The organism is Streptomyces marokkonensis (genome assembly GCF_008312835.1).
GTDB classification, from domain to species: domain Bacteria; phylum Actinomycetota; class Actinomycetes; order Streptomycetales; family Streptomycetaceae; genus Streptomyces; species Streptomyces marokkonensis_A.
This window is the reverse complement of sequence record NZ_VSKS01000013.1, coordinates 1-57,671: the sequence shown is the minus strand read 5'-3', so window position 1 is coordinate 57,671 and position 57,671 is coordinate 1. Positions and strand designations below refer to the sequence as shown.

The window sequence follows — 57,671 nt, the reverse complement described above, 5'->3', positions numbered from 1 at the left end:
TCGGCGATCCACAGGATGCCCCGCTCGTGCAGCACCTCGCGGAAGGCCGCGTACAGTCCGTCGGGCGGCGAGGTGAAGCCGCCGACGCCCTGGATGGGTTCGGCGATCAGCGCGGCGGGCGGGCGGGTGTGGCCGAGGAGGTCCTTGAGGTCGTCGACGCAGGCGGCGACGAAGTCGTAGTCGTCGAGGTCGGCGAAGGGTCCCCGGGTGCGCACGCCGCCGTGCACGTACAGCGTCTGGAGCGGGGACAGGGAGGTCGGGGACCAGCCGCGGTTGCCGGTGATGCCGACCGAGCTGAAGGAGCGGCCGTGGTAGCTGTTGCGCATCGCCAGGACCGTGTTGCTGCGCCGGTAGGTGGTGGCGAGCAGCAGGGCGGTGTCGTTGGCCTCGGTGCCCGAGGTGGTGAAGAAGACCCGGGCGTCCGGGATGCCGCTCAACTTGGCGATGCGTTCGGCGAGTTCCACCATCTGCCGGTTGAGGTAGAGGGTGGAGGAGTGGACGATCCGCCCGGCCTGCTCGCTCACCGCCTTGGTGATCTCGGGCAGGGCGTGGGCGGTCATGGTGGTGAGGATGCCGCCGAAGAAGTCGAGGTAGCGGTTGCCCTCGGAGTCCCAGACGTGGCGTCCCTCGCCGTGGGTGATCTCGATGGGCTCCTCGTAGTAGAGGGCGAGCCAGTCGGGGAGCACGGAGCGGTGGCGGCCCAGCAGGTCGTCGGTCACGGGCGCACCAGCCCCTCGTAGGCGTCGGGGCGGCGGTCGCGGTAGAAGGCCCACTGCTGCCGCACCTCTTCGATGAGGCCGAAGTCCAGGTCGCGGACCACGAGTTCCTCCTTGCTGTCGCTGGCGACGTCGCCGACGAACTGACCGCGCGGGTCGACGAAGTACGAGGTTCCGTAGAAGTCGTTGTCCCCGTACTCCTCCACGCCCACGCGGTTGATCGCGGCGACGAAGTACTCGTTGGCGACGGCCGCGGCCGGCTGCTCCAGCCGCCACAGGTGGGACGACAGGCCCCGGTGCGTGGCGGACGGGTTGTAGACCAGCTCGGCGCCGTTGAGGCCGAGTTGCCGCCAGCCCTCGGGGAAGTGGCGGTCGTAGCAGATGTAGACGCCGACCTTGCCGACGGCGGTGTCGAAGACGGGCCAGCCGAGGTTGCCGGGCCGGAAGTAGAACTTCTCCCAGAAACCCTTCACCTGCGGGATGTGGTGCTTGCGGTACTTGCCGAGGACGGTGCCGTCTGCGTCGATCACGGCGGCGGTGTTGTAGTAGTGGCCCGACTGCTCGATCTCGAAGACCGGCACGACGACCACCATGCCGGTCTCGCGGGCCAGGGCCCGCATCCGGCGGGTGGTCGGGCCGTCGGGGACGGGTTCGGCCCAGCGGTAGTGCTCGGGGTCCTGGACCTGGCAGAAGTACGGAGCGTTGAACACCTCCTGGAACCCGATGACCTTCGCGCCCCGCCGGGCCGCCTCGCGGGCGTGCTCCTCGTGTTTCGCCAGCATGGACTCGGTGTCGCCGGTCCAGGTCGCCTGGACCAGAGCGGCACGTACGACGTGGGTCATGAGCTGCTCCTTCGACGCGGCGTCAGCGCCTCTACGCCCGTAGAAACGGTCGTAGAGGGACGAACGTAAGCCTCTCGGACGGCCTTGCCAAGACCATCGTCGTCGAGACCGGGGAGTCGATCGTGTTTGACACCCCTGTGGGCGAGTCGGCCCGGTCGCCGGTCAGGCGGCGAATCCCGCGACGCGGAGGGCGTGCAGCAGATCCCAGTGCCGCTCGTCGGACACGCCCCGGGCGGCGGTGAGGAGCAGCGGGACGAGACGGTGCGGGTCCGGTGCGGCCGCGCGGGCGGCGTCCTCGGGGGTGCGCATCCGGACGCAGGCGTCGAGCAGGGCCCGCGCCTCCTGGTGCCGCGTCCCGGAGGTCAGGGTGAGCACCGCCCGCCCGATCTCCTCGGCGGGCCGTACGACGCCCTGCCGCAGGATCTGCTCACCGTCCTGCGCGCGGCCCGCCACGGTGAGCGCGCCGGCGGCGGCGACCAGCCGGTCGGCGGGCAGCGAGGCGGCGGCCTCCCACAGCAGGGTCGCCCAGTCGGCACCGAGCCCGGCCCGCTGCATCTCGTCGGCGAGCAGCGGGAACCGGTCGGCGGGCGAGTGCGCGGTCTCGGTCAGCAACGCGTGGGCCTCCCCGCCGCGCGCCTCGCGCCGCAGCCGCGCGAGTGCCGCGACGACCCGGCCGACCTCCTGCCGGTCCGCCGCGCCGACGGGCCGCCCGGGCCGGGGCACCGGCTCCTCCTCCGCCTCGGCGCCCCCGGCGAACCGCGCGCCGCGCGAGGCGGAGGCGGCCACCGGAAGGCCGGGCACGGCGGCGGGCGGTACGACGACGGGCCCGCCCCCCTCGTCGTCCGCGGCGCCGGCGAACCGGGCCCCGCCCCGTCGGCGCTTGCGCCGACCGGGGGCGGCCCGCCCGGCCCCCGTGTTCCGCACGGCATCCCCCTGCGGCCCGGGACCACCGCCCCCGTCCCACGGATCACGGCCGTCTCCCGGCCCCCGCACCCGGGCGGGATCCTCCTGCGGCCCGCCGCCCGACCCGGCCACGCGACCGCGACCACCGCCCCCGTCCCACGGATCACGGCCGTCTCCCGGCCCCCGCACCCGGGCGGGATCCTCCTGCGGCCCGCCGCCCGACCCGGCCACGCGACCGCGACCACCGCCCCCGTCCCACGGATCACGGCCGTCTCCGGGGCCACGCACCCGAGCGGCAGAGCCGTCGTCGTCCGGATCGGGCACCCCGGCACCGAACCGGTCACCGTCGGGGCCGGCTTCCGCTACGGAAGCACTCTCCCGCCGACCGCCACGCGCGCCGGTGGCAGCCCCGGGGCCGGGCACCCCGGCGGCGAACGCACCGCCCCCGGGGCCGGCCTCCGGAGCGGGCGGGCCGCCGTGGCCGCCCCGCGCCGTCCACCGTTCCCGCCCCGGCTCGCGGGCGCGGCGGTCCAGGGCTCGCAGGCGCGCGTCGATCTCCGCGCACCGGGCGGCGGCGCGCGCGTGGTCGTCGTGGGCCCAGGCGAGGTCGTCGCGGAGGGTGTCCGCCTCCTCGGGGGTGGTGGCGGAGGCGAGGCGGCGGGTCAGTTCCGCCCGTCGCTCGGCGGCGTACCTCCGCTCGCGCAGCAGGACGTCGAGCCGGTCGCCCAGCGCGTCCCGGGCGCCGGGCCGGGCGTCGTACGCGGTCAGGGCGGCCGCGTGCAGGGAGCGGGCCCCGGGAGTCTCGGCCCCGGCGGCACCGGGGCCGTAGGCGGTGGCGAGGTCCTGGAGGAGGGACTCCACCACGTCCCAGGGCGGCGGCTCACGTCCTTCGACGCACGCCCGCATGCCGTCGGGGTCCCGCTGCCAGAACACCAGGCACCAGCCGCCGTACCGGTCCAGGCGCGCCAGCAGACCCCGCAGGTAGTCCGTGAACTCCCTTACCGCGTTCGGGAGTTGCTCCGCCGCCATAGTCAACTCCCGCCAGATCCGGAGTACTCAGCTCCGTAGGTAACACCCGTCGTGTTACAGCGGCGCTACGGAGAGTTTTCCGGCGGGCTGCGGGCCCCGCGCCGGGGATCCGGGCGGCCGGGCTCAGGCGGCGACGGACCCGCTCGGCGCGCAGCGGTCCGCCAACGCGTCCATCGACAGGCCGAGCACGCCGGCCAGCGCGGCCACGGTGAAGAAGGCCGGGGTCGGGGCCCGCCCGGTCTCGATCTTCCGGAGGGTCTCCGCGGAGATCCCGGCCCGTGCCGCGACCTCCGCCATGCTGCGGTCGCCGCGCGTCTCGCGCAGCAGCCGGCCGAGCCGCTCGCCGCGTTCGCGTTCTTCCGGGGTCAAGGGGGTGCGCACCATGCACCCATTCTAATACCGGTATAGTAATTGGCATGGTGGAGCTGAAGACCGACGCATCGATCGATGCCATGTACGAGGCCGGGCAGGTCGTCGCGAGCGCGCTGACGGCCGTGCGGAAGGCCGCCGACGTGGGCGTTTCCCTGCTGGAGCTGGACGAGGTGGCGCGGGACGTGCTGCGCGCGGCGGGCGCGACCTCACCCTTCCTGGGCTACCGGCCGTCCTTCGCGTCGACCCCGTTCCCCGCGGTGATCTGCGCGTCCGTGAACGACGCGATCGTGCACGGCATCCCGGACGGCTACCGGCTGCGCGACGGGGACCTGGTCTCCATCGACTGTGGTGCCCAACTGGACGGCTGGGCTGGGGACTCGGCGATCAGTTTCACCGTGGGCACCCCGCGTCCGGCCGACGTCACGCTGATCGGGACCGCCGAGCGGGCGCTCGCCTCGGCCGTCGAGGCGGCCGTCGTCGGCAACCGCGTCGGTGACATCGCCCACGCGATCGGCACGGTGTGCCGCGGCGCGGGGTACGGGATCATGGAGGACTTCGGCGGCCACGGCATCGGCCGCCGCATGCACGAGGACCCGGGGGTGCCGAACGAGGGCAGGCCGGGGAGGGGCATGCCCCTGCGGCACGGCATGTGCCTCGCGATCGAGCCCATGCTGATCGCCGGCGGCACGGACACGTACCACGTCGCCCCGGACGGCTGGACCCTCCGCACGAACGACGGCACCCGCGCGGCGCACGTGGAGCACACGGTGGCCATCACCGAGAACGGGCCGCGGATCCTGACGGCCCGCGGAACCGCCTGACGAGGGGACACCGCCACCGACGGAAAACGGAGGCGGTGTTGTGCGGTGGAGGTCCGCGAACGCCCCCCGGCGCCTCCCTCCGCTCCCGCGGGGGAACCCGTGCGCCGGGCGGGTGATCTCCCCCCGGAAGACGAGATGGGAACGTTTCTCCGGACAGACGTCCGACTGTCCCGCCCACGGCGTGCCACACCGGACCGACCGGGACCGGGCCGGCCGGCAAACGGAATCGCCAGGCATTTGCACATAGTCCTACTTCTTCATATCTCCTTGCCCTGCTCGACGGTTCTCCCGCTAGCTGGGTGCCGCACCGCTCCTCGCCCTGGGCTCCCGATGAGCCACGGGCACGTCGACGAGGGGAGCGGGCCAAGCCATCAGCACGCGAGGAGAGTCATGAAGAAGGCATACGAAGCACCGACCCTCGTCCGTCTCGGGACCTTCCGCAAGGAGACCGGGCTCCTGGGCAAGCACGGCAACGACCGGCTGATCCTGAGCAAGAACTGACGGACGACGGGACCGACCCGACGCATGACGCCACTGCACGCGAGTGCGGGGACGGGCCCCGGCGAGGCGCACTTCGCGGTCTTCACCGACCGCGAGGATGCGGCCGCCGTGGCCCGCTCCTTCGCCCGGTCCGGGAGCCGGACCGTGAATCATCCCTCGGGCCGGCCCTGGCTGGTCGGCCACTGGCGCGACGACGAGGCCGTCACCGTGCACACCGGTGACGCCGCCCTGGCGGTCATCGGCTGCTGCCCCGTGACGGCGGACGAACTGCGGCCCCGCGTGGCCCGGTTGCGCGACCTCGCCGAGGTCGACGCGCTCGCCCGGTCCCTCCCGGGCAGCTTCCACCTGGTGGCCGCGCTCGACGGGAGGATCCGAGTCCAGGGCACGGCATCCGGCCTCCGCCTGGTCTTCCACACGGAGATCGGCGGCACACGGGTCGTCGCCACCCGGGCCGACGCGCTCGCCGACGCCCTCGGCCTCGACCCCGATCCCGTGGAACTGGCCGTCCGGCTGCTGTGGCCCGCCCCGTATCCGCTGTACGAGACGTCCCTGTGGCCCGCCGTGACCGCCGTGGCCCCGCAGGACGCGGTGGTCGTCGCGGCGGACGGGCGCGGCGCCCGGCACACCCGCTGGTGGACGCCGCCCGAACCGGTCGTACCGCTGGCGGAGGCGGCCGGCCCGGTCCGCGCGGCGCTCGAGGAAGCCGTCGGTGCGCGGACCCGGCAGGGCGGCGTGGTCAGCTGCGACCTGTCCGGCGGGCTGGACTCCACCTCCGTCTGCTTCCTCGCCGACCGTTCCCCCGCGCGCGTGGTGGCCGGCACCTGGCCCGGACGCGACCCGGCGGACACCGACCTGTACTGGGCCGAGCAGGCGGCCCGGTACCTCCCGGACGTCGAGCACGTGGTCTGGGACGCCGACGCCTCGCCGCTGGTCTACGACGACCTGCTCGGCATCGACGACGTACTGGACGAACCCACCATCGGCGTGATGGACCGCTCCCGGACCCTGCACCACCTGCCGGGGCTGGCCGCGCGCGGCAGCCGGGTGCACCTGACCGGCATCGGCGGCGACCACGTGGCCTGGTGCTCCGAGGCCTACTACCACCGGCTGCTGCGCACCCGCCCCCTGCACGCGGTGCGGCAGCTGCGCGGATTCCGGGCCTTGTGGCAGTGGCCGCTGGGCGGCACGGTCCGCGCCCTGGCCGACACCCGGCCGTACGGGAAGTGGCTCGCCGGGACCGCCGGCCGGCTGCGCGCACCTGCCGCGTCGTCCTCCGTCGGCACGGGACTCGGCTGGGGCATGGCCCCCCGCCTGCTCGACTGGGTGACCGCGGACGCCGGGCGGATGGTGCGCCGGGCGCTGCTCGACGCCGCCGCCACGGCGGCTCCGCTGCACCCCGACCGGGGCATGCACGCGGACCTGGAGCAGATCCGCTCCACCACACGGGTCATCAGGCAGTGGGACCACATGGCGGCCCGCACCGGCCTGCCGATGGCCTCCCCCTTCCTCGACGACCGGGTCATCGAGGCGTGCCTCGCCGTGCGTCCGGCCGAACGCGTCACGCCTTTCCGGTACAAACCGGTGCTGACCGCCGCGATGAGCGGGATGGTTCCCGAGCCGTGCCTGCGCCGGACCACCAAGGCCACGGCCTCCATGGACGCCTCCAACGGACTGCGCGAGAACCGCGCCGAGCTGCTGGCGCTGTGGGAGGACTCCAGGCTGGAGCGGCTCGGTCTGGTGGACGGGGCCGAGCTGCGCCGTCTCGCCCGGCGGCCGGCCTCCCCCGGGCTGTCCGACGCCGTGCTCTACTCGACGATCGCCGCCGAGGTGTGGCTGCGCGGGCGCGCCCGCAGCCGCTCCGGCTCCCGTACCCGTATCCCTTAGCCCCGCGCGTGCCGCGGGGATCTCCGCCCCGCGGCGCAGAAAGGCGATGCCATGCCCCTGCGTTTCGACGCACACGTCTCCACGGCCGAGACCGACTACGGCACCGTGCTCCTGGACGAACGGGCCGGAACCTACTGGGAGTTGAATCCCACCGCCACGACGGTGGTGCGGGCGCTGCTGGACGGCGGCGAGGTCGCCGACGCGGTCGCCGCCCTGGTCGGCGAGTTCGACATCGAGCCGGCGCAGGCCCTGCGGGACGTCGAGGCGCTCGTCGGTGACCTGCGCGCGGCGGGGCTGGCCTCATGACGACGCCCAGCGCGCTGGAACGCCCGACCGGTGTGCCGCTCGGACGGCGGCTGGCCGCCCGGCTGGTCCTGGCGCCCGCCGCGGCACTCGCCCTGCTGCCGCCGCGCCGCATCCGCGCCGTGCTGCGCGTGCTGCGGCGCGGCGCGGCGCCCGCCACCGCCGTCCAGGCGCAGGCCGCGCGCGACGCCCTGTGCGCCGTCAGCCTCCGCTGCACCGGGCCGAAGGGGTGTCTGCCGCGTTCCCTGGGCGCCGCGCTGCTGTGCCGGCTGGGCGGGACGTGGCCGACGTGGTGCGCCGGGGTCCGTGTCGTGCCGCCGTTCACCGCCCACGCCTGGATCGAGGCCGAGGGCCACCCGGTCGGCGAGGGCGTGCCGGACGGTTACTTCGCCCGGCTGGTCTCCGTGGAACCGCCCTCCCGCCCACCGGCCCGATGACCACCCGCCCCACCCCCGGCAATCCGCACCCGCCGTGCCCGGCACCCGACGCCCCGTCGCCAGGCGCTGCGGCGGCCGGTGATCCGGACCGGGGCGTGGGGCAGTCGGCCGGGGGTACCGGCACCCCGGCGCCCTCGGACGAGGACCGGTCCACCCGCGCCGCGATCCGTACGCTCTGCCGCCTCACCGCAGGGCACCGGCGGGCCATCGCTCTGGCCGTGCTGCTGACCCTCGCGGGCTCCGCCCTCGGGCTGGCCCAGCCGCTCGTCGCCCGGCAGGCCGTGGACGCGAGCGGCCGCGGGCAGGTCGTCTGGCCGCTGCTGGGGCTGCTCGGCGCGCTGTTCCTCGCCGAGGCCGTGACCGGATCGGTGGGCCGGTTCCTCCTCGAGCGCACCGGCGAGGGCGTCGTACGGCAGCTCCGGCTCGGCCTGGTCGACCGGCTGCTCCGGCTGGAGATGCGCGAGTACGACCGCCACCGCGGCGGCGACCTCGTCTCGCGCGTCACCGCCGACACGACGCTGCTGCGCGAGGTCGTCTCCCAGGCCCTGGCCGATCTGGTCACCGGGAGCATCGTCGCGGCCGGGGCGCTCGTCCTGATGGCGTGGCTCGACCCGCTGCTGCTGCTCCTCGTCGTCCTGACCGTGGCCGTCGCGGCCGGTGTCGTCACCTCGTTGCTCAAGGCGATCCGGCGCGCCTCGGAGCGCATGCAGCACGCGGTCGGTGCCATCGCCGCCGATCTGGAACGGGCGCTGGGCGCCCTGCCCATGGTCCGGGTGCACCGCGCCGAAGCACGGGAGTCGGCCCGCGTGGGGACCCGGGTCGCGGAGGCGCACGACGCGGGCGTGCGCACCGCGAAGCTCGCCTCCGTGATGAGTCCCGCCGTCGAACTCGCCGTGCAGGGCTCCTTCCTCCTGGTCCTCGTCGTCGGCGGCCTGCGCGTGGGCGGGCGCTCGGGGTCCCTGGGCGACCTCGTCGCCTTCCTGCTGTACGCCTCGTACCTCGTCCTGCCGCTGTCCTCCCTGTTCCAGGCGGTGGGCCAGATCCAGCGCGGCATGGGCGCCCACCGCCGGGTCGAGCAGGCGATGCGCCTGCCCGTCGAGCGCACCGGGCCGGTGTCCGCACCGGCCCACCTCACCGTCCGGCCCCGCCCCGCCCCACCGGACGACCGCGAGCGGCCCACGCTCGCCCTGGACGACGTCCACTTCGGCTACGCACCGTACCGGCCCGTGCTGCGCGGCGTGTCCTTCGCCGTCCCCGCGCGATGCCAGGTCGCCCTGGTGGGCCCCTCCGGCGCCGGGAAGAGCACGGTGTTCGCACTGGTGGCGGGCTTCTACGAGCCGGACGCGGGCACCGTGCTCTTCGGCGGCCGGCCGGCCGCCGAACTGGGCCGCGACGCGTGCCGGCGCCGCCTCGCCGTCGTGGACCAGAACACCCACGTCGTGCACGGCACCCTGCGGGAGAACATCGCCTACGCGGTGCCCGGCGCCCCGGAGACGGAGCTCAGGCGCGTGGTGGAACTGGCCCGGCTCGAAGAGGTCGTCGACCGGCTGCCCGGCGGCCTGGACGCCGTCGTCGGCGAGCGCGGGAGCACCCTCTCCGGCGGCGAACGCCAACGCGTGGCACTGGCCCGCGCCCTGCTCGCCCGTCCCTCGCTGCTGCTGCTCGACGAGCCCACCTCTCACCTGGACGCGATCAACGAAGCGGCGCTGACCACGGTGATGCGGGAGGTGGCCCGGGAGTGCGCCCTGCTGGTCGTCGCCCACCGCCTGTCCACCGTGCGGCACGCCGACCGGATCGTCGTCCTGGACCGGGGCCGCACCGTCGGCCAGGGGCGGCACGAGGAGCTGCTGGCCACGCATCCCCTCTACCGGGAGCTGGCCGCGGGCCAGATGCTGCGGCCGGGCGGACACCCGTCCGCGGGCCGCGCCCCGTCGCCCTCCTGACGTGCCCGTGCATACGGATCGTGTCATCGTGGGCATGAGCGAGCCCCGGCCGGGCCACCCGGCCCCGGCACGTCGACCCAGCGAAGGAACGGATGACGATGACGAGTGGTTTCGTCGGCCCGGAGGGTGACCCGTTCGCAGAATTCCTCGCCCGCTTCTTCGGCGGAGCGCGCCCCCGCCAGATCGACATCGGCAGGCTCCTCAGCCAGCCCGCCCGGGAACTGGTGCGCGGCGCCGCCCAGTACGCCGCCGAGCACGGCAGCCGTGACCTGGACACCCAGCACCTGTTGCGCGCCGCCCTCTCCGCCGAGCCGACCCGGAGCCTGCTCAGCCGGGCGGGCGCGGATCCCGACTCGCTGGCGTCCCAGATCGACGACCGGTCGGGTCCGGTCCAGCACAGCCCCGGCGACGCCCCGCCGCCGACCTCGCTGTCCCTGACCCCCGCCGTCAAGCGCGCCCTGCTGGACGCCCACGAGATGGCCCGGGCGAGCGGCGCCGGCTACATCGGCCCCGAGCACGTACTCAGCGCCCTCGCCGCCAACCCCGACTCGGCCGCGGGGCACATCCTGGGCGCGGCCCGGTTCGCCGCCTCCGGTCCGCCGGAGGCACCGGAGGCCACGCAGTCCCGCGCCGAACGCCCCCGCACCTCGACGGGCACCCCGACGCTGGACAAGTACGGCCGTGACCTCACCGAGCTGGCCCGCGAGGGCCGCATCGACCCGGTGATCGGGCGGGACCAGGAGATCGAGCAGACCGTCGAGGTGCTCTCCCGTCGCGGCAAGAACAACCCGGTGCTGATCGGTGACGCGGGTGTCGGCAAGACCGCCGTCGTGGAGGGGCTGGCGCAGCGGATCGCCGAGGGGGACGTGCCCGACATACTCCTCGGACGGCGCGTGGTCGCCCTGGACCTGACGGGGGTCGTCGCCGGAACCCGCTACCGGGGCGACTTCGAGGAGCGGATGAACAACATCGTCGAGGAGATCCGCTCCCACTCCGACCAGCTGATCATCTTCATCGACGAACTGCACACCGTCGTCGGCGCCGGGGGCGGCGGCGAGGGCGGTTCGATGGACGCGGGCAACATCCTCAAGCCGGCCCTCGCCCGCGGCGAGCTGCACATCGTCGGGGCGACCACCCTGGAGGAGTTCCGCCGGATCGAGAAGGACGCCGCGCTGGCCCGCCGCTTCCAGCCGATCATGGTCCCGGAGCCGACCCCCGCGGACGCCGTCGAGATCCTGCGCGGCCTGCGCGACCGCTACGAGGCCCACCACCAGGTCCGCTACACCGACGAGGCGCTGGTGGCGGCCGTGGAGCTGTCCGACCGCTATCTGAGCGACCGCCGGCTGCCGGACAAGGCCATCGACCTCATCGACCAGGCCGGCGCGCGGGTGCGGCTGCGGGCCCGGACCAAGGGCACGGACGTACGGGCGCTGGAGCGCGAGGTCGAACAGCTGACCTGCGACAAGGACCAGGCGGTCGCGGACGAGCAGTACGAGCAGGCCACCCAGCTGCGCGACCGCATCGTGGAGCTGAAGCAGCGGATCACGGAGACCGGCGGCGACGGCGAGGTCGACGAGGGCCAGAGCCTGTGGGTGGACTCCGAGGCGATCGCCGAGGTGGTGGCCCGGCAGACAGGCATCCCGGTCAGCCGGCTCACCGAGGAGGAGAAGGACCGGCTGCTCGGGCTGGAGCGGCATCTGCACCAGCGGGTCGTCGGCCAGGAGGAGGCGGTGCGCGTCGTCTCGGACGCCGTGCTGCGCTCCCGCGCGGGGCTCGCCAGTCCCCACCGGCCGATCGGCAGCTTCCTGTTCCTCGGACCGACGGGCGTCGGCAAGACGGAGCTGGCACGGGCTCTCGCCGAGGCGCTGTTCGGCAGCGAGGACCGGATGGTGCGCCTCGACATGAGCGAGTACCAGGAGCGGCACACGGTCAGCCGGCTGGTGGGCGCCCCGCCCGGCTACGTGGGGCACGAGGAGGCCGGGCAGCTGACCGAGGTGGTGCGGCGGCACCCCTACTCGCTGCTTCTGCTGGACGAGGTGGAGAAGGCCCATCCGGACGTCTTCAACATCCTGCTCCAGGTCCTGGACGACGGCCGGCTGACCGACTCGCAGGGCCGGACGGTGGACTTCACGAACACCGTGATCGTCATGACCAGCAATCTCGGTTCCGAGGCGATCACCCGGCGCGGCGCGACCCTGGGTTTCGCGACGGGCGGCGCGGAGGCGGACGAGGAGGCGCGGCGCGAGCAGATCCTGCGGCCGCTGCGGGAGCACTTCCGGCCCGAGTTCCTCAACCGGATCGACGAGGTCGTGGTGTTCCGCCAGCTGACCGCCGACGAACTGCGGCAGATCACCGACCTGCTGCTGGAGAGCACCCGGCGCGGTCTCAAGGGCCGGGGCATCGCGGTCGACTTCACCGACGCGGCCGTGGACTGGCTCGCCGAGCGCGGCTACCAGCCCGAGTACGGCGCCCGGCCGCTGCGCCGCACCATCCAGCGGGAGGTCGACAACCAGCTCTCCCGGCTGTTGCTGGACGGCCGCGTCCAGGAGGGCGGCCGGGTGACGGTGGACAGCCAGGACGGGCGTCTGACGTTCCGTACGCAGGAGACGCCGGCGCCCGAGCTGTGAGCCCGGGGCGCCCCGGTCGGGGGCGCCCCGCACGTGATCAGCGTGCCGGACGGACCACCATCGCCGATCCGCCGCCCCGGCGGACCTTCTCGGCCGCCGCGAGCCACCTGCCGCCCGGCAGCCGCTGGACGGCCGTGGCCGCGCCGATCTCCGGGTTCTCGCGGAACGAGTGCCCGATGGCCTGCAGGCTCTGCCGCAGTTCACTGTCGTACAGGCCGGGTTCGAGGTCCGTCTGCGCCGTGTTGCGCTGGCTGGCGCGGGGCGCCGCGATCGCGTCGACGAGGGGCAGTCCGCGGTCGAGGAAGCCGGTGAGGGTCTGGAGGACGGTGGTGATGATGGTCGAGCCGCCGGGCGAGCCGAGCGCCACCACCGGCCGGTCGTACCGGTCGAGGACGATCGTCGGTGACATCGACGATCGGGGCCGCTTGCCCGGACCGGGCAGGTTCGGGTCGTGCACGGCCGGGTTCGCCGGGGCGAAGGAGAAGTCCGTCAGCTCGTTGTTGAGCAGGAACCCGCGCCCGGGCACGGTGATGCCGCTGCCGCCGGTCTGCTCGATGGTGAGGGTGTAGGCGACGACGTTGCCCCACCGGTCGGCGGTGGTGAGGTGCGTGGTGCTGTCGCCCTCGTACGTCGTCGGGGCGGCCGCGCCGCCCGTGGCGCAGGGCCGCGGGTCGCGGGGGTCGCCGGGGGCGAGGGGGCTGGGGAGGACGGCGTCGTCCTTGATGAGGCACGCGCGCGAGTCGGCGAACCGCTGGGAGAGCAGTTCCTTCGTCGGTACGTCCTCGAAGGCGGGGTCGCCGACCCAGCGCCCCCGGTCGGCGAACGCGATGCGGCTCGCCTCGATGAAGCGGTGCAGGTACCGGACGTCGCTCGCCTCGGAGAGGTCGGTGCGCTCCAGGATGTTGAGGGCCTCGCCGACCGTGGTGCCGCCGGAGGAGGAGGGCGCCATGGAGTAGACGTCCAGGCCGCGGTACGAGGTCCTCGTGGGCGCCTGGGACTTGGCGCGGTACGTGGCGAGGTCACGGGCGGACAGCTCGCCGGGGCGGGCGTTCCAGCCGGAATCCGGGTCGACGGGCGGTTTGTTGACCGTGGTGACGACGTCCCGGCCGATGTCGCCCCGGTACAGGGCGTCGACGCCCTCGCGGCGCAGCTCCCGGTAGGTGCGCGCCAGATCGGGGTTCTTGAAGGTGGAGCCCACGACCGGGAGTTCGCCGCCCGGGAGGAACAGCTCGGCCGTGTCGGGGAAGTGGCGGAAGCGGGTCTCGTTGGCGGCGGTCTGCGCGCGGAAGGTGTCGTCGACGGTGAAGCCGTCGCGCGCGAGGCGTTCGGCGGGCTTGAGGACCGTGCCCAGGCCGCGCTCGCCCCACTTGTCGAGCGCCCGCTGCCAGGTGGCGGGCGTGCCGGGGGTGCCGACCGCGAGGCCGCTGCTGACGGCTTCGGCGAACGGGATCGGCTCGCCGTTCTCCAGGAACAGTCCGGAGCCGGCGGTCAGCGGGGCGGTCTCGCGGCCGTCGAGGGTGTGCACGGTGCGGGACCCGGCGTCGTAGTAGACGAAGTAGCCGCCTCCGCCGATACCGGCCGAGTAGGGCTCGGTGACGCCGAGGGCGGCGGCCGTGGCGACGGCCGCGTCGACGGCGTTGCCGCCCTTCCTCAGGATCTCGATCCCGGCGGCGGAGGCGTCGGCGTCGACGCTGGAGACCGCGCCACCGTGTCCGACGGCCACCGGGACCTTGGGGATGTGGGGGGCGGGCCGGGCGGGCCGGTCGTGCTGGGTGGGCGGCGCGGCCGCCCCCACCGACACGACGGCGGCACCGACCGCCAGGACTGCGAGACTCCGTGCGACAGGGCGACGCATCCGCACCTCCGGTTAAGGGCCGTCCGCGCAGCTTAGTTCGTCAGCATGCCCTCGTCAGGGATGTCGCCCCGGGTGCGCCGTGCCCACGGTGCGGGTAGGTCCGTGGCCTGCGTGTCGAACACGGGTTTGCGTCGGCCCGCTAGCATGCGCGCCCATGACTGACGACGTACGCAACATCGTTCTGGGTGTGGTGGCCGCGGGCATCAGCGCCGCACTGGGCTGGATCGCCCGTACCTATCTGTGGAAGCGGAAGCTCCGGCGCAAGCAGGCCTTCTTCGGCCTGCCGGACAACTCCGAGTCGCTGCTCGTCGTCAACCGCGATCCGGCGACGGCGGAACCGGCCGTGCACCGCTTCGACGTGTTCGCGCTGCTTGAGCTCTCCGCGCTGATCAAGGACTGCGGGGCGCACGTCCAGGTGGTCACCCAGGACGCGGCGCACCAGGGCTTCGGCGAGCGGACCGAGTTCTGCGTCGGCGGCCCGGGGTCGAACCGCCGCATGGTGGCCCACATGGCGGCGATGCTGCCGGGGGTGCGGGTCAACGTCGATCCGGAGCCGGGCCCGGACCGGGGTGCCTTCCAGATCGGCTCCGAGCGCTACCGCATGGACCCGGGCGTCACCGAGTACGTCCTGCTGGCCCGGCTGACCGCCGGTGAACGGCGCGAGACCCGCCCCGTGTTCCTGTTCTGCGGCCAGCGCGCGATCACCAACCAGGCCGCCACCCGCTATCTCGCCCGCCACCACGAGCGGCTGGCCCGCAAGCACGGGACCGGCTCCTTCGTCCTGCTGCTGAAGGTGGTCAACTCCCAGGCCTACGGCCCCGACGTGGTCGAACTGGTGGCGGACGTGACCAGGGCGGCGCAGACCCCGCTGCCGGCCCCGGCGCCGCGCAAGGCGCACCGGGCGGACGGCTGAGGACACCGCCCGCCCCGACCTCGGCCGGCCGGCCTGCTGTCAGGCGCTCTCCCGTGCCCCATCCGGCCGGACGGGGGCCCGTCGGCCGGGGCCTCGGCGAGTTCCGGGGGCGCTCACCAGCCCGACTTGCGTCGGCGCAACGTTGCGGCGAGTCCGCGCAATCTGCGCACCTGGGTGTCCGCGATGTCCACGACGGTCGCGACGGAGGCGAGGGTGAGCAGCGCCGTGCCGGACACCGCCATGTGCACCGGCCGGTGTTCGTCTCCCTTCACCTGCAGGAACTCGGGTTCCCTCGCAGGCGCGGGCAGTGTCATGTCAACCGCCTCGGCGCGCTGTTTGAGCGGTAGCTTCCAGATCCCGGGCACGGCGGCGTGCGCCCGCAGCCCCGCCTTGACCGCGGGCAGCTTCACCTTGTTGTCAAGACGCCAGATGGCACGGCGCTCCAGGCTGCGGTGCCACCGCTCCACCGCGGACGCCACCACATGAGGGTCGACGTGGTGCCAGGGCGCCGACTGCGACAGGAAGAGGCGACGGCCGAGCCCTTCACGCAGGGCCGCATGCTCGGACGTCTCCTGGCTCGTGCGGCCGCCTGTCTCCATCAGCCACCGCGAGACGCGGAAGCGGCCGAGCATCGCCGCTCCGAAGATCGTCAGGTCCAGGAGGTGGTCGAGGACGAAGAAGCGGCTGTCGGCGATCGCGGGGCTGTACTTGGAGCGCACCATCGAGCGCATGATGCGCCAGTCCGCGGTCGCCGCGCGGTTGACGTGGTCCAGGTAGTCGCGGTCGAGCGTGCCGTCCCGGATGTCGCGTTGCGCGATGTTCGCCAGGTGCCAGGAGACGGTCATCGACAGGGAGATGCCCTGGCTGTAATAGGCATCGATGATGGACGAGGCGTCGCCCACCATCGCGTACCGCTTCGGCGAGACGAAGGTGTCGGTGCAGTGCTGCACGTCCCGGTAGGCGCTGAACTCGAGGACGTCCTCCTCCTTGAGCCAGTCCAGCATGGGGTAACGGCGCAGAACCTTCCAGAACACCTCCCGCGCGTTGCCGTCCTCCGGCGGCCGGCCGCGATGGTAGGAGACGCCGATGCTGACCCGGTCCCCGGCCAGCCGGATGACCCAGATCCAGTAGCCGTCGCCCCACAGATGGAGCGTGTTGCGGTCCCGGCGCGCCACGTCCCCGTCGGGGAAGCTGTAGTTCCAGCGGTCGTCGAAGAGCGAGTCGTCACAGTTCTTGAACTGCGCCCACGCCGCGGTGGTCCTGAACTCCTCGTCCAGAGGGAGGTCGTGGTCGTACTTACGGGCGAGGACACGTGCTCGGCCGGAACAGTCGACCATCCAGCGGGCGGCGATCTCGCCGCTCTCCTTCTTGCTGCGCGACACCCAGGTCAGCACGTGGTCCGAGGTGTCGTCGCCGAGTTCGATGTCGCGGACCAGACCCCTGTTCAGCAGGGTGACGCCATCCATCGCGGCGGCCCGCTCGCGCAGTTCGGCCTCGATCTCGGGCCGGACGATCTGCGAGTCCTGGAACATCACACGCGGGAAGTAGGGGTTGGTGAACTTGCCGTACCAGCGCTCGGGCAACTTGCTCTGGAAGCCCCACTCGGAGACGGTGTCGTCGAAGGACGTGCGGCCCTCCAGGCCGTGGGCCATCCAGAAGCCCGCCTTCTGGAACGAGTTGTTGAGCGAGTCGTCCAGCTCCCCGAGCGTGCGCAGGAAGGCGTTGGAGTAGATCAGCAGCGACTCGCCGACCTTGTAGCTCTCCCGCTGCTTGTCGGTGGGCTGGTCGACACAGACGACGGACAGTCCACGCTTGGCGAGTGCGATGGTGTTGATCAGTCCGACGATGCCGGACCCGATGACACACACATCGGCTCGCACACGTTTCCCTGCCGGGTCCTCGACCACGTCCTGGTTGGCGGGCACATCGTCTCCTCTTGTCGGTCAGGGCGAGCTGGGCGGGCCGGCAGACGCGGGAGGGGTCCGGCGGCTTGCCGGTCCGTTCCGAGGGTATGGAGACGGGCCGTCGTCGGCACCTTCCAGGTTGCTCAGCCGCACCGGTCCGCCACTGCCCCGTGGATGGCGGCCGGTCGGCGTGCTAGTTGATGAAGTCGAGATGGGGGTCGGTGTCGGCCACGGCCTGAGGCCAGGTCGCGTACCGGCGCAGTCCGTACAGGAGCGGCTGCTGTGTTCGCAGGACACTCATCCGCCGCACCCGGCCCATGATCACGACATGGTCGCCGACCTCGCTCGTCGCGCTGACCTCGCAGTCGGCGACGGTGTGCGCGGAGAGCACCAGGTGCGGGCCGCAGGCCTCGTCGTCGGCCCGCCAGTCGATACGGTCGAAGCGGTCGGCCGCGCCGGACGCGAAGAGCTCCGCCGACGACCGGGCCCCGTCGTGCAGCAGGTTGACGGCGAACGCCCTGCTGGCGAGGACCGCGCCCAGAGTGGGGCTGCCCCGGCGCAGGCACACCAGGAGGGTCGGCGGATCGAGCGCGACGCTGCACAGGGAGGTACAGGTCATGCCCCAGGGGACGCCGTCGTCCTGGGACGTCACGATGCAGACGCCGGTGGGGAACCCCGTCATCAACACGCGCATGTCGATGTCCGCCCGCACCGTCCTCATTCCCGTCATGCCGGGCCTCCTGTCGGAATCTGGTCGAGGGCGGTCGGCGCGCGCCGGACCTCGTCCGCAAGGGACCGGCCCAGCGCGGCGAAACCGTCATCGAAAAAGTGGAAGTGGCCGCCCTCGAAGATCCGTTGGGTGAAAGCACTCCGGGTCAGAGCAGCCCAGTTGGCGAGCAGGTGCACCGGCGCGAGATCGTCGCGCGTGGCGCCGAACGCGGTGATCGGCGCATCGAGCCGTCGGAACGGGGCGCCGGTCCGCGCCGCGCCGAGGGCGTGCAGGTCGTGACGGACCAGGCGCAGGAAGCGGCTGCGGAAGCCGGGGACTTCGTCGAAGCGCGCCGGGATACCGCCCATCGAGCTGAGTCCCGCCATCAGTTCCTCGTCGGGCAGCCGCGGGTCGAGGTGCGCGACGGGCCGGCAGTCCGCGGGCGCGAGCCGTCCCGAGACACCGACCCAGACGACCGGTGTCCCGCGCTCCTCCAGCGCGAGGGCGGTCTCCACCGCGACGACGGCGCCCATGCTGTGACCGAACAGCGCGAGGGGTGGCCCGGTCCACGGCAGCACGTCCTCGGTGACCCGGGCCGCCATGGCGCCCATGTCGCGCAGGGGTGCCTCGCGGTGCCTGCGACCGCGGCCCGGCAGATCGACGAGGAGCACGTCCCAGTCCTCGGGTACGCGTGCGGCCAGCGGGAAGTAGGCGCTGCCCGAGCCGCCGGCGTGGTGGCATACCACCAGGCGCAGCGCCGGGTCGTCGTTGCGCCGAGGGCGGACGAGGGCGCTCACCGGTGTCCCTCCTGTGCGGTGGCGGCGGCCCCGCCCGCGGCGATGTCGTCGGCGAGCTTGCCGATGAGGGTGCGCAACGGCAGGTCCAGCGGGAGTTCCTCACGCGTGAGCCCGACCTCGAAACGCTCCTCGACCTTGGTGATGAACAGCGTGGAGATGAAGGAGTCACCACCCGCCTCCAGGAAGGAGCACTCCATGTCGGGCTCGTCGGTGGCTTCCAGGGCGTCCTTGAGCACGGCGAGCAGATGGGCGTGGATCCGCTCGCGCGTCCACGTCTCGGGCGGCTCCCCGCCGTCCGTCTTCACTTCCGGGCGTCCACCGCCCTGTCCGCCGGTGCCCGGCTCGTCGACCCAGAAGCGTTCGCGCCGGAAGGGATACGTCGGCAGGTCGGCGACGAGCGGCGTCCCCGTGGCGCACAGGGCACCCAGGCGGAGATCGGCCCCGGCCTCGAAGAGCCGCCCGAGCAGGGTGAGCAGCGCGAGACGATGGGCTCGCGCACCGCCGCCCCCCTCCGCCGCGGGATAGGTGAAGGCGGCACCGGAAGGGTCCGTGCCGGCACGGACCTGTACGCCGAACTCGCCGACGACAGCGGCCAGCCGGTGCTCCGGCCCGCCCGTTTCGGCGGATCCTTCGAACAGCCACGGGAATGCCTGTCCGAGCGCGGCCACGGCCGGAGCCGCGACGCCGTCGGGCACCCGCAGTGTCACTCGGCGCAGCGGCGTCGTCCCGTGCGCGGCACCGTTCGCCGCCCGTGCCGCGCGAGCCAGCCGGTCGGCGAGTTCCGCCGGGGTGGAACCGGTGACCGCGACGCGGCACGGGTGGGGGGCCCGGCCACTGCGCAGTGTGTGGCAGAGGGCGGGCAGCTGCTCCGGGCCGGTCTTGCGCAGCAGGTCGGCGACAGTGTCGGCGAGTTCGCGGAGGATCCCGGGTGTTCGGGCCGAAAGGGTGATCAGCTCCGGGAGCGCTTCGGACGCGGTGACGCCGGCCGGGACCGGTGTACCGGCGGCGGCGGGTGCGGGTGCGGGTGCGGGTGCGGCATCGTATGCCTCCAGGACGACGTGCACGTTCGTACCGCTCATGCCGAAGGAGTTGATGCCGGCGACGCGCCGCGGCAGTTCCGTGGGCCAGGGCTGGTTGGCACGCGGCACGGTGAAGGCGATGCCGTCCCAGGGGATGTGCGGATTGAGCGGCCCGTCGTCGGGACTCGCGGCCGCCGGTATCTCCCCGTGCCGCAGCATCAGGACCGTCTTGATGAGCGCGGCGATACCCGACGCTGCTTCCAGGTGCCCGATGCGCGACTTGACGCTGCCGATGGGCAGCGGGAAGCCGCGGGAACGGACGGCGTCACCGAGGACGGCGGCGAGCGCGCCGACCTCGATGGGATCACCGAGCGCGGTACCGGTACCGTGCGCCTCGATCCAGCCGACCTCCCCGGCGTCGACCCCAGCGTCGGCGAGCGCGGCACCGATCACTTCCTGCTGGGCGGAGCCGTTCGGCGCGGTGAGGCCTGAGGCGGCTCCGTCATGGCCCATCGCGGAGCCGCGCAGCACGGCGAGCACCGGCCGGCCCTCGCGTTCCGCGTCGGCGAGCCGCATCAGCGCGACCGCGCCGACACCCTCACCCCGTCCGTATCCGTCCGCGGAGGCGAGGAACGACTTCGAGCGGCCGTCGGGGGCGAGGGCCCGCGTCTGGCACAGGGACACCATCAGGTGGGCCGACAGGAGGAGGTTCGAGCCGCACACCAGCGCGTACCGGCACTCACCCGCGCGCAGGCCCCTCACCGCCAGGTGCAGCGCCGAGAGGGAGGAGGAGCAGGCGGTGTCCACGCTGGCGACAGGGCCGGAGAAGCCCATCACGTGACTGATGCGCCCCGCGCCGAAGCACAGGCCGCCCCCTGTGGTGTAGTACGGGTCGATGCGGCTCATGTCCGCCCGGTCCTCGAGGCGTTCGCTGTACTCGGACGCCATCATGCCGAGGTAGACGCCGACCGGCAGCCGGTCCGCGCGCCGCACCGCGACACCGGCGCGTTCCAGGGCCTCCCAGGCGGTTTCGAGGAGCAGTCGCTGCTGTGGGTCGAGGAGCTTCGCCTCCCGCCGCGAGATGCCGAAGAAGTCGGCGTCGAAGTGGGCGATGTCGGTGAGGAATCCGGCGGTGTCGACGTAGCTGCGCCCCGGGACCCCGGGGTTCGGGTCGTACGCGGCGCGCAGTCCCGGCCGGTCGGCCGGGATGCCGGAGTACGCGGTCGTGTCGCCGCGCAGGAAGTCCCAGTACGCCTCGGGGGACGTGAGGCCGCCGGGCAGTCTCAGGCCCATGCCGACGACGGCGACCGGAGCGCGCCGCTCGTGTTCGAGCTCGCGTATCCGCTCCCGCAGCCGTCGGGACAGTTTGAGTTGGTCCTCCATCAGCTGACGTACCGCTGCCTGGTCCATGGTGCCCTCCTCACTTCTCTTGTGTCAGATCGGCCTGGACGGCCTGGACGAGTGCGTCGAACGACAGGGCCGCGGGGTCGGCCGGCTGGGGGACGGCTGGTTCGGTCACGGGCGGCCGGGGCGGCTCCGGGGGCGCGGCCGGCTCCTGCCCGGCGCTCAGCGCGCCGTCCGCCAGATGCACGGCCAGAAGCGCGACCGTCGGGTGGTCGAGCGCAACGGTCGCGGGCAGGTCGGTGTCAAGGGCGTGGGAGAGCCGGGTCCGCAGATCGATGACCATGATCGAGTCGAGTCCCAGGTCGCCGAAGCCCAGATCGTCGTCGGCCTCGAAGCGCTCGCCGAGCACCTCGGCCGCGCAGTCGCGCACGGCGGCCCGCAGCCGCTCGTCGACCGCCTCGGGGTCCAGGCCTTCGAGCTGTTCCCGCAGCCAGCCACGCGCCGTCCCGTCCGCGTCCCCCGCCGGCGCCGGTGAGGTGCCGCGGACCAGCGCCGCCCGCGCGGGACCGACGGCCCGCTCGTACTGGGCCGTGTCCACCGCGACAGCCACCAGGTGCGGTGTCCGCGCGGCGACGGCGAGATGCAGGAGTCCGGCCGCGGTCTCGTCGTCGAGCGGGCTGATGCCGAGCCTGCCGATGGCCCGCCGGGTGGCGTCGGACCCGGCGAGGCCGTCCTTGGCGGAGGGCGTCCACGGTCCCCAGGACACACTCGTGGCGGGCACGCCCGACGCGCGCAGGTTCCGTGCGAGACCGTCCAGGTAGCCGTTGGCGGCCGCGTAGTCGGCCTGGCCCGCCGAACCGAGCACGGCCGAGACGGAGGAGTACAGGACGAAGGCGGTCAGCTCCTCGGCCCGCTCCCCCAGCACCTCGGTGAGCCGGGCCGCGCCGGCCGCCTTGGCGGCGAACACGGTGGTGAAGGCCTGTTCGTCGAGGTGCTCGAAGGCGCGGTCGTCGGTGACGCCCGCCAGGTGCAGCACGAGCCGCAGCGGCGCCCGGCGCGCCGCTTCCGTGACGGCCCTTCGGCAGTCCTCGGAGTCGGTGACGTCACCCCGCACCACCTGGACCGCGGTGCCGCCCGCCGACAGTTCGTCGATGACGCGTCGAGCCGCGGCGTCGGGTTCGGAACGGCCCATGAGGGTGACCGAGGACAAGCCCCAGCCGACGAGGATGCGCGCCGTGCTCAGGCCGAGCGCGCCCAGGCCTCCGGTGATCAGCGCGGCGGCACCCGCGACGCCGTCGGGGGCGCCGCCGGGCAGCGGCTCGTCGCGCGGCACCAGCCGGACCGCCGCGGTGCCCTCGGCGTCGATCTCCAGCCGGGGCTCGGGGAATCCTGCCTCCAGGGCTCCGGTGAGGACACGGGCGACGGTGTCCGGGCCGGTTCCCGCGCCCGACGTGACCCGCAGCAGGCGGCGGTCCCGCTGCTCGGCCTCCAGCGAGGCGAGCAGTCCCCAGAGCGCGTCGCGCAGCGGCCTCGCCGGGTCGGGCCCCTGGGCTCCGGCGGGCGGCGCCGCGCTCATCACGGCGTACGGAATGTGCCGGGGCACCTCGCGCAGGGTGCGGGCCAGCGCCACCGCGCGGTCCAGGACGGCCTCGGGCGGGCTGCCGGCGCCAGGTCCGCCGGGCGGCATGACGAACCGGGTGTCGACGATCAGGTCCACGTCCCCGGTGAGGAGTTCGGGCTCGTCCACGGTGGTCACCCGGTGACCGAGCTGCTCGAAGGCGCGCACGAGCAGCTTGACGGGCGGCTGGTCCGCACCGGCGACGGCGACCCGGTGTCGCCCGGTGGACTCCGCGACGGTGACCGGTTCCGTGGTCACCTCATAGGCATGCGGCGCACGCTCCCGCAGTGACCGCTCCAGGAGCGTCCGCGGGGCACTGCGGAAGCGGAACCCATCGACGGCGAGCACCGTCTCACCCGCGCCGTCGAAGAGCCGCAGGTCTGCCGATCCGATGGCATCGAAGTCCGCCGACCGGCGGGCGTGCGCATCCCGTACGACCCGGACGTGGCCCCAGAGCTCGCTGCCCGGGCCGCGCCGCGGCCGTCCCGGGAAGTCGACCCTGGCGGCCGCGAACGGAATGGCGAGCGACGTCTCCTCGGTGACGGACCCGGGCTCGGTCCGGGCGACCGCGAAGGCCACCGTGGACTGCAGGAGCGAGTCGAGGAGGCCGGGGTGGATCTCGTAGCTGTCCGGGCTCTCGTTCATCCCCCCGGGTTCGGCGAACCGCACGACCGCCTCGTCGCCGTCGATCCACACCTCCCGGATCCAGCGGAACGAGGGGCCCAAGTGGTAGCCGAGGGCGCGCAGATGGGCGTAGAAGCGCTCGCCGTCCACATGGATCGGCGCGTTCTCGGCGAAGGCATGGGTGTCGGGCGGCGGCGCCGTACCGCCCGCGGCCGGGTCGGCGACGCGTGCGGCGAGGTGTTCCTGCCATCGGCCGCGATCGGCGTCGATCAGGCTCTGCACGCTGACCGTGCGCGCGCCGTGGGCCTGCTCGGACTCGATGACCTGCACGTCGTAGCGTTCGCCCTCGCGCAGGACCAGGGCGCGCGGGAAGTGCAGGTCCTCAAGGGCCACCGGGACGCCGCCGCTGCCGAGCGCCGAGAGGGCCGTGGCCGTCTGGGAGGCGCCGGGCACGGAGACCACGCCGAAGAGCCGGTGGTCGGTGAGGTGGGCGGGGTAGTCGGCGGCGCGCCGGGTGGCGAAGACGCGGCCGCGCAAGGCCGGTGAGCGCAGCGGGACGCCCCAGGGCGGGGCTTCTGCCGTCACCGCGGCGGTGGCGGGCGCCGGGACCGCCGCCTGTCCGGCGGCGGGCGTCCAGTGTCTGGTGTCCGCGAACGGATACAGCGGGGCGGTGAGCCGGCCCGCGGGCCGTCCGCGTGCGGCGGTGCCGGTCCGCCGCCAGTCGAGGGTTCGGCCCAGTTCGTACAGCTTCTTGGCGGCCGTGAGCATGGTGTCGCCGCCCGGCGCGCCACGCCGCAGCGAGAAGGCGGTGCCGCCGTGGGGCGCGACGCCCGCGGCCTTGACGAGGTTGACGAGGGTGCGGTCCGGTCCGATCTCCAGGCAGACGTCCACATCGAGGGCCGCCAGCTCGCGTGCCCCGTCCCAGAACCGGACGGGCCGGCGGGCGTGTTCGCGCCAGTACGCGGCGTCGAGCTCGTCGTGGCCGGCCGGCCGGCCGGTCACGTTCGACACCAGCGGCACGGCGGGTGGCCCGAACCGCAGCGGGGCGAGGGCTGCCGAGAAGTCGTCGAGGGCCGGGTCGAGGAGCCGGGAGTGGAAGGCGTGCGAGACGCTGAGCCTGCGGTGACGCACCCCCAGGCCGGTCAGGCGCTCCTCCAGCGCGGCGACCGCGTCGGGGGCGCCGGAGACGACGGTCGCCTTCGGCCCGTTGACCGCGGCGAGGTCGAGCCCGGTTTCCGCCGCCCAGGCCGCCGCGTCCTGTTCCGACGCGACCACGGCGAGCATCGCCCCGCGTTCGGTGGCCTGCATCAGCCGGGCGCGGTCCGCGATCAACGCCAGCCCCGTCCCGAGATCCATCACCGAGGCGCACAGCGCCGCGGAGATCTCGCCCACGCTGTGTCCCATCACGACGTCGGGCCGTACCCCCCAGGACTCCCACAGCGCGGCCAGCGCGTACTCCAGGGCGACCAGGGCGGGCTGGGTGATCCGAGTCTCGTGCACGGCGTTCCCGTCGTCCGCGTACAGGACGAGATCGGTCAGTGAGGCGCCGAGCACCGGCGCGAGAACCCGGTCGCAGGCGTCGTACGCGGAGCGGAACACCGGTTCGGTCTCGTACAGTTCGCGTCCCATACCGGCGTACTGGCTGCCCTGGCCGGAGAACAGGAACGCGACGCGCGGCTCGCCGCCCTGCCGCGGTGCGGGGGCCTGGGCGTCCAGCCCCGCCAGGAGCTCGTCGCGGTCGCGGCCGAGCAGTGCCCTGCGGTGCGCGAAGTGGGCGCGGCCGGCACCCGCGGTGCGGGCGAGGTCCGCGAGTTCCCCGGGCGCGGCCCGTTCGATGCGGTCACGCCAGGCGGACGAGAGCCGGTCCAGTCCGGCGGCGTCGGGGGCCGAGAGCGGCAGCAGGCACAGTGGCCGTGCGGGTCGGGTGCCGTCGGCGGTCTCAGGACCGGGGGCACCGCCGGCGTCGGGAACGGAGGGCTCCGCCAGGATGATGTGCGCGTTGGTGCCCGTGAAGCCGAAGCCGGAGACGCCCGCCACGCGCGGCCCCCCGGCGGCACGCCACGGTGTGGCGCTCTCCACGACCTGGACGTTCATCGAGGCCCAGTCGATGTGCGGGTTGGGCTCCGAGAAGTGCAGATTGGCGGGGAGCAGTCCGTGCTGCAGCGCTAGCACGGTCTTGATGACGGCGGCCATGCCCGCGGCGGACTCGCAGTGCCCGATGTTGCTCTTGACGGAGCCGACCTTCAGCGGACTGCCCGGCTTGCGGCCCGGTCCGAGGACCCGCCAGGCCGCACCGAGTTCGATCGGGTCACCGAGCGTGGTGCCGGTGCCGTGGGCTTCCAGGTAGGAGATCTCGGCGCCGTCCGTGCCCGCGTCGGCGAGGGCTGCCCTGAGCATCGCCTCCTGCGCGGTGCCGCTCGGCGCGGTCAGACCGGACGATGCGCCGTCCTGGTTGACGGCACTGCCGCGCACGACGGCCAGGACGGGGTCGCCGTCGCGCCGGGCGTCGGCGAGGCGCTTGAGGACGAGGACGCCGCAGCCTTCGGAGCGCACGAACCCGTTCGCGTCGGCGGAGAAGGTACGGCAGCGCCCGTCGGGGGACAGCATGTGGGCGCGGCTGACGGCGATCGACGCGGTCCGGTCGAGGATCACGTTGACGCCGCCGGCGAGCACGGTGTCGCTCTCACCCGAACGAAGCGACCGGATGCCCAGGTGAAGAGCCACGAGTGACGAGGAGCACGCCGTGTCGACGGCGAGGGCGGGCCCGTTCAGGCCGAGCACGTAGGACAGACGCCCGGCCGCCGCGTTGAGGGCTGTGCCGGTGCTGTAGTACGCGTCGAGCGAGTCGGGTCCCCCCTGGGCGAGCAGGCGCGCGTAGTCGGCGTAGCTGATGCCGACGAACACGCCGGTCCGGGTGTCCTTCAGACGGCGGGGGTCGACGCAGGCGTCCTCCAGGGCGTGCCAGGCCGACTCGAGCAGGAGCCGCTGCTGCGGGTCGAGATTCTGGGCCTCGCGGGACGGGATGCCGAAGAAGTCGGCGTCGAACCGGTCGATGTCCCGGAGACAGCCTCCCTGGTCGCTGGTGACGGGACCGTCGTCGGGGACGTGCAGTGCCTCCGTGCGCGAGCGGGGCATGGTGCCGACGCCGTCCCGGCCTTCGCGGAGCAGGTCCCACAGTTCGTCGACGGAGTCGGCGCCCGGGAACCGCCCGGCCATGCCGATGATGGCGACGGGCTCCCCGGCAACGGGCGGACCGGCGTCCACGTGCCGCGCCGCTGTGGCGCCGTCGGCGGAGGGACGGCCCGGCCGGGCGGCGCTCTGCGGGGCGGGACGCGGACGGGACGACACCCCGGTGGTCCCGGGGGCGGTACCGCCCGGGGCGGGCCCGGTCCCGCTCGCGGATCTCGTGAGCAGGAAGGCGGCCAGTTCCGTCACGGTGGGATGGTCGAAGACGTCGGCGGGGAGCAGCGGTGTGCTGAAGGCGGCGGAGAGCCTGGCCACCAGGTCGACGGCCGCGATCGAGTCGAGGCCGAGGTCGAAGAAACCGGAGTCGCGACGCACGGACCGTTCGTCGTCGTGCCCGAGGACGTCCGCGAGGACACGGGCGACATGGGTGGCGGCCGCGTCCGCGCGCGCCCGCTCCGGAAGTGCGGCGAGTTCCTGCACGACGGACGGCTCGCCGGCTTCCGGTCCGTCGGGCCGCTCCCCCCTCACCTCGGACACGGAGGTGAGTCCGCGTGGCCGCAGCGCGGACATCAGCTGCCGAAAGCGTGGAAGGTCCAGCGGGCAGGCCACGACGTGCCCGCTGTCCACGGTCGGCCGCGCGGCCACGGCCGCGCGGCCCGCCTCGGCGTCGAGCGCCCCGACACCGAGGCGGGCGTAGTGATCACGTGCCGCGTCGTCGGCCATGCCCTGGCCGTCCAGTGCCCACGGGCCGTAGGCCACGCTCACGGCGGGCAGTCCCCGGGACACGCGGTGCGCGGCGAGGGCGTCCAGGCTTCCGTTGGCCGCGGCGTAGGCGGCGCACTGGTCGGTGCCCCACACCGCGGACACCGAGGAGACCAGCACGAAGAAGTCCACGTCCCAGTCCCGGGCGGCCCGGTGCAGCCACCATGCGCCCGCTGCCTTGTCCCGCAGGGCGCGGGCGAACTCGGCGGTGCCGGTACGGGCCGCCGGGTACCGCTCGACGGTCCCGGCGGCGTGGATCACGCCGCGCACCGGGGGAAGTCCGTCGAGCGGTGCGCAGGCGGCGGCGAGCGCGGCCGGTGTGTCACAGCCGCCGCTGCGGTAGACCACCCGCCCGGCCTGCCGGCGCAGTTCGGCGAGCGCGTCGGCGGCCCGCCGCCCCAGCGCCTCCTCGTCCCTGCGTCCGATCAGCAGCAGGTTGCGCGCGCCGCGGCGCACCAGCTCCGCGGACAATTCGCGTCCCACGGCGCCGAGTCCACCGGTGACCACGTAGGTGGCTTCGGGACTCACCGGCAGTCCCGTGGTGGCGGTGAGGGGGTCCGGCCGCAGTCGCGCACCGAGCGCACGCCCGTCCCGCACCGCGACGAGGTCCTCCACGCTGCGCGGCTGCGCGCCACCGGACCGTGCTGTCGGGTCGGCCGTGAGGGACAGGAGCGCGCCGAGGTCGTCGTCCGTCGGCACGGGCGGCAGGTCGACGACGCCGCCCCAGGCCGCGGGGAGCTCGAGGCCCAGTACCGGCGCGAGTCCGTGCAGGGCGCCGTGATCAGTGGCGGCCACCTGGTCGGCGGGGCCGGTGCGACGGGCGGCGCGCGTCACCGCGTACACCAGGGCGGCCGGTGCTCCGGCGGCCTCCGCGGCGGCGGTGACGGCGGCGGTGACGGCCGCGCACAGCTCGGCTCCGGGCACGGAGGACCGGCCCGCGTCATCGCCCGGGTCCGTGCCGCCGGTGCCGCTCCGGTTCCCGGTGCCGGTCCGGCGTGCGGTCCCGGTGCGGCTCCCCGCCTCGTCCTCCTCCGGGAACGCGGTCGCTTTCATGGCGAGGACGAGACGCGACACTCCGGCCCCGGCACGCGCCTCCCAGAACGCGCGCCACTCGTCGGCGCCGGTGGGCAGTGGGGCGCGTTCCCAGTCCGCCGTCTCCGGCAGGGCCGAGCCCGGCGGTACGAGCACCGTTCCCCGTGCGCCGCGCGCCGACGCCTCCCGTAGCAGGCCGGTCAGGAGGGGAGTGTCGTCACCGGCCAGTACCAGATCCGTGGCGACCGTGCCGGCCGGCGGCTCCGTCTCCTCCCAGACCAGCCGGTAACGGTCCGTCGGCCCGGCTGCCGGGTGTTCGGCGGCGCGACCTTCGCTGCCCGCGGGGGCGTACCTCCGGCGCTGCCACGGATAGCCCGGCAGGTCGATGACCCGACGCGGCAGGTCCGAGCCGGGCCGCTCGGCCCGGGCGTCCCCGTCCGCCGTGTCCGTCACGGTGACGTGGGGGTTGGGAGTGCCGGACGCCAGGTCGCGCAGCGCCGTCTCCGCCGCTCGGGGATCGCCCGCCACAATCCGCGCCCGGATCTCCAGGCGCGCCCGGCCGGCGCCCGCGGTGTGGGCGAAGGCCGCGTAGTCGGTGTCGGCCAGTCCGGTCAGGTGTTCGGCGTAGGCACCCGCCAGTGCCCGCAGAGCCTGCGGCGTCCTCGCGGACAGTTCGAATTCCCGGACGGAGACGTCGGCCCTCGGCTGCCCGTGTGCGGCGCGTTCCTCTTCGGTCGGCATGCCGAGGATGACGTGTGCGTTCGTGCCGCTCATCCCGAAGGAGCTGACCGCCGCGTGGTCTCCGGCTCCTTCGGGCCACGCCTGAAGTGCGGTCGGCACGGTGATGCCGGTGCCGGACAGGTCGATGCGCGGGTTGAGCGTCCGGAAGTGCACCACCGGCGGAATCTGCCGGTGCCGCAGGCACAGCGCCGCCTTGACGAGCCCGGCGATGCCCGCCGCCGCTTCCAGGTGACCGAAGTTGGTCTTGACGGCACCGACGGGCAAGCGGGCTCCGCCGTTGCGTCGCCCGAGGGCGGTGGCGAGCGCCTCCATCTCGATCGGGTCGCCGAGGGAGGTGCCGGTGCCGTGCGCCTCGACGTATCCGATGTCGGACGGTTCGAGTCCCGCCGTGGACAGGGCCGTTTCGATGAGCGAGACCTGGGACAGGACGTTCGGTGCGGTGAAGCCGCCCGAACGCCCGTCCTGGTTGAGCGCCGATCCGCGGATCACGGCGTGCACACGATCGCCGTCGCGCAGCGCGTGGTCCAGGCGCTTGAGGACGACGGCCCCACAGCCTTCGCCGCGTGTGAAGCCCGCCGCGCGCGCGTCGAACGTGCGGCACAGCCCGTCCGGTGAGAGGGAGCGGGTCTCGTGCACGAGCCGCATGGACCGCGGCGACATGATCAGATTGGCCCCGGCCGCGAGCGCCGTCTCGCACTCGCCGCGCCGCAGCGCCTGCACCGCGAGGTGCACGGCCACGAGCGAGGAGGAGCAGGCCGTGTCGACGGACATGGCGGGACCGTTCAGCCCCAGGGCGTACGCGATGCGTCCCGCTGCGAAGTTGTGGCCGTTGCCGGTCGTCCAGTAGGCGTCGGGCTCACCGGTGAGCCAGTCCCGGTAGTCCTGCCACATGATGCCCAGGTAGAGCCCGGCGCTGGTGCCCGCGAGGCTGTCGGCGGGCAGTGCCGCGTTCTCCAGGGCCTCCCAGGTCACTTCCAGCAGCATGCGGTGCTGGGGATCGAGGTGGCGGGCCTCGCGAGGGCTGATGCCGAAGAAGTCGGCGTCGAAGTCCAGGACCTCGTCGAGGAAGCCGCCTCGCTGCGGCAGCCCCTCCCACTCCTGCGCGAAGGGGCCCTTCCGGGAGGCCGGCATCGGCCGCACGAGGTCGCGGCCTTCCGCGAGCGCCGTCCAGTAGCCGTCCAGGCCGTCGATGGGACCGGGCAGACGCAGGCCCACGCCGACGACGGCGATCGGCTGGTTGGCCCGGTGTTCGTCCAGCCGTCGTTGGAGGTTCCTGATGGTCGCCAGGGCACGGGTCAGCGGGGTCTGCTTGGTTGCGGGCGCCGTGCCGTCCGCGGTCGGGTCGACGGCCTTCCGGTGTTCCTGGTGCTCCGGGTTGGGACTGTCCATGTGCGGGGTTCCTCGCAGAAGAGTGGGGCGGACGGAGGCGGTGGGGCGGGCTCGCTCAGCCCTCTTCCGGTGTGGCCGCGAGCAGTTGCCCGGCGAGCGCTCCGGCGAGCGCGGTGGGGCTGCCGTAGGACCACAGAAGGGTGGGGGAGAGCTTCAGGCCGAGCACCGCTTCGAGCCGGTTGCGCAACTCCAGGCTCATCAGCGAGTCGAGACCCAGCTCCTTGAACGGCGTCTCGCCGTCCATGGCCGCAGGGTCCAGGCGCAGCACACGGCCCGTGAGTTCGCGCACCGTCGCCTCCACGAGCGGGACCTGCTCGTCGGCGGCGGCCGCGCGCAGCCGCGCGCGGAACTCGGCGCCCGAGGCACCGGTGTGCCCGTTGCCGCGGGCAACGGCGCGCAACCGCTCCCAGCTCGTGAGGGCGGCGGTGTCCGGATAGGCGTCGAACCACTGCCGCAGATCGATGGGTACGTAGCCGACGACCGGTTCGTCCCTCTCGAGCAGGCGCACCAGGGCGGGCCAGATCTCCTCGGCCGAGATGCCGCCCATGCCCCGGGCCGCGAGCCGCTCGCCGCGCCGCCCGTCGGCGTCGGCGGCCAGTCCGACATCGGTGACCGGGCCCCACTGGACGCTCAGTGCGGGACGCCCACGGCGTCTGCGGGATTCGGCGACCGCGTCGAGGAAGGCGTTGCCCGCGGCGTAGACGGCCTGGCCCCCGTTGCCGACCAAGGTCGCCGCCGAGGAGAACAGGACGAAGAAGTCCAGCGGATCGGCCTCGGTCACCGCGTCGAGGTTGCGGGCGCCGTCCGCCTTCGGTGTGAGCACCGACGTCAGCTGACGGGAGGTGACGTTGAGGACCGTGGCGTCGTCGAGGACTCCCGCCGCGTGGATCACTCCGCGCAGCGGCGGCAGGGCGGCGCGCGTCCCGGCGAGCGCCCGGTCGAGGGCCGCGCGGTCGCCGACGTCGCATCGCACCGTCTCGACCCCGGTGCCGCCCACGCGCAGAGCCGCGAGCCGCAGCTCCGCCTCCGGGGACGGCGCCGAGCGACCGAGCAGGACGAGGTGCCCGGCGCCGGCGTGGGCGAGTGATTCGGCGAGCGACAGCCCGAGTGCGCCCAGCCCGCCGCTGATCAGGTAGGTGCCGTCGGAACGAAGACGGCCGCCGGGAAGCGGCACGGGTGTCACACCGGTGACGTCCTGCGGGCCGGCGAGGACGACGCGTTCGTCGTCAGACACGTCGCGCAGAGCGCGCGGCACGTCGGCGAAGGAGTGACGGCGCACCGGAAGGGCCTTCAGCCGCCCCTCCGTGACGAGAGCCCACACGTCGCGCAGGAGCCGGGCGAACCGTTCGGGCTCCGTCGCGGCGAGGGTGGGCATGTCGAGGGTGGCCAGGCTGACGCCGCCGCGCAGCGCGCCGAGCCCCATCGAGGAGCCGCCCGGGCCGTGGTCGCCGGTGTCGACGAACCGGCCGCCCGGAGCGAGGAGTTCGAGGTCCGACCGAACGGCCGTACCGGTGAGCGGCCCCAGGACGATGTCGGCCCCCCGGCCTCCTGTTGCCTCGCGCACCCGGTCGTGCCAGGACGGGTCCCCGCTGTCGAAGACATCACCGACGCCCAGTGCGGTGAACCGGGCACGGCTCTCGGCGGTGGCGGCGGAGGCCATGACGCGTGCGCCGCGTGCGTGCGCGACTCGTACGGCGGCGGGGCCGAGTCCGCCCCCCGGCGAGTGGACGAGGACCGTCTCCCCCTGCTGCAGACGGCCCAGGGTGGTCAGCGCGTGCCACGCTGTCGCGAGAGCGAGTATCAGCCCCGCCGCCTCCTCGTCGCCGAGCCCGTCGGGTATGGGCCGTACGTGCCCGACGGGCACCGTCAGATGGCTGGCCAGTGCGCCGGGCGCACAGGCCACGACGCGGTCGCCGACGCCGAGCCCGTCGGCGCCGGGACCGGCCGCGACGACGACTCCGGCGCAGGAGTGACCGAACGCCGGGGCGCTCTCGGCCGTGCCCTCGGCGAGTGGTGCGGCGCCGGGCGTGCCGTGGCCGTGGCCCTCACGGCGGGACGGGCGCGAGCCGGCCCAGGGACCGCGCACGTCGGATGCGTCCAGAGCCGTGGCGGTGACCTCGATCTCGACCTCGCCCCGGCCGGGGGCGCGCCGCTCCAGCGGTACGTACGCCACGGTTCCCGGGGACACGGCCCGGACCGAGAAGGGCTGTCGGCCGGTGCGCGGCGCGGGCAGCCCTGTCGCCGCGCCGAGCGCGGGGCCGCGCACGATGCGGGCGGTGAGTCGGCGTCCGCCCCGCAGCGCGACCTGGTCGTCGGTGCCGCCGCCGAGGATCTCCGCGGCGCAGGCCTCGGCCCAGTCGGCGTCGTCGGCAGCCACGTCGACCAGGCGCGGTTCGAGCTCCCCGTGCTCCCTGCGCAGCACACGGGTGAAGCCCCAGTACTGGGCGGCGCCCGCGTCCGGCACGTGATCGCCGCCCGCGCCCTGCGCGCGGTCGGTGACGACTGTGAGCCGGGGCGGTACGCCGGCTGTCACGCAGCCGCGGACGACCGCGGCGAGCGCGCCGAGCCCTGCGCGCTGCGCTTCGTGCCCCCTGTCGGGCCCCGGAGCGACGAACACGACTCCGTCCACCGCACCGGCGTCGGCCGGGCCGAGGTCGAGCGCCTGCCCGTCGCCCGCGAGCGCCGGCGCATCGGCACGCAGGACGCGGGCGCCCGACTTCTCCAGTGCCTCGGCGAGTTCGGCGGCCACACCGGTGCTCTCCCCCACGAGGAGCCAGCGGCCGGCATCGGCATCGATATCGGCATCGGCATCGGCATCGGTCAAGGTGTTCCCGTCCGTTCCGTCTTCCGTGCCTGCCCACTCCACGCGGTGCAGCCGCTCCGCGTCCGACACCGCGCCGCCACCGCCCGGTAGCGGCCGCAGCGTCAGGCCCTCCATCAGCAGAAGCGGCTTGCGCTCCTCGTCGAAGACGCTCACGTCCAGGTCACCGTCCGGGCGCCGCACGACGTGCGACCAGAGACGCGTCACCGGCCGGTCGTGGTCGTGCAGCAGTCGCACCGCGCGCACGGACGTGGGAACGAGTGCCTCTCCGTCCGCGCCGCTCAGGGTCAGCGACACCTGTAACGCGCCGTCCCACATCGCAGGATGCAGGGCTTGTCCCCGGTTCGACGCGTGCAGCCGCTCCCCGCACACCACCTCACCCACCGCCTCACCGGCGTCGGGCCGCACCTGCACCGACCGCACGCAGCGGAAGGCCGGACCGTAGTGGAGGCCGCGCGCGGCGCAGGTGTCGTAGAAGGCGTCGGCCGCCACCGGGACGGCCTGCCTGTCCCGGCCGTCCTCGGCCGCGTCGTCGTACCAGGTGGGGAATTCCGGGAGAGCCTCCCGGCCGGCGTCCAGAGCGACACGCGCCGTCGCGTTCACCGTCCACTCCGTGGCTCCCTCGGGCAGGGCCAGCAGACGGAACGCGCCGCGCCCGCCGCGGTCACCGTGCCACTCGGCGGCGAGTCGCACCGGGTCGTCGCCGACCGCGACCTCCTTGTGGAACGTGACGTCGTCGACGCGCAGGGCGCCCGCGCCGAGGCGTGCCCGCGCCGTGTGCACGGCCAGCGTGAGCATCCCGGCACCGGGCAGCACGGCGGTGTCGTACACGCGGTGGTCCGCGAGCCACGGCAGGTCCGGCACGGCGAGTTCGAGATCCGCCTGCCACACCTCGGGGCGCCCCGGCGCGGGCACGGGCTGCGGGTCGAGTCCGCGGACCGCTCCGGAGCCGCGCCGCCGCTGTGGAGTCCAGTGCCGGTCGCCCTCGAGCGGATAGCCGGGCAGGGGCGCCAAGGCGGTGCGGGGCAGCGAGCCGAACGGCTCCAGGCCACTGGTGTAACCCGCCGCGAGGGCCAGCGCGAAGTCGTCGGTGCCGCCGTGGTGCCGGCGCAGTGTGGTGAGTACGGCGGGCGGCCGCCCCCGTCCCGTGCCGAGCTGTTCGACCGCCGGGGCCAGCACGGGGTGCGGGCTGATCTCGACGACGTGGGTGACCCCGTCCTCGAGCAGCGCCTCCATCGCGTCGGCGAACAGCACCGGACTGCGTAGGTTCTCCACCCAGTACGCGGCGTCAAGCTCTGTTCCGTCGAGGACGCGGCACCGTACCGTCGACATGAGGGGGATCGTGCCCTCACGCGGTGCGGCGGGCCCGAGAGCGGTGAGCAGATCGGCTTCGAGCGGGTCCATCTGGGGGCTGTGCGAGGCGTAGTCGACGTTGACGAGCCTGCAGTAGGTGCCGTCGGCCTCGAGGAGCTCCTTGAGCATCAGGACGGCGTCCTTCTCCCCTGAGAGGACACACGAGTTGGGTCCGTTGTGCACGGCGAGCGACACACTGTCCTCGAACCCCTCGAGCGCCGCGGTGGCCGCCTCGCGGTCCAGGTCGACGGCGAGCATGCGGCCCTGTCCCGAGGTGCGCATGGCGATCGCGCTGCGCCGCGCCATCACCAACGCGGCGTCCTCGTAGCTGAGGACGCCCGCGAGGGTGGCCGCCGTGATCTCGCCCTGGCTGTGGCCGAGCACGACGTCCGGCTCGACACCCGAGGCCCGCCACACCTCGGCCAGGGCCAGTGACATGGCCCAGAGAGTGGGCTGGAGCATGTCGATGCGCCTGGTCCACGCGTCGCCCGCGTCGCCGGTGAAGACGTCGAGCAGGTCCCAGGCGACGTGCGGGGCGAGCGCGGCCCTGCAGCGGCGGATCACCTCGGCGAACAGAGGGCTGTCGCGATACAGTTCGCGGCCCATCCCGTCCCACTGGGAGCCTTGTCCGGGGAAGACGAACGCCGTGCGTCCGCGCGCGGTGGCCCGGCCCTGGACCACACCGTCCGTATCGGCGCCTCCGGCCACGAACCCGTCGAGTCTTCCGGCCAGCTGTTCGGTGTCGGCGGCGAGGAACGCGGCACGCACCGGGAAGTGGTCCCGCCGTGCGGCGAGGGTGCCCGCGACGTCGGTGATGTCCAGGCCGTCGAGCGCGGCTCCGAGTTCCGCCGCCCGGCGGGTCAGGACCTGGGGGTCCTTGGCGGACAGCGGCACCAACGGGACCAGTCCGGTCGGCAGCCCCCCGCGGGGCGCCTCGCCCGCCGGCTCGGGTGGGCTGACCGCGATGACGTGCGCGTTCGTGCCGCCCCAGCCGAAGGAGTTGACACCCATCGCGAGCGTCCCCCCGGCCGGTAGCCGCAGCGGCTCGCGCACGACGTGCAGGTTCAGGTCGCCGAACGGAATGTCCGGGTTGAGTTCTTCGGAGTGCAGGCTGGGCGGCACGACGCGGTGGCGCAGTGCCAGCAGGATCTTGAACAGTCCGGCCATGCCCGCGGCCGCCTCGAGGTGGCCGATGTTGGTCTTCACGGAGCCAACGGCCAGCGGGCCGCCGACGCGGTGCCGCGCGACGGCCCTGCCGATCTCGGTCACCTCGATCGGGTCGCCGCGTCCGGTGCCGGTGCCGTGCGCCTCGATGTAGGCGACGGAGTCGATCGGCACGACGCCGTCGCCGTACGCGCGCGTGAGCAGGTCGCGCTGCCCCTCGGGGCTCGGCGTGACCAGGCTCTCGCCGCCGCCGTCGTTGTTGACGACGGTCCGCGGGATGACGGCGTGCACACGGTCGCCGTCGGCGAGGGCGCGTTCCAGGGTCTTCACCAGCAGAACGGCGACGCCTTCGCCCCGTACGAATCCGTTGGCGTGCGCCGAGAAGGTCGCACAGCGGCCGTCCGGCGACAGGGCCCCGAAGTGCGTGAGCCCGACGGTCACATGGGGGTCGAGCATCAGGTTCACACCGCCGACGAGGGCCGACTCGACCTCGCCCTGGCGCAGCGCCTGAGCCGCGAGGTGGAGCGCCACCAGCGAGGAGGAGCAACCGGTCTCCACCGTCAGGCTCGGTCCACGGAGGCCGAACACGTACGACACCCGGGCGGCGATCACGTCGAGGGCGTTGCCGACCAGGCTGTGCGGGGTGGGCCGGGCGGCCCGCTCCTTGCGCAGCAGCTCGTAGTCGTGCCAGGAGGCCCCGACGTACACACCGGTGCGGGTACCCCTCAGGTCATCGGCGCGGACGCCGGCGTCCTCGAGTGCCCGCCAGGTCTCGTGGAGGATGAGGCGCTGCTGCGGGTCGATCGCGGCGGCCTCGCGCGGTGAGACACCGAAGAAGGCGGCGTCGAAGCGGTCCACGTCGTCGAGGAAGCCACCGACACCCTGGACGTCGCGTTCCGGATCGAGGGGCGCGGATGCGTCCCATCGGTCCGCCGGTACCGGGCCTATCGCGTCGCCCCGGTCCAGCAGCAGCCGCCACAGGGCATCGGTGTCCGCCGCACCCGGGAAGCGGCCCGCCATACCGATCACGGCGATGGAGCCCGTGGAGCCTTCTGCTGTGTTCGCGACCATGCGCTGCCTTCCGGACGGATGTGAACCCGGGGAGGAAACCCCCTTGGACTTCGTCGCACTGCGACGCACTCGGCGTGGAAAGAATCCCGAGAGGTATCGGCAGCGTACGTTGATCGGGAACGGCCGGGACACCCCTCATTTTCCTGCCGTGCAAGCGGAAAACCCCTACCGATTCGGTAGGGGTTTTCCGTCCCGGGTATGGGGTGGTGCGCGGGACGCAGTCAGCCGCGCAGCCGCATCCGCACCAGGCCCTTGCTCGCGTTGATCATCCTCGGGCCGATCTCCGGAGGGGCCTGCCTGCGACACCACACGGCATTGGTCGCCATCTTGCCCGGGGACATATTGAAACACCGGGTGTCGCGCTCACCGAACCTGAACGACGGAGCGATGAAGTCCGCTTGCCGGATATGTTCGAGAATCCGGGCGGCGGCGGCGGTCGGTGTGGTCGATCCCGCTTCGACGGACTCGCACAGTTCTCGCGTGAGGACGCCCATCCTGTTGAATCCGTCACTGACCGGGAGCGGAGATCCGGGCCTTGCGCTGTTCTCGAGTTCCAGGAAGATCTTCTCGTCACCCGAGCGCGTGTAGCGGTAATAGGCATCCTCCAGCATCACATTGCCGAGCATGGTGCCGAGCATCCAGGTGCGGTTGACCGCGTTCCACAGTTCGTAGTCCCGGAACCCCACGAAGGAGCTGTAGACGAGGTCGTCATGGAAGTCGAAGAGTCCCTGCTGGAGCGTCTCCAGGTAGTCGAACCGTTCCTGCGACCAGTCACCGTCCCGTGAGGCCGCGATGAGCCGCCAGCCCAGGGCGTTGACGAGTTCCAGGGTGTTGGTCAGACCGCGCGAGTACAGCGCGTCGATGAACCCGGCGGCGTGCGACGTCAGGCAGAAGCGCTCGCCGACGACCTGCTTGGCGGAGTACTGGAGGCGTCCGGTGGACACCCAGGGGCGTACCGCCCTGGCGTTCTTGAACTGCCAGGCGACCTCCGGGAACCGCGCGAGGAACGCGTCGAACTCCTGCTGACCGGGTGTCTCGTCCTTGGGGAACACCCGCGGGTCGAGCGTCAGACCAACGCTGCACAACGGGTTGATCGACTCCGCGTGGTTGTCGAACGGAATGACCCACAGCCAGCCGCCGTCGAAGACGTGGTGCAGGGTGCCGTGGTGCCATGGGTTGGGCTGGTCGTGCTTCCTGGCCGCCGGCGCCTTGTCGAACGGCTTGACGCCGATCATGTGGGTGAACAGCGTGCGGGAGTGGGTCCTCGCCCGGGTCGGCGCCTCGCGCAGGGAGAACTTCTCGGCGAGCGGCGAGCGGAAACCGCTGCCGTCGACGACATAGCTCGCGCGGAACTCCTCGCCGCGCTCGGTACGCAGCAGCGCACCCTTTTCCGGATCGATCTCGACATCGGCGATGCGGGTGGCAAGGCGCGGATGCGCCCCGTACTTCACGGCGACGTTGAACAGATACGAGTCGATGTCCTGGCGGAACAGATGTGTCTCGGTGCGGATCGCGGACGGAACAACCAACTGGTTGATCTTACCGGGATCCTGCAGCTTCCCCTCTTCGTGATAGACGAAGCCGAAGTTCTGCTTCTGCCCGCAGTACCTGGACACCTGCGAACTGATGCCTTTGTGGCTGGCGAGCGGTTTCAGCTCCGGCACGTCGTACCGGTCGGCGATGAGCCGGGTCATTCCCGACGTGTAGGGGATCGTGGACTCTCCCACCGCGAAGCGCGGGTGTGTCCCGGCGTCGAGCAGCAGGACTTTCACGCCGTTGCGCGCCAGGACCGCTCCCAGCATTCCACCGGCCATACCACTGCCCAGGATTGCCACGTCGTACTGTTCGGCGCTCGTGTTCGAAGCGGTCATACGTAGTCTCCCTCACTTTCGGAATCGCGTGCGCGTGTGTCTTTAATCGGCCATGTCGAAGACGATTTCCGCGGGGAGTTCCCGGCGCGCTCGCACGCCGATCTTGCGGAAGACCCGGGTGAGATGCTGTTCCACGGTGCTGACGGTGATGCAGAGTCGTTCGGCGATCTCCCTGTTGGTGTGGCCGTGCGCGGCGAGCGCGGCCACCCGTCGTTCGGCGCCGCTGAGCCGGCCGACGGCGGCCGCACGCTCGGCGGAGTCACCCGTGGTTCGCACGCCGCGTCGGCCGATCTGCGCCAGTTCGGCGGCCACGGTGACGGCGAGGGGTTTCGCGCCGCACTGCTCGGCGAGCCGGGCGGCCATCTCCAGGGCGGGCCGGGCCCGTGAGGGGCGACCCGTCTCACGGTGGGCGCGGCCCAGGTCGGCGAGGGCACCGGCCGCCTGCAGCCGGTCGCCGCTCCCCTGCAGGATCTCGGCAGCTCTGGTGAGCCACCCGACCCGGTCCGTGGGGTCCCCGGTGGCGGCCAGGACCCGCAGAGTGATGCCACGCGCGCGGGTCCGGTCCGGGCCGAGCAGCGAGAGTTCTTCGCGGACCAGGCGATGAGCCCGGTCGCGGTCACCCAGGGCGAGATGGGCACGCGCCGACTCCGAGCGCCAGGGCACCAGCGCGGGCTGGTCGAAGCCCCAGCCGCGCATCAGCTCGGCGCAGGCCGAGAAGTCGTCGAGCGCGGCATAGGGGCGGCCGGTCTCCAAGTGGTAGCGGCCGCGGGCGTGCAGGAAGTACAGGCCGAACCTCGTGGAGAACATGCCGTCGAGCACCGGAACGTCCAGATACTCCTGGGCAGCCGCGAAGTCACCCGTCTCGGTGGCCGCCTGTACGAGGTTGGCCAGTGGCCCCCCGAGGCACACCCCCCAGCTCTTGGCGGACACCTTCGCCAGCGCGGCCTCGGACAGCCGGCGTGCGGTCTCCGGGTCGCCCTGGCGCAGCAGGATCCCCGCCCGCATGGAGGAGAACTCGGCCTCCCACAACGGCACGTTGCGGGCGCGGGCCTCGGCGAGCCAGTGATCGCACCAGCTGGCGGCCGCGTCGAAGCGGTCAGCGAACTGCAGTGCGGCAACCGCGCACATGATCCATTCCTGGGTGTTCTTGCCGAGCCGCAGCACACGCATGGCCGCTTCCGCGTCGTCGGCGGCTGCGGCGCTGGGGCCGCAGCTGAGCACCTGGGTGAGGGCCGCGGCAGCCCGGATCCGCGCGTCGTCGTCCGCTCCTCGGGCCGGTGCGGGGCCCGAGGCGGACGGTACTGCGAGCACGGCGGAGTGAACCAGCGGGGGGTACGTGGAGGAGAGGAGTTCGCGGGTGGCCCGGATCTCGGCGGCGTTCGACGGGTCGGGGTCGCCGCGCTCCCCCATCCGCTCGATGGCCTCGACGGCCTCTTCGAAACGGCCGTGCCACAGCAGGTGCTTGGCCAGCATGAGGGCGTGCCGGTCGGGAAGCCGTCCGTCGCGCAGCGCTGCGGCCAGATCATCCAGGTGCCTGGCGCTGATCGAGGGGTTGAGCACCCATGCCGTACCGGCCAGCTGTGCCTTGAGCGCGACGCGTTCGCCGTCGTCCGGGCTGGCGGTGAGCGCCGCGTCGAGGCAGGCACGCGCGTCCGCGGGCCGGTTGCCCGCGAGGTAGCGCTCGGCGGCCTCCCGGAGTATGGAGGGAGCCCAGCTCTCCAGGTCGTGCTCGGCACCGAGGAGGTGAGGGGCGATCCGGACAGCACTCGCACCGTCCTTGTACAGGACGTGCGCGGCCCTTCGATGCAGGTCGCGGCGGGCGTGTACGGAGAGGTTGCGCAGCGCCGCGGCGCGGGCCACGGGGTGGCGCAGCCGGCCGTCCGCGATCAGCCCCGCCTCCTCCAGCGCCGTCGCGCACTGCTCGACGACCGCTTCCTCCTGTTCCAGGAGGTGGGCGGGGAGCTGCGTCCCGGGGTCCGGCTCGTCCAGGACGGCGAGTACCTGTGCCAGCTGCAGCGCGGGCGCGCGGCCACGGTGCAGACAGCTCAGGACGGTGTCGGCGTAGCCGTCGCCGACGACGAGCTCGGGCGCGGCGCCGGACAGGGTGGTGCTGTGCCGCTGGTCCTCCACAAGGGCCCGCACGAGCAGTGGGTTTCCTCCGCTCACCCGATGGCACGCCGCGCCGAGCGCCGCCGCCCTGGCGGCGTCCGTGTGATGGGCGAGCACCTCGGTGACACCATCGGGTGAGAGGTTGCCCGGATTCAGACGCCGGTAGTTCGGATGGCGCAGCAGCTCGGCGTGCAGATGGGGGTGGACCGAGTCGGACAGGGTGCACTCGGCGACCACCAGCGCGATGGACGAGGTGCGCAGAACCCGCACGAACTGCAGGATCCAGTGCAGGGACAGGGCGTCCGCGAACTGGATGTCGTCCACGCACAGCAGGACGGGTGCCTGCTCGGAGATGCGCACCAGCTCCGTGGAGAACTGGTACAGCGCCGCCGTGGTCGCGGGGTCGAGCGGCCACCGCTCGAAGGCTCCGCCGTCGGCGTCCGAACGCATGGAGCCGACGCGTCGCAGGGCCCGGGCGAGCACGTCGCTCCCGTCGGCGAGCGCACCGGCGTACCGCGGCAGCTGCCCGAGGACACTGCCCGGCGAGTGCCGCTCGGCCCAGGACCCGGTGGCCCGCAGCGCCAGGAAACCGGATTCCGTCGCCAGTTCGCGGGCCGCGTCCAGGAGTTCGGTCTTGCCGCTGCCGATGCCGCCACTGATGACGGTGACCCCGCCGTGACCGCGCGCCGCGCGCCGGAGCATGTCTCTCAGGGCGGCGAGTTCGACGTCACGTTCAACGAGCCGCATGATCACCCCTTCCACCCGTGCCAACACCATCACCCATGACGTCGTTGTCGTGGGTGACGGGACCGGCCCGCTGGGGGGCGGCACCCCCGCGGCGGTCGATCAAGGAGAGCAGTGGCCCGGTCATGGCCGTGGTCACGAGAGCCATGAGGACCATGAGTGAGTACAGCTCCGCGTTCAGGAGCCCGAGTTGCAGTCCCACGCCGAGGATGACCAGCTCGGTGAGCCCGCGCGTGTTCATCAGGGCGGCAAGGGTGGCCGACCCCCGCGCCGGCAGCCCCTGGGAGCGGGCGCCGGCGTAGGTGCCCGCGAACTTGCCGCCGACCGCGACCAGGACGATGGCGCCGAGCTGGACGAGCCCGTCGGCGCCGAGGCCGCGCAGATCCACCTTGAGGCCGGCCACCACGAAGTACACGGGCAGGAGCAACGAGGTGATCTGCCCGGTTCGTTCGCACAGGTCGTTCCGCAGCGAGCTGGTCCTGTCACGTGGCAGGGCGGCACCGAAGAGAAAGGCGCCGAAGATGTAGTGCATGCCCATGGCCTCGGTGGCCGCGGCGGAGAGCAGCGCACCGATCAGCACGATGACGAGGAGGTTGGCGGTGAACTGTTTCGGCTTGCCGCTCGGCGTGACGAACAGCCGCCGCATGAGCGGCCGGAGCAGGAGCAGGAGCCCGGTGAACGGCAGCAGCAACGCGGCCCGCCAGTAGTCGTCGGCGCCGCCGACCACGGCCTGCACGGCGGCCAGCGCGGTCCAGGCGACCACGTCGACCAGCGCCGCCGCGGTCAGGGCCAGACCCCCGACCGCGGTTCGGGACAGACCACGGTCGGCGAGGATGCGGGCCAGGACCGGGAACGCCGTCACCGACACGGCCAGGCCGATGAAGACCACGAATGCCGCCCGCTGATCGGTGTCGTGAGCACGCAGCAGATAGAGGCCCAGGCCGACGCCCAGCCCGAACGGCACCAGCGTGGAGCCGAGAGCCGCGCCCGCACTGACTCTGGTGCGGCCGCGCAGCGCACGGTGTTCGAGTTCCAGACCGATGACGAACATGAAGAGCACGACACCGATGTCGGCGAGAGCGGTCAGCAGGGGACGTACATCGGCGGTGAAGAGATGGTCGGAGAGGAACGTACCGAACAGGGTGGGGCCGAGCAGGATGCCGCCGAGAATCTCACCCACGACGGGCGGCTGACCGATACGGAAGGCCAGCGCGCCGAGGCTGCGGGCCAGCATCAGAATGAGCGCGACATCCACGAACAACAAGGTGACTTGCTGACTACTCATGGAGGGAACAGACCTCAATCACGTCGTGAGATACGAAGCGGGCGGCTGCTGCTGGGCCCCTTGCTCACGACGCCGCTTCGGTACTCTCGGCACGCTCCGTGGGGGCGCCCGCTTCCGCCCCGGCCTCCCCCACGCCACCCGGTACCAGGTCGTCGAGGCTGATGTTGAACATCGGGTGCCGCCCGCTCAGGCCGGAGATGAGCGTGACGAAGTCCGCCGAGGGCTCCCTCTCCTTGTCCGGGTCGATCATCTCCTGGGCCAGGCTGTAGTAGAACTCCTTGTACTTGCTGCGGTCGTAGAACCGTTCGACGAACTCCCGGATCTCGTCGAAGAAGCCGGAGTACGCGGTCGCGTAGCGGTCGAGGGCCTTCTCCTCGATCTCCGGGTACTCGATGATCTTGTCGACGATCTTGGACAGCACGCTGCCGGCCAGCGTGGCCAGGGCGACTCCCGTGGAGAACAGCGGGTCGACGAAGGCCGCGGCGTCCCCGACGAGGACCCAGCCGTCGCCATGGAAGCGGTCGCTGTGGTACGACCAGTCACGCGCCGTGCGGAAGCCGGCGGAGCGACGGCCGGGCGCCAGCATCTTCTTCAGCTTGGTGGACTTGGCGACCTCCGCCTCGAAGTGCTCCTGGAGCGACTTGTCGGACTCGCCGACCGTGGAGGACCGCGTCACGTAGCCGACGCTGATCGTGCCCTTGTCGATCGGGATCGCCCAGAACCAGCCGTCGTCAAGGCCCTCGATGAGGATGTTCGTGTACTCGTCGCCGGGCAGCCGCTCGCAGTTGTCGAAGTACGTCCAGATGGCGACGTTGCGCAGTTCGTCGTGCCAGCGCAGGTCGGTGAAGCGGCGGCTGAGCACCCGGGCCTGGCCTGAGGCGTCGATGACGAGGCCGGCGGTGGCCTCCTTCATGTCCTCCTCACCACGGACCGCGAAACGGATGCCGGTGACCCTGCCCTCCGAGTTCTGCAGCGGCTCCTTCACCGTCGCGTCCTCGATGATGTAGGCGCCGAGTTCGCGGGCACGGTCCAGGATCAGCGAGTCCAGGTCGGCCCGGCGGGTGTGGTAGGCGTAGGCGTGTGCGCCGCCCTTGATGAAGGAGAACTGCCAGGGCACCTGCTTGTTGCCCCATACCAGCGAACCGCCGTACTTGCGCTCGAAGCCCCTGGCGTCCATCCGCTCCGGCAGACCGAGCTCCTGCATGGGGCGCATGAATGCCGGTATGAGCGACTCTCCGACGTGGTAGCGCGGAAACCTCTCGCGATCGAGTACGAGGACGGAGCGACCGCGCTGGGCGAGGAGCCCGGCCGTGGTCGCCCCCGCGGGCCCGCCACCGATGACGATGACGTCGAAGTGTTCCGGAATCCCGTAGAGAGTGGATGACATGCGTAGACCTTCCCTTTGTCGACCCGGGTCGGCCCGCAGGACGCGGGCATCGTTCTCCATCTGGTGCCGATGTGCACGGTCAGTCTGCGACGCGGGTTCTGCAGAGGTTCTGGATAGCCTCTGGACGACTACTGGGCGTGGGTCAGCTCATGTCATGCCCTGCCAAGTGGTGTGCTCTGAATGAATATTGAACCTTCGGGCGCAGGGGCCGCCGCCCCTTGCCGTACGCCTGCAGGGAACGGGCGAGAGCGGCGTCGACGGATGGTGCCGGTTCGTCCCGTTCCGCGCATTCGGCGGCGTAGACGCCGATCAGCTCGTGGAAACGGAAGAGTCCTTCCCCCAGCTCCACCAGCAAGTGCGCCTCGGCGAGGCTGTCCAGGAGCCGGCGTGCCCTGACGCGGCCGCAGCCGGCCAGCGTGGCGGCGACGTCTTCCGTGATCAATGTGCCGTCGTAGAGGCCGAGGATGCGGAACATCTGCGCGACGTCGGCGGGCAGCGCCCGGTACGAACGGCTGAAGGCTGTGCGCAGGCTCGCTGCGGCGTCGCGCACCACGTCGAGCCACTCCATGGCGCCCTCGTCCAGAGCCTGTGCCAGCTGGGAGAGCGTCGTACCCGGGCGCGTCGTGAGCGCCTCGGCCACCACCCGCAGGGCGAGCGGGAGATGCCCGCACAGCCGCGTGATGCGCTCGACCGTCTCTGGTTCCTCACGAACGCAGCGGGACGGCGCGAGGTAGGCCAGCAGGTCCACGGACTCCTCCGGGGACAGCGGCGCGAGCTCCACCCGGTAGGCGCCGTCGCGAGCCACCAGGCCGCTGTGCCGCCAGCGGCTGGTGATCAGGACGCAGGCGGGTCCCTGCGGGATGAGGGGGCGCAACTGATCGGCGTCGTAGGCGTCGTCGAGGACGAACAGCACCCGTTTGCCGTACAGCAGGCTGCGGTAGAGTGCCGTGCGGCCCGGCAGGTCGTCCGGTATGGCCGACTCGTCCACGGCGAGGCTGCGCAGCAGCTGTGCAAGCGCCTCCCTCGCCGACAACGGGGCACGCTCGGGACTGGTACCGCAGAGATCGAGGAAGAGCTGGCCGTCCGGGAAGTCGTCCGCGAGGTCACTGGCCACGTGCAGCGCGAGGGCGCTCTTGCCGACGCCGGGCGCGCCGGTGATCAGCGCCACGGTGGTGCGGTGACGTGCGCCGTCGTCTGCCACCAGCCTACTGAGCCGGGCCCGCTCCGCACCGCGGCCGAGGAACCCGCGGGTGAGCGGCGGAAGCTGAGCCGGCCGTAGCGGCGTCCACCGGTCCGCCGGGAGTTCCCCGGCCTCCGCGGGAGGCCCCGGGGCATGGAGCGCCGCAGTCGTGGTGTCGAGGCGGCCACCGAGCATCTGCTCGTGCAGGGTCCGCAGTTCGGGCCCCGGTTCGATACCGAGTTCGTTGCGGAGCAGTTCCTGGGTCTCGTGGTAGAGCGTCAGCGCTTCGGCACGGCGTCCGCTGCGGTAGAGCGCCACCATCAGCAGCCAGCGCAGCTTCTCGCGCAGCGGTTCCTTGGCGACCAGGTCGGTGAGCATGACCACGACCTCGACATGCCGTCCGAGGGCGAGCAGGCCCTCCGCCCACTCCTCGGTGGCGACGAGGCGCAGCTCCTGCAGCCGGGTGCGTTCCATGGCGGCGAAGGGGCCGGGAATGTTGGCGAAGGCCTCGCCGTGCCAGAGCGGCAGCGCGCGCTCAAGGACCCCCAGTGCGCCGCGGACGTCGCCGCCGGCCCGCAGGCGACGGGCGGTCGCGTGGAGGTGGGCGAAGACGTGAGCGTCTATCTGCTCCAGCGGCAGGCGCAGTGAATAGCCGCCGCCCGAGGAGACGAGCGCCCCGCCGGACTCCCTGCTGCCACGCCCCGGCTCGATGGCCCGGCGCAGGCCGGCCACGTAGGTGTGGACGCCGTTGACGGCCGTGCGCGGAACGGCACTGCCCCACACGGCGTCGATGATCTCCTCGATGTGGACGACATCCCCCGCTCGGCTCGCCAGAAGTCCGAGGACTCCGCGTTGCTTGGGCGGACCGAGGGGTAACTCGATCCCCCTTCGCCATGCTCTGACCGGACCCAACAGTTGCAGCCGCATACAGTTCCCCCGTCTGTCCGACAACCTCGGGGCACGGCCGTGCCGGCTGCCCGCCCCGGTCCCACACCGCTTGAGCTTACGTAAGGAGCGAAATCGTCAGGGATACGAGCCGTACCGCGCGGACTTTGCGCCGCGAGCCCGCACGGCGCGGAATCGACCGCCGCCGTGCCCCGGCGGCGCCTCCGGCGCCGCGGCCTGCGGCCAACCGTTTCGCGGGGCCTGTGCGACAGCGTCGACGGTTGTCGTTGACGCGGCGCGCAATGGGTTCTCAGCCAGCCGGCATCCCTTTTCAGCCATCACTCATCGACACGCTCCCTCCGCGGAGCAAGCCGTGAACGAACCACTGACGACCCTCCCCTCCGCCTGCCCCTGGACGTGCGGTTTTCCCTACCCACGCGAGACTAACCGAAGCGCCTGGATCCCCATACCCCCTATCAAATACCCGAGCGATCACCCCCTCAGTAGGGGTCGAGGGAACAAGATAAGGGTATTCAGGCCGCGCGAAGTGGAGCCATCATCGATGGGCACCCACCCCATTAGCGCCCAGCAGGGAGCAGCCAGTGACCCCATCGCCCGCTTCGCACGCGACCGACCGGACCGAAAGCACCATTGAAGCGGTACTCGTCGGCGGACCCGCGGATATTGCGGAGGAAGCCCGCACGGTGCGCCTGCCGGTCACCATCGACGGCAACCTGGACGAGAAAGTGAAACTGAGGCACCTCAACGGCTACGAGCACTTCGAACGCGCCCCCGGCGCCGTGGACCCCGACCGCACCTCCCCCGTGATCTTCCAGTGGACCACGTGCACGAAGATCGCGGAATGACACCAGCGCAGCGGCCGCAGACAGCCGGATGCCCCATCCCCCCGACCGGGCCGCTCCGGGACCGGTGACGGCAAGGACACGAGCCGGAGGCAGGGCGCGCCCGGGGGCACAAATCCCTTGACACCCCTGCACCACCCTGCTTGCCTACTGGCTGGCGTTTATAGATCAGTGACCTGCGACCATCGAGGTTTCACATCTCTGCGCACATCATGGGGGAATCAATGAGGGTCGAAATAGAGCAGGTCGTCGAGGGAATACGGGAAAGGTATGAGGAGCCGCTTTCCCTGAGCGATCTGGGAATGATGGCGCGACTGACCCCATTCCATATGGCGAGGCTGTTCCGCGAACAGACCGGACTTCCTCCGGCACGTTTCCTCACCGCGGTCCGGCTCGAGGAAGCCAAGCGCCGGCTGCTGCGGACCGACGTGAGTATCGCCGACATCTCGCTGGGCGTCGGTTACGCCAGCGTCGGCTCCTTCACCACGCGCTTCACCAAGACGTTCGGGGTTTCGCCCGGCCAGTACCGCAGAATGACCCAACTGGGTCCGGACGCCGTGGATTTCGCCGGCGGATGCGTCGACACCTCCTACGCCTACGGTGCCATTCAGGGCCGGCTGCGCCGGGACGACGGCCTCGATCACGCCTCGGTGTTCGTCGCAGCCTTCCACGCCGTCTCGTCCGGCGACCGGCCGGCCCGCTGCTACCGCGTGGAGCGATCGTCGGACCTGTGGACCATCCCGTACGTGCCCGAGGGCCGGTGGTTCATCGAGGCGGTGTCCCTGACGTCCAGACAGGGCGGCGGCTGTGTGGTCGCCGGGTCGGTCGGCCCCGTCGTCGTCGCACCCGGAGCGGTGGTCCAGGTGGAGGTGGTCCTGGAGCCGTCCCGGCGGGTACGCGTGGCGGACAGCGAGCGGTGCCCGCTCGCCTTCTCGCTTCCCGACCTCTACGCGTCCTGACCGCTGCGCGCGAGTACGGCCGGACGCCCTCCGCCACTGCGACGGGGTGGTCGTGGACCGTACGTCGCCGGGATACGGATGTTTCGGCCACCGGCCTACACGCGTGCGGGTGACCGCCGCGCGTGCCGCAGCGCGCGCAGGATCGTGGCCGGCCGCATCACGGAGGCCGGGGGTGCCAGCAGGTGCTGCACGTCGAGCAGGACCCGGTGGGCGTCCTGCGACACGTGACTGGCGAGCACCACCTGCCGGATGTAGGAATTGAGCAGTCCGTTGCCGAGCGGGCGGATTCCCTCGGTCTCCGGGAAGATGAAATCGCTGCCCGTCGCCATCTGCCAGGGCGTATCGATGATCTTGCTCGCGGCACGGTAGAAGGAGCGTGCCATCGGCGCGGACGCCGCCCCGAACCGGTCGAGGTGGCGTCCCAGTTCGATCGCCTCGAGTACGGCGACGGTCATGCCCTGACCGTAGAGCGGGTTGAAGCTGCAGATCGCGTCGCCGAGCGCCACATGACCCGCGGGGACCGTACGCAGCCGCTCGTAGCGGCGCCGCCTGGCCGCCGGATACGTGAACTTGCGGGCGTCCTTGTCGTCCAGGGGCTCGGCCCTGGCGAGCAGTTCCGCCATCTCGGGGGCTTCGAGCCCGGCCGCGAACTCCTCGAACCCCGCACGGTCCACCGGCGCGTGGGCGCGGTGCCAGCCGCCGAGGGTGACCATCCACCGGTCTCCCTCGACGGCGAACGCGGCAGCGGCCCGCTTGTCGTGCGGCGGCACGGCGCTCATCAGGTACAGCAGCCCGTTGCCCGGCAGGTCTCCGGGTCTGCGCTTGAGCATCAGGGTCGTGTAGCCGACGTTGATCTTCACGGTGTCGATCTCGGGCAGTGGGTAGCCGAAGCGTTCCATGGACCGGGTCGGCCCCCCGCCGCCACGCCCCGTGGCGTCGACGACGAAGTCCGCCCAGAGCCGCTCACCACCGTCCAGTTCGACGCCCGTGATCCGTCCGCCGCCGGCCAGGTGGCCGCACACCTGGGTCCGGTCCCGGATGGTCACGTTGTCCAGTGCCCGCACCCGGGCCCGGACACTGTGTTCCAGGTATGCGCGGGTGAGGCTGACGCCGCAGCGGCCGCTGGCGAATCGGGCACGCAATGAGCCCATCTGGTGGAAGAGCAGGTCGTGGCCGGGGTCGAAGAGGACCGCGCCGCCCTCGACGAGTTCGTCGGTGAGTCCCGGGAAAAGCCTGTCGAGCGCAATGCGACCGCTGATCAGCAAGGCGTGCGCATGACCTCCGTGCGGGACGGCTCGGCGATTCTCCGGACGGTCCGGAAGAGTGTCGCGATCGATGACCGTGACACGGCGAAATCGCGCCGCCAGTGTCCTGGCGGCCGCCAGGCCTCCCATGGAAGCGCCCATCACCACCGCGTGTTCACCGATCACGCCCATGCGTCCTCCATGCGTCTTCCGCCGGGAAATGCCGAAAAGGCGCGACTGAGCCTTCCGGCTTCTTCGAGTATTCTGCGCGGCCCTGCTTCGTGTCTTCTTCGAGCTTGCTCAACAGACTTTTCTGCGACCCGAGTTGGTTGCGCCACGCGCTACAGTCCCTCACGTCCTCACCGCCTTTCGCCCGACGGACGGGACAAGCACGGCACACGCGACCGGACCGACGGGAGAGTACTCGGTATGTCCAGTTCCACTTCCGCACCGTCCGCCCCGCCCTGGACGGAGGAGCAGATCACGGACCAGACCGGGCGGGTGGCCGTGGTCACGGGGGCCAACGCGGGCATCGGTTACGTGACAGCCCGCGAGCTGGCCCGCCACGGCGCCCACACGGTCCTCGCCTGCAGGGACAGAGAACGCGGCGAGGCCGCGCTCGGCCGGCTGCGCCGCGAGGTGCCCCACGCCCGGGCCGAGTTGCGCCTCGTCGATCTCGCCGACCTCCGGTCCGTCCGGGCCTTCGCGGACGGCTGGGACCACGACCGGCTCGATCTGCTCGTCAACAACGCGGGGATCGTGATGCCGCCGCTGACCCGGACCGTGGACGGTTTCGAGGCACAGTTCGGCGTCAACCACCTGGGCACCTACGCGCTCACCGGCCGGCTCCTGCCCCACCTGCTGCGTGCCGCCGCGCCACGCGTGGTGACGGTGAGCAGCGAGAGTCAGCTCACCGCCTCCTTCGACCTGGCCAACCTCAACGCGGAGCGGCGGTACCGCCCCGGCTCCGCCTATGCCCAGTCGAAGCGCGCCAACGTCTACTTCTCCGCGCAGCTTCACCGCTGGGCCGTCGCCCAGGGCCTGCCGCTGCGCAGCATGATCGCCGTCCCGGGCCTGACGGACACCGGTGTGATCACCAAGTCCACCCGGTACGGCACGCTGTGGCGGGCCCTGGTCCCCCGCCTGGTCGGTCTGGTCGCCAAGCCCGTCGCCGAGGGCGCGCGGCCCTCGCTCTACGCGGCCACGGTGCCGGATCTGCCGGGCGGTTCGTACGTCGCCCCGAGAGGCCCACTGCAGATCCGGGGCGCGACGACGGTCCGCCACGGCCGCCGCACGGTGTACGACGAGGCCACCGCTGTCGCGCTGTGGGACCTCTCGGAGCGGCTCACCGGAGTGCGTTACGACAATCCGGGCGCCCAGTCCGGTTGACGGGCACCCAGGCAGGCCGTGGCCTCCGCGTCAGCTCTGCCAGCTGTGCGGTGCGCGGAAGGCCCGGAAGCCGCCCGAGCGGTGCCAGTGCGCCACGAGCGGCTCCCGGGTCACCCGGCGGGCCGACACCGCCTCGATGCGGGCCAGCAGGACCACGGTGACGGCCACGAGTTCCTCGGGCTCCGGACGGCCCTTCTCCACACGGATGCCCGGGGCGGTCCCGCGCGCCCTCACAGGCCGCTCACCTCGAGCAGCCTGTCGTCGTTCCAGTGGCCCGTGTAGCCCGACACCGCCCACGGGGTTCCGGGGGGTGCACCCCCACCGGGCGCGCCCAGCCGGTCGAAGGGCAGGGCCGCACCCGACGCCCAGATCTCGCCGGTACTGCCCACCGGAAGCACGCGCCCCTCGCTGTCACGGATGGTGATCCGAACCCGGGGCGAGGCGTCCCCCACGACGCGGCCGCCGGGACGGTTGCCGACGGCCGGCACGTACTCGACCGCCGTCCAGGGCAGCGCACCGTCCAGCGGGGAGAACTCGGCCAGCAGTCTGGAGCGGGGCAGCAGTGCGAAGTGCCGGTCCACCAGTCCCGGGGGACACGGCTCACCGACGAGGACCACTGTGCCCGGCCCCCGTACCTGCGGCTGCGGGGTCGCGGCCAGGACCGCGGCGTACGTCTTCGGAGTGAACACGGCTGTCCCGGCCCGGCCCGACATGTCCAGGCCGGAGCCGCCGACGGCCTGTCTGCCGTGCAGGGTGCCGCCCGCCGCGACCGACCACCACATCGAGGTGAGCGTGTCGGGGCTCCCCGGTTCAGCAGGGCAGAGAACTCCCCGGTCCGCGCGCCCCGCCCTGCGGGCGCGGTCCGTCAGGGCCAGCACCCAGGCCCGGTGATCGATGAGGTGGCCGGTCGGCGGTCCAGCCGGGTCCTGCTCGACGATCAGGTACGCGGCGTCCGTCGGACTCGACCTGGGCAGCGAGCGGTCGACGCGCAGCGGCGTGATCCTGGCCCACGTCCGCTCGTCGTCCAGGACCACCGCGGGACTGCGCCAGTGGGCCCGGGTGGCACCGCTGCACAGCACCAGTTCGGCCCCGCTGACGGCCGCCGTCCGCGCACGCGCGCCCGCCCCCGCACCGCCGGGCACGGGAACGCAGACGCCCCCGGCCTTCAGCACCGCCAACTGCGCGACCAGCGACTGCACATGATCCGTACAGTGCACGAGGACGGGATCGCCGAGCTGCACACCGGAGCGCAGGATCGCCGTCGCGAGACGGTCGGACCGCTTCGCGGCCGCCTCGTACGTGATGCTGCGGCTGCCGTCCTCGACGGCGGTCCCGCCGGCCCTGCGCCCCGCGGACCTGGAGAAGAGGCCGTCCAGGGTGACGTCCCCGTCCGAGGGGAGAGCGGATGCCGGCCGTACCACCGGGGCCGCTGGTGCGAAGGCGGTTCGTGCCGTGCCGGACGAGGCCGTTGTTCCTGCGTACACCGAGCCCTCCAGGGGAACTGCGGGGAAGCTGGTCAGGGGCCGACGGCCAGCAGAGGCGTGCTGGTCTCGCTCTCCGTCGAGCATCTTGTGGACGCGCTCACCGAGCGGCCTGGCAGGGCACGGACCCGAATCCGTCGTCCACCCGTACGATCACCCCGGCGGTGCGGGCTCCACCGGGGCGGCTCACCACCTCAGCTCGGGGAAGCCGCCGGAAGGGTCCGCAGCGCCTTCGTCACCAGGTCCACCACCTCGTCCTCACGGTCGTCGAGGTAGAAGTGGCCGCTGCCCTCGAAGACACGCATCTCGAAGGCCGCCCGGGTGTGGCCGGCCCAGGTGCTCACCTCGTGGAGCGTGGCCTTGGGATCGCCGGCGCCGACCAGCGCGGTGACCGAGGTGTGCCGCAGGACCGCGCCGGGAGGGCAACGGTACGTCTCGATCGCCGTGTAGTCGTTGCGTACGGCAGGCAGGATCATCTGGCGCAGCGCCTCGTCGGCGAGGATCTCGGGACGGGTGCCCCCCAGTTCGATGATTTCGTCCACCAGGCCGTCGTCGTCCCTGAGACGGACCCGTTCGTCGCGGTACGTCGACGGGGCCCGCCGACCGGACACGAACAGGTGCGCCGGGAACATCCCTTCGGCCTCCATGCGCAGCGCCACCTCGAAGGCGACGGTCGCGCCCATGCTGTGACCGAACAGCGCCAGCGGCCGTTTCTGTGGCCCTGTCCAGGACCGCAGCGCCCGGTGGGCCTGGTCGGCCATGCTTCGCACGTCGGTGAGGAAGGGCTCGGTGCGCCGGTCGTGGCGGCCCGGGTACTGCATGGAAAGCACTTCAACGGCCGGTGCGAGGCGTGCGGACAGCCGGTGGTAGGTGCTGGCAGCGCCACCCGCGTGCGCAAAGCACGCGAGGCGCCACCGGGGGCCGCGCGAGGGGTGGAACCGCCGGACCCACGCGTCGGCCGTCGTCGTCATCTCAGCCATTCGACTGCCCCGTTCATCGGCTTCCCCGTTCTCGTCGTGCGGGTGGCACGGCACGGGATGCCGCACGCTCACCACACTCTCCTGTGCGCGCGGAGGCCCGCGCATCTCCGTCGTTGCCCGATGCGCTTGCCCACCCCTCCGACGCCCTGGGGCCCCGGTCTCAACGGCAACGGCCGGCGCCCGACACCGCCGTCTGCTGTCTGCAACCGAGCGCCCCGTACCGGGCGCGCATCAGGGTTTCCCGGCAGGGTGCCGCACGCCGGAGCGAGGCATCGGCGGAAGCTTCCGCCGTGCCGCCCTGGGCGAGGAGCCTGGACAACGCGTCCATGCGACCGCGCAGCGGCTCCTCGTCCGCGCGTTCGGCTGCGTAGAGCCGCAGCAGGTCGGGGAACCGGTACCGGTCCGGCCCCGTCCGCTCCAGGAGGTGACCGGCCGCGAGCATGTCGAGCCGGCGACTCGCGCCCTCCCTGGTGATGCCCGCGAGTGCGGCCGCCATGGACACCGTGATCTCGCTGTCCTGCTGCAGCCCGAGAAGCCGGAACATGTGCGCGGCCTCGGGTGGCATGGCACGGTAGGACCTCCTGAAGCTCATCCGCAGGCTTGCGGCGGTGTCACCGACTACGGTCAGCTGCTCACGACGCCCGTTCTCGATGTCGTCGGCGAGCTTTTCCGGGGAGAGACCGGGGTCCTCGACCAGGGCTCCGGCCGCCATCCGCAGCGGCAGCGGCAGGTAGCCGCAGAGCAGAGCGAGGCGGAAGGACTCACGTCGTGCTCCCGAGAGGCGTTGCGGACCGGCCAGGTGGGCGAGCAGCCTCACCGACTGCTGGGGCGTCAGGGGCCTCAGCTCGATCCGCTCCGTGCGCGGCGACGGCAGGCTGCCGAGCTGAGACCAGCGACTGGTGACCAGGACGCATGCCGGGCCCCCGGACAACAGGGGGGCCAGGCTGTCGGTGTCGTGGGCGTCGTCGAGGAAGAGCAGGGTCCGCTTGCCTCTGAGCAGGCTGCGGTACAGGCGCGCGCGCCCGTCCACGGTGGCGGGCAGCCGAGCCTCGGCAACGCCGAGGCTGCGCAGAACGAGCCCCAGGGCCTCCCCGGCGCCGACCTGCGAACGCCTGAGGCTGCTGCCGCACAGGTCGACGAAGAGCTGCCCGTCCGGGAACCGATCCGCGGTCTCGTAGGCGATCTGCAGCGCCAGGGCACTTTTGCCGACTCCGGGTGCCCCGTCGATCAGGGCGATGGCGGGCATTGTCGCGGGATGGGCGCCGGCCTCGTCGACGAAGGATCGCAAACGACGCTGCTGCGCGGCCCGGCCGATGAATCCGCGGACGGTGGGCGGAAGCTGCGCCGGGCGCGGTCGGACCCGGGTGGACCTGACCGATGGGGTGGGGGCCAGGCGCGGAACCTGGGCCGGGGCGAGGGCCGCCGGGTGTGCGCCGGCCACCTCGCCGGTGCCGGGGCCGCCACCGGCGCCCGCACTCCTGCCCCGGACGCCGGCGTCCACCACACCGCCCGGCACCGGGCCGCCACCCGGGCCGTCGCACCCGCTCGTTCCGGTCCCGGGCCCACCGGGCACGCCGCGCCCGCCGGCACCCTTGGCCTCGTCGGCTCCGTCCGTGCGCCCCGCACCGATGACCGACCGCCCGTGGGCGTCCCGTGCGAACGTCACGGGCTGGTCGGCGAGAATCCGTTCGTGCAGCGCACGCAGGTCCGGACCGGGTTCGACGCCCAGCTCGGCGTGGAGCAGCTCACGGGTCTCGCGGTAGACGGCCAACGCGTGGGCACGCCGCCCGCAGCCCTGGAGAGCCGTCATCAGCAGGGCCCTCAGCCGCTCGCGCAGCGGCGCCTTCACGACCAGGTCACCGAGCAGTACGGTTGTCTCCGCGTGCCGGCCCTCCGTCAGCATCTCGACGGCCCACTCCTCGACGGCGGCGAATCGCAGCTCCTGCAACCGCATGCGCTCCACGACCGCGAAGGGCCCCGGGACGGCGGTGTACGCCTCGGCCCGCCACAGGCCAAGGGCCAGTTCGAGAAGGTCGAACGCCGCCCTGCGCTCACCGTGGGCGAAGAGCCTGCGTGCCTCCGCCACGCGGTGCTCAAAGCTTCGCGCGTCCACGTTCGCCGGGTTCATCAGGAGCGCGTAGCCTCCACCGGTCGACACCAGCGCAGGACCACCCGCCGTGCTCTCCCGCGGGAGTCCCAGGGCGCGGCGCAGCCCCGCCACGTACGTGTGCACCGCGCTTCCCACGGTCCTCGGCGGCTCGCTGCCCCATACCGCGTCGGCTATCTCCTCCATGCTCACGGCTTCGTTGACGCGGCTCGCCAGGAACGCCAGAACGGCCCGTTGCTTCGGAGGCCCCACCACCACTCTGTGCCCGTGCCGCCAGGCCCGGACCGTCCCGAGCAGTTCCAGTCGTACGGACTCCCCGTCGCCGACACCGCCGTTCATCCCTGCCCCCCTTCACCGGACCTGCATGTCCCTCGCGCTCATCTGGAGAGGACGCTCCAGGGCCACGCCGGACTCGTCATACCCCAAGGCCGTACGGGTATCTACGGTGCACCCGGACACGTCCGGCGTCATCGCCCAGGTTGCTCAGCCGAGGAGACCGGCGAAGCTGCGCCCGTCCGGCCGCGACGAGGCACCCCGACCGGAGCCCGCCGAGGCCGTCGGGGTCGGTCCTCCGGTGGATACGTGCCCTCGAACGCACCCACGTCACGGAAGCTGCCACTCCGCTAGTCAGCAAGGACGAAGAAGACAGAGCAACAGCAGGCCCTGCACGATCAGGTGTCAGACAGGTCACCGACGCAACCATTCATTTCGGCGGATCCTCCGGCGCACCGCGGTCCGCCGCCTTCGCTCAGCGCAACTGCGCACGCCAGGATGCTCAGCACCCCGGGCCCCACAGGCGCAGTCAGTCGTACTCCGCACTTTCACGTGGACAAAGGGCAAATGAGGCGAACTTGCGCACGTACGGATCCCATGTCATCTGCGGTGCCGTACGGCGCCCGGCTTCGGCCTCCCACGGATCTCCGGTTCTCGTGACCCCTGAGCGCTTCACCTGATTCTCGCGAGCCGACCCATCCCCTGAGTGGCCTGTCCTCCGGCGCTTCCACGCACCCGCGCCGAGCGGCAGGTTCCCCACCCGTAAGCCTCCCCATACCGGAGACAACGATGGAACACCTGGTCCAGCGGTCGATAGCCACCATGCACCATCGTTTTCACGAACCGCTGACACTGGACGACTTAGCGCGCTCCGCCATGGTCAGCAAATTCTACTTTCTACGCGTGTTCAGCAAGGTCACCGGCGTGACGCCGGGCCGCTTCCTCAGCGCCGTCCGTCTCCACGAGGCCAAACGCCTGCTGCGCGATACGTCCCTCAACGTCGCCGACATCTCCGCGCGCGTGGGGTACAGCAGCACCGGAACGTTCTCCCGCCGGTTCAGCGAATCCGTGGGCGTCTCCCCCACCAAGTACCGGTACCTGGCCTACGAACGCTGTACGAGCGGGCCGGAAGCAGCCGACGGCCACAAGCCCGCGGCGCCGTCGCGTGCCGTGGCTCCGATCACGTCAGCTCATCAGGCCGCGGCGAACACGGTCCACGGCACGATCGTCGCCGAGGAACATCCCCTCGACTCCGTCCGGCTCGGCGTCTTCGACAGCCCCATCGTGCAGGGTCATCCCGTCACCACCGCGGAGGTCAGCGCCCCAGGCCGGTACTTCCTGCCCGAGCTGCCGTCCGGCGTCTGGTACCTGCACGCCGTGGCTCACTCCCACACCGCAGCCATCGATGCCGCCCCTGACGAACCACAGTTGCTGGTGGACATGGTGGGGCCACTGCGCTTCGGCCAGAACACCGACCTCCATGTGAATCTGACGCTACGCCCGTTCACCTGGAGCCGCCCTCCCATCCTTTCGGCGCTCGAGGGCCTGGACCCGCTCGACCGCACACCGGGCCGCGCGGCGTAGCACGAGCCGGCCGCTGTCCCCCGCCCCAGTGAGCAATCTCGGCGGTGACATGTCATCACTGGCCGAAGCAGTCTTGCTGTGCTGACGGGGGACTACGGGTTACGTCTGCCTCCGTCTGCCGTGATACGGGAATCGACACCGGCGCGGAGGAGAAGGTCGTGGGGGCAGAGGACCCGGAGAAGCTTCGCTATTTCCTCAAGCGGGTGAGTGGCGAACTCCATGAGGCACGGATCCAGTTGCGAGAAGCCGAGGAGGCCTCGCACGAGCCGATCGCCGTCGTCGGAATGGGGTGCCGCTTCCCGGGGGGCGCCGTCTCCCCCGACAAACTGTGGGAGCTGGTCTCTCAGGGCCGGGACGCGATCGGCGACTTCCCCACGGACCGCGGCTGGGACCTGGAGTCGCTGTTCGACACATACGGCACGTGGGCCGACGACAGTGCCGGGAACCAGGACGGGGACGGTCACGGAACCGAGGACCGGAGCACGGACGAGTCCGGGAGCCCAGGGGACGCCCAAGAGCCTCGTGGCGGCCGGCCTGGCACGTCGGCTACGCGCTACGGGGGGTTCCTCCACGACGCGGGTGCCTTCGACGCCGCGTTCTTCAACATCTCCCCCCGCGAAGCCAAAGCGATGGACCCCCAGCAGCGGCTA

Annotated in this window: 34 protein-coding genes (1 of these 34 running past the window's edge); 13 read left to right on the top strand and 21 right to left on the bottom strand. The window is 72.5% G+C overall.

Annotation, left to right across the window (positions count from 1 at the left end):
- The 4 genes from F1615_RS22330 to F1615_RS22315 form a co-directional block, all read right to left on the bottom strand.
- Positions 1-719, bottom strand: the 5' portion of a protein-coding gene (locus F1615_RS22330; protein ID WP_149550820.1) for an aspartate aminotransferase family protein. It extends 568 nt beyond the left edge of the window; 719 of the gene's 1,287 nt are visible here — the first part of the coding sequence; its start codon is at positions 717-719; its stop codon lies off the left edge, out of view.
- Positions 716-1,558: a nitrilase-related carbon-nitrogen hydrolase gene (locus tag F1615_RS22325; RefSeq protein WP_149550819.1), complete on the bottom strand. Its 843-nt coding sequence runs from the start codon at positions 1,556-1,558 to the stop codon at positions 716-718. The genes F1615_RS22330 and F1615_RS22325 overlap by 4 nt, the downstream gene beginning before the upstream one ends.
- A gap of 162 nt (positions 1,559-1,720) precedes the next feature.
- Complete coding sequence (locus tag F1615_RS22320) at positions 1,721-3,490, bottom strand: hypothetical protein (RefSeq protein WP_149550818.1); 1,770 nt, start codon at positions 3,488-3,490, stop codon at positions 1,721-1,723.
- A 123-nt stretch (positions 3,491-3,613) separates the two neighbouring features.
- Positions 3,614-3,874, bottom strand: a complete 261-nt coding sequence (locus F1615_RS22315) for a helix-turn-helix domain-containing protein (protein WP_149550817.1) — start codon at positions 3,872-3,874, stop codon at positions 3,614-3,616.
- A 32-nt stretch (positions 3,875-3,906) separates the two neighbouring features.
- Between F1615_RS22315 and map the strand changes: the two genes are divergently transcribed.
- The 7 genes from map to F1615_RS22280 all read left to right on the top strand — a co-directional run bounded on the left by map (position 3,907) and on the right by F1615_RS22280 (position 12,378).
- On the top strand, positions 3,907-4,683 hold the full coding sequence (gene map / locus F1615_RS22310; protein ID WP_149550816.1) for a type I methionyl aminopeptidase: 777 nt from the start codon (positions 3,907-3,909) through the stop codon (positions 4,681-4,683).
- A 390-nt stretch (positions 4,684-5,073) separates the two neighbouring features.
- Complete coding sequence (locus tag F1615_RS22305) at positions 5,074-5,184, top strand: keywimysin-related RiPP (RefSeq protein ID WP_106409850.1); 111 nt, start codon at positions 5,074-5,076, stop codon at positions 5,182-5,184.
- Positions 5,185-5,208: 24 nt separating this feature from the next.
- Entirely contained in the window at positions 5,209-7,068 is a 1,860-nt protein-coding gene (locus tag F1615_RS22300) for a lasso peptide isopeptide bond-forming cyclase (protein ID WP_149550815.1), read from the top strand.
- 51 nt (positions 7,069-7,119) lie between these two features.
- A complete protein-coding gene (locus F1615_RS22295) occupies positions 7,120-7,374 on the top strand; it encodes a lasso peptide biosynthesis PqqD family chaperone (protein WP_149550814.1) in 255 nt (84 codons plus the stop codon).
- Positions 7,371-7,808 carry a lasso peptide biosynthesis B2 protein gene (locus F1615_RS22290; RefSeq protein WP_149550813.1) on the top strand — a complete coding sequence of 146 codons (438 nt, stop codon included), beginning with the start codon at positions 7,371-7,373 and terminating at the stop codon, positions 7,806-7,808. The genes F1615_RS22295 and F1615_RS22290 overlap by 4 nt, the downstream gene beginning before the upstream one ends.
- Positions 7,809-7,903: 95 nt before the next feature.
- Positions 7,904-9,751 (top strand): ABC transporter ATP-binding protein, encoded by a 1,848-nt coding sequence (locus F1615_RS22285; RefSeq protein ID WP_244328816.1) that lies wholly within the window; start codon positions 7,904-7,906, stop codon positions 9,749-9,751.
- Between the two features lie 98 nt (positions 9,752-9,849).
- Positions 9,850-12,378, top strand: a complete 2,529-nt coding sequence (locus F1615_RS22280) for an ATP-dependent Clp protease ATP-binding subunit (RefSeq protein ID WP_149550811.1) — start codon at positions 9,850-9,852, stop codon at positions 12,376-12,378.
- Between the two features lie 37 nt (positions 12,379-12,415).
- Here F1615_RS22280 and ggt read toward each other — a convergent pair whose 3' ends face one another.
- The gene (gene ggt, locus F1615_RS22275) at positions 12,416-14,233 is read right to left on the bottom strand and encodes a gamma-glutamyltransferase (RefSeq protein WP_149550810.1); all 1,818 of its coding nucleotides are present in this window, start codon (positions 14,231-14,233) and stop codon (positions 12,416-12,418) included.
- Positions 14,234-14,387: 154 nt separating this feature from the next.
- Between ggt and F1615_RS22270 the strand changes: the two genes are divergently transcribed.
- A complete protein-coding gene (locus F1615_RS22270) occupies positions 14,388-15,146 on the top strand; it encodes a hypothetical protein (RefSeq protein ID WP_149550809.1) in 759 nt (252 codons plus the stop codon).
- Between the two features lie 113 nt (positions 15,147-15,259).
- Here the strand turns inward: F1615_RS22270 and F1615_RS22265 are convergent, their stop codons facing one another.
- The 11 genes from F1615_RS22265 to F1615_RS22215 all read right to left on the bottom strand — a co-directional run bounded on the left by F1615_RS22265 (position 15,260) and on the right by F1615_RS22215 (position 46,183).
- The gene (locus F1615_RS22265; RefSeq protein ID WP_149550808.1) at positions 15,260-17,071 is read right to left on the bottom strand and encodes an NAD(P)/FAD-dependent oxidoreductase; all 1,812 of its coding nucleotides are present in this window, start codon (positions 17,069-17,071) and stop codon (positions 15,260-15,262) included.
- A gap of 172 nt (positions 17,072-17,243) precedes the next feature.
- Positions 17,244-17,780 carry a flavin reductase family protein gene (locus F1615_RS22260; RefSeq protein WP_244328815.1) on the bottom strand — a complete coding sequence of 179 codons (537 nt, stop codon included), beginning with the start codon at positions 17,778-17,780 and terminating at the stop codon, positions 17,244-17,246.
- Positions 17,777-18,556, bottom strand: a complete 780-nt coding sequence (locus F1615_RS22255) for a thioesterase II family protein (RefSeq protein WP_149550807.1) — start codon at positions 18,554-18,556, stop codon at positions 17,777-17,779. The genes F1615_RS22260 and F1615_RS22255 overlap by 4 nt, the downstream gene beginning before the upstream one ends.
- Positions 18,553-20,985 carry a type I polyketide synthase gene (locus F1615_RS22250; protein ID WP_149550806.1) on the bottom strand — a complete coding sequence of 811 codons (2,433 nt, stop codon included), beginning with the start codon at positions 20,983-20,985 and terminating at the stop codon, positions 18,553-18,555. The genes F1615_RS22255 and F1615_RS22250 overlap by 4 nt, the downstream gene beginning before the upstream one ends.
- A gap of 10 nt (positions 20,986-20,995) precedes the next feature.
- Positions 20,996-30,271, bottom strand: coding sequence for a type I polyketide synthase (locus F1615_RS22245; protein ID WP_149550805.1), 9,276 nt, complete (start codon positions 30,269-30,271; stop codon positions 20,996-20,998).
- Between the two features lie 55 nt (positions 30,272-30,326).
- Entirely contained in the window at positions 30,327-36,680 is a 6,354-nt protein-coding gene (locus F1615_RS22240; RefSeq protein WP_149550804.1) for a type I polyketide synthase, read from the bottom strand.
- A 221-nt stretch (positions 36,681-36,901) separates the two neighbouring features.
- Positions 36,902-38,551 carry an NAD(P)/FAD-dependent oxidoreductase gene (locus F1615_RS22235; protein WP_149550803.1) on the bottom strand — a complete coding sequence of 550 codons (1,650 nt, stop codon included), beginning with the start codon at positions 38,549-38,551 and terminating at the stop codon, positions 36,902-36,904.
- A 42-nt stretch (positions 38,552-38,593) separates the two neighbouring features.
- Positions 38,594-41,407 (bottom strand): helix-turn-helix transcriptional regulator, encoded by a 2,814-nt coding sequence (locus tag F1615_RS22230; RefSeq protein WP_167533820.1) that lies wholly within the window; start codon positions 41,405-41,407, stop codon positions 38,594-38,596.
- Positions 41,394-42,689 carry a cation:proton antiporter gene (locus tag F1615_RS22225; protein WP_149550801.1) on the bottom strand — a complete coding sequence of 432 codons (1,296 nt, stop codon included), beginning with the start codon at positions 42,687-42,689 and terminating at the stop codon, positions 41,394-41,396. The genes F1615_RS22230 and F1615_RS22225 overlap by 14 nt, the downstream gene beginning before the upstream one ends.
- Positions 42,690-42,753: 64 nt before the next feature.
- Positions 42,754-44,076 (bottom strand): NAD(P)/FAD-dependent oxidoreductase, encoded by a 1,323-nt coding sequence (locus F1615_RS22220; RefSeq protein ID WP_149550800.1) that lies wholly within the window; start codon positions 44,074-44,076, stop codon positions 42,754-42,756.
- 142 nt (positions 44,077-44,218) lie between these two features.
- Entirely contained in the window at positions 44,219-46,183 is a 1,965-nt protein-coding gene (locus F1615_RS22215) for an AfsR/SARP family transcriptional regulator (protein WP_149550799.1), read from the bottom strand.
- A gap of 560 nt (positions 46,184-46,743) precedes the next feature.
- On the opposite strand from F1615_RS22215, the gene F1615_RS22210 reads away from it, so the two are divergent.
- A complete protein-coding gene (locus F1615_RS22210) occupies positions 46,744-47,007 on the top strand; it encodes a DUF5988 family protein (RefSeq protein ID WP_149550798.1) in 264 nt (87 codons plus the stop codon).
- A gap of 209 nt (positions 47,008-47,216) precedes the next feature.
- Positions 47,217-47,963 (top strand): helix-turn-helix domain-containing protein, encoded by a 747-nt coding sequence (locus tag F1615_RS22205; protein WP_149550797.1) that lies wholly within the window; start codon positions 47,217-47,219, stop codon positions 47,961-47,963.
- 95 nt (positions 47,964-48,058) lie between these two features.
- Here the strand turns inward: F1615_RS22205 and F1615_RS22200 are convergent, their stop codons facing one another.
- Complete coding sequence (locus F1615_RS22200) at positions 48,059-49,228, bottom strand: hypothetical protein (RefSeq protein ID WP_149550796.1); 1,170 nt, start codon at positions 49,226-49,228, stop codon at positions 48,059-48,061.
- A 408-nt stretch (positions 49,229-49,636) separates the two neighbouring features.
- Between F1615_RS22200 and F1615_RS22195 the strand changes: the two genes are divergently transcribed.
- On the top strand, positions 49,637-50,596 hold the full coding sequence (locus F1615_RS22195; protein WP_149550795.1) for an oxidoreductase: 960 nt from the start codon (positions 49,637-49,639) through the stop codon (positions 50,594-50,596).
- 30 nt (positions 50,597-50,626) lie between these two features.
- On the opposite strand, the gene F1615_RS22190 is transcribed toward F1615_RS22195, so the two are convergent.
- The 4 genes from F1615_RS22190 to F1615_RS22175 all read right to left on the bottom strand — a co-directional run bounded on the left by F1615_RS22190 (position 50,627) and on the right by F1615_RS22175 (position 55,503).
- Positions 50,627-50,830 carry an acyl-CoA carboxylase subunit epsilon gene (locus F1615_RS22190; RefSeq protein WP_149550794.1) on the bottom strand — a complete coding sequence of 68 codons (204 nt, stop codon included), beginning with the start codon at positions 50,828-50,830 and terminating at the stop codon, positions 50,627-50,629.
- Positions 50,827-52,080, bottom strand: coding sequence for an AMP-binding protein (locus F1615_RS22185; RefSeq protein WP_167533818.1), 1,254 nt, complete (start codon positions 52,078-52,080; stop codon positions 50,827-50,829). The genes F1615_RS22190 and F1615_RS22185 overlap by 4 nt, the downstream gene beginning before the upstream one ends.
- 191 nt (positions 52,081-52,271) lie before the next feature.
- Positions 52,272-53,048: a thioesterase II family protein gene (locus tag F1615_RS22180; protein WP_149550792.1), complete on the bottom strand. Its 777-nt coding sequence runs from the start codon at positions 53,046-53,048 to the stop codon at positions 52,272-52,274.
- A 169-nt stretch (positions 53,049-53,217) separates the two neighbouring features.
- Entirely contained in the window at positions 53,218-55,503 is a 2,286-nt protein-coding gene (locus tag F1615_RS22175; RefSeq protein ID WP_149550791.1) for an AfsR/SARP family transcriptional regulator, read from the bottom strand.
- 723 nt (positions 55,504-56,226) lie between these two features.
- Between F1615_RS22175 and F1615_RS22170 the strand changes: the two genes are divergently transcribed.
- Positions 56,227-57,021, top strand: coding sequence for a helix-turn-helix transcriptional regulator (locus F1615_RS22170; protein WP_149550790.1), 795 nt, complete (start codon positions 56,227-56,229; stop codon positions 57,019-57,021).
- A 158-nt stretch (positions 57,022-57,179) separates the two neighbouring features.
- Positions 57,180-57,671: beta-ketoacyl synthase N-terminal-like domain-containing protein (locus F1615_RS36875; protein WP_280118901.1), on the top strand; the 492-nt coding region annotated here is incomplete at its 3' end.

Bases quoted from the DNA above. Each gene is read 5' to 3' on its own strand.
- F1615_RS22195 (WP_149550795.1), top strand. From the start codon at position 49,637: ATGTCCAGTTCCACTTCCGCACCGTCCGCCCCGCCCTGGACGGAGGAG.
- F1615_RS22180 (WP_149550792.1), bottom strand. From the start codon at position 53,048: ATGACGACGACGGCCGACGCGTGGGTCCGGCGGTTCCACCCCTCGCGC.
- F1615_RS22320 (WP_149550818.1), bottom strand. From the start codon at position 3,490: ATGGCGGCGGAGCAACTCCCGAACGCGGTAAGGGAGTTCACGGACTAC.
- F1615_RS22215 (WP_149550799.1), bottom strand. From the start codon at position 46,183: ATGCGGCTGCAACTGTTGGGTCCGGTCAGAGCATGGCGAAGGGGGATC.
- F1615_RS22250 (WP_149550806.1), bottom strand. From the start codon at position 20,985: ATGGACCAGGCAGCGGTACGTCAGCTGATGGAGGACCAACTCAAACTG.
- F1615_RS22260 (WP_244328815.1), bottom strand. From the start codon at position 17,780: ATGACGGGAATGAGGACGGTGCGGGCGGACATCGACATGCGCGTGTTG.
- F1615_RS22170 (WP_149550790.1), top strand. From the start codon at position 56,227: ATGGAACACCTGGTCCAGCGGTCGATAGCCACCATGCACCATCGTTTT.
- F1615_RS22305 (WP_106409850.1), top strand. From the start codon at position 5,074: ATGAAGAAGGCATACGAAGCACCGACCCTCGTCCGTCTCGGGACCTTC.
- F1615_RS22315 (WP_149550817.1), bottom strand. From the start codon at position 3,874: ATGGTGCGCACCCCCTTGACCCCGGAAGAACGCGAACGCGGCGAGCGG.
- F1615_RS22230 (WP_167533820.1), bottom strand. From the start codon at position 41,407: ATGCGGCTCGTTGAACGTGACGTCGAACTCGCCGCCCTGAGAGACATG.
- F1615_RS22290 (WP_149550813.1), top strand. From the start codon at position 7,371: ATGACGACGCCCAGCGCGCTGGAACGCCCGACCGGTGTGCCGCTCGGA.
- F1615_RS22175 (WP_149550791.1), bottom strand. From the start codon at position 55,503: ATGAACGGCGGTGTCGGCGACGGGGAGTCCGTACGACTGGAACTGCTC.
- F1615_RS22280 (WP_149550811.1), top strand. From the start codon at position 9,850: ATGACGAGTGGTTTCGTCGGCCCGGAGGGTGACCCGTTCGCAGAATTC.
- F1615_RS22205 (WP_149550797.1), top strand. From the start codon at position 47,217: ATGGGGGAATCAATGAGGGTCGAAATAGAGCAGGTCGTCGAGGGAATA.
- F1615_RS22325 (WP_149550819.1), bottom strand. From the start codon at position 1,558: ATGACCCACGTCGTACGTGCCGCTCTGGTCCAGGCGACCTGGACCGGC.
- F1615_RS22245 (WP_149550805.1), bottom strand. From the start codon at position 30,271: ATGGACAGTCCCAACCCGGAGCACCAGGAACACCGGAAGGCCGTCGAC.
- F1615_RS22235 (WP_149550803.1), bottom strand. From the start codon at position 38,551: ATGACCGCTTCGAACACGAGCGCCGAACAGTACGACGTGGCAATCCTG.
- map (WP_149550816.1), top strand. From the start codon at position 3,907: ATGGTGGAGCTGAAGACCGACGCATCGATCGATGCCATGTACGAGGCC.
- F1615_RS22300 (WP_149550815.1), top strand. From the start codon at position 5,209: ATGACGCCACTGCACGCGAGTGCGGGGACGGGCCCCGGCGAGGCGCAC.
- F1615_RS22225 (WP_149550801.1), bottom strand. From the start codon at position 42,689: ATGAGTAGTCAGCAAGTCACCTTGTTGTTCGTGGATGTCGCGCTCATT.
- F1615_RS22270 (WP_149550809.1), top strand. From the start codon at position 14,388: ATGACTGACGACGTACGCAACATCGTTCTGGGTGTGGTGGCCGCGGGC.
- F1615_RS22220 (WP_149550800.1), bottom strand. From the start codon at position 44,076: ATGTCATCCACTCTCTACGGGATTCCGGAACACTTCGACGTCATCGTC.
- ggt (WP_149550810.1), bottom strand. From the start codon at position 14,233: ATGCGTCGCCCTGTCGCACGGAGTCTCGCAGTCCTGGCGGTCGGTGCC.
- F1615_RS22240 (WP_149550804.1), bottom strand. From the start codon at position 36,680: ATGGTCGCGAACACAGCAGAAGGCTCCACGGGCTCCATCGCCGTGATC.
- F1615_RS22295 (WP_149550814.1), top strand. From the start codon at position 7,120: ATGCCCCTGCGTTTCGACGCACACGTCTCCACGGCCGAGACCGACTAC.